Origin of the sequence: Lactococcus taiwanensis, from assembly GCF_014905395.1 — a bacterium.
Lineage (GTDB): Bacteria > Bacillota > Bacilli > Lactobacillales > Streptococcaceae > Lactococcus > Lactococcus taiwanensis.
Genome location: NZ_BNDT01000008.1, coordinates 1 through 57,671 on the forward strand (window position 1 = coordinate 1; position 57,671 = coordinate 57,671).

The window sequence follows — 57,671 nt, forward strand, 5'->3', positions numbered from 1 at the left end:
GATTTTTGATGTATTGCTACATCACATGAGTCATTCTTCTTTATTCAGTTTTCAATGGTCTAGCTCGCTTCAAGACCCTCGTCTCTCGCGACAACTATTATATTCTATCAAACCTAACTCCCCTTGTCAAGAATAAACTGTGGCTTTTCCCCCTTTTTTCCTCCCTCGTTCGCTTTTTACGAACATTCTGGTAGCGCTTTATCCCATGGTGTCACTCGTTGTATCCTCAAAAAAATAAGTCAAAATTGACTTATTTTTTAATGAATCCATACACTCATCAACATCACCATCCCTAACCCTACTACAGCAATAATTGTTTCTAAGACCGTCCACGTTTTGAGCGTTTGTTTTACATCAAGATCGAAATATTCTTTAAACATCCAAAAACCCGCATCATTGACATGCGATGCTGCAATGGATCCCGCCCCAATAGCAAGGACCATCAATGCCGCAGTATTTGGGGAGGCGGAAGCAAGCATCGGTTGAACTAAACCTGCGGCAGTAAGAGCTGCAACCGTTGCAGAACCTAAAGCCACACGTAAAATAACAGTGATTATCCACGCAAGAAGCAATGGCGATAAGGGTGAATCTTTGAAAATTTCTGCAATCTGACCAGAAATACCCCCGTCTATTAGAATTTGTTTTAATGCTGCACCTCCTCCTATTACTAGAAGAAGCATAGCGATAGATTTTACAGACTCGACAAGAGTATTCATGATTTCAGTATTTTTTTTGCGTTGCATCCACCCCATTGTCACGAGAGCAAAAAGTAATGAGAGAATCATTGCAGAGACCGGATTTCCCAGAAACATCATGATATTTTCGAGTAAGCTGGATGGATAAGTGGTCGTTGTGACCACTTTCCCCGCTTTTATAACATTTGTTGTAGTAGCAACAATTGGCTTTCCTTCGTTTGCGACAATTGAGTGTACCGTACTGATTGCCATTAAAATTACTGGCATCAGTGCAGTTAAAATAGAAATCCCAAAACTAGGTGTATCCTTAAGCTCCCACTCTTTAATTTCCCCGAAAGCAGAAAGTTTCTTTTTAACAACAAACGCCTCAGGGACCCATTTGCGAGCGATTTTTGTAAAGACAGGTCCTGCAATAATCACAGTGGGTATAGCTGCAATAATTCCATAGATAAGAACAGTCCCAGGATTAGCTCCTAATACACCTGCGATTGCAATAGGAGCAGGATGAGGAGGAAGAAAACCATGTGTTACCGATAGACCAGCAGCCATGGGAATTCCTAAATAAATTAGGGGAACTGAAGCCTCAAGTGCTACGGCAAAAACAATAGGAATCAGAAGTACCATGCCTACTTCAAAGAAGAGTGCAATCCCGATAATAAAACTAGCAACCATGATAGCCCACTGGATTCTCTTTTTCCCAAAACGATTAATTAACGTTTTCGCTATACGGTAGGCCCCTCCTGCATCAGCAATAAGTCGTCCAAGCATCGCACCAAAACCAAATACAATCGCAAGCTCACCGAGAGAACCTCCAATCCCGTTTTGAATGGAAACAGGAATTTGTCCTAAAGGCATTCCCAAGCCTAAACCGACAAGGACTGAAACAATAATCAGTGACACAAAAGTGTTGAGTTTGAATTTTATTATAAGTAATAAGAGGATGAGGACTCCGATAAAAAGAACAAGTAAATCAAGCATTATTTTTTCCTTTCAGGGACGACTGGAAGCACAAATTCATCTATGTTTACGCTTTCAGCACGTGCTATTTTTTTACTCAATGCTAAAGAACTGAATGTTATAGTGGTTCTCGCATTGAGTAATAAAAAATAAGTTTAGTAAAGTCTATATTCTTTGGCTCTCAGGAACGTTTTAATCTTCAAAACGCCTTTGAAAGTTAGAAATGTTTTGATATTCGGCGGTAAGAGCACGAGATAATCGAATAAATATAGGTGCAAGTTCACGATAAATCTCAAAGTGTTCCACTTGTGGCTCGTAGGAACGATTTGTTCCCACCATCTCTTCAATCACCTCTAGATTATCTACTATTCCTAAGGCTTTTTCAGCCATAATCACAGCTCCTAGGCACCCTGCTTCACGGCTTTCAGGAACATTTATTGGTTGTTCAAAAATATCTGCCAGGATTTGTGTCCATAGTTCAGAGCTCGTGAAACCTCCCGTTGCTTGAATCATATTCAAGTTTCCCACTACTTCAATCAGACTCAGGGCAACCATATAAAGGTTAAAGACCACGCCTTCTAAAACACTACGTGTCATCTGACTTCGGTTATGGCCATAATTGAGGCCAAAGAAGGAACCTCTTGCATTAGCATCCCATAAAGGAGCACGCTCTCCACCGAGATAAGGATGAAAAAGAAGCCCATCAGCTCCTGGAGCTACTTTTGAAGCTAGAGCTGTAATTTCATCATAGCTTAACTTACCATCGAAGATTTGGTCACGCGCCCAACGAAATACATCTCCCCCCGAGTTGACTGGCCCCCCCACGACCCAATGATCCCGGTCTAAAGCATATGTAAAAGTTCTTCCTTTTTCATCAGTTTTTGGTTGATCTGTTACTACACGAATCGCTCCTGAGGTCCCAATGGTGATGGCAGCGACACCAGGTTTGATAGCATTGACTCCCAAATTTGAGAGTGGCCCATCTGCAGCACCCCACACAAATTTTGTATCTTCTTGAATACCCATTTTTTTTGCAAACTCATGGGGCATCCCTTGTTCAATCGTATAAGGTTCTACTACTTCTGGAAGTTGGGCTTTTGTAAGTTGAGTTAGTGCTAATGCTTTTTCTTCCCAGTCAAGTTTAAAAATATTGAATAAACCTGTTCCTGTGACAGTTGAAAGATCAATTTTATTGGTGGCAAAGAGGCGATAAAAGATATAGCCCTTCAAGTCTAAATAGTGTGCCGCACGCTGATAAATGTTATTTTTCTCTTCCCTTAGCCAAATCAGTTTAGACAGTGGGGCCATGGGGTGAAGCGGAGTCCCTGTGCGTTTATAAATTTCAAATCCTTCGGCACTATTTTTTATTTGCTCTGTATACTTCACTGCTCGAGTATCAGCCCATGTGATGACACGAGTTAGAGGCTGCCAATTTTCATCAAAAGCAATCAAGGAATGCATTTGAGTGCTAAATGAGACCGCCAAAAGCTCATCTTCCTCTGCTAGATTAAAGGAAACTTCTCGAATTGTGACGAGGACAGCTTCAAAAATATCTTCAAGTGCCTCCTCAGCCATGCCACTGGCATCACGATAGAGCGGATACGCTTGACTACTACTTGCTACAATTTTTCCATTTTTTTCAAATAATACGGCTTTTGTGGCGGTAGTACCAAGGTCTACGCCAATGAGATATTCCATAATTGCTCCCTTTCTTCTATAATATTATAGCAGTTTCATCTCTAGTAAGCACTGACCAGCCCGTCAGTAACTATTTATGAGCCAAATCATGTCCACCAAAGCCATTACGCAAAGCTGCTACGACTTTTCCCGTCATCGTATCACTTTGTAATGAACGGTTCCGCATCATCAATGATAGGGCGATGATTGGTGCTGGTACTTCTAAATCAAGACTTTCTTCCACGGTCCATTTTCCTTCTCCTGAAGCCTGTACCTGCCCTAAAATTTCGTCTAATTTAGGATCTTTGGCAAATTGTTCTTCTGCCAGTTCCATCAGCCAACTGCGTATCACTGATCCATTATTCCAAAGTTTGGCTACGGCCTCATAATCATAATCATAAGGAGAAGCTTCTAAAATTTCAAATCCTTCGGCAATAGCTTGCATCATCCCATATTCTATTCCATTATGGATCATTTTAAGATAGTGTCCACTACCAAGTGGCCCCGTATAAAGATAACCATTTTTTTGAGCCAATGCTTCAAAAAGTGGCTCGATTTTTGGCCAAGTTTCCTTGTCTCCTCCAATCATAAAATTTCCACCATGCCGTGCACCAGACATCCCACCAGAAGTTCCAACATCAAAAAATTTTATCCCTTTTTCTGCTAAGTGTTTATTTTGCTCCAAATTATCTTTATAGTTTGAATTTCCCCCGTCGATCAAAATATCACCAGCAGAGAGCATATTTGAGAGCGTCGCTATTGTTGAATTAGTCGGCGTACCCGCTGGCACCATCACCCAAACTATTCTCTGGCTTCTTTCAAGCTCTGAATTTACTGACAGCTCTGTCAGTAGCTGTTCCAGTGTGTCAACCAGTGTAATTTTAGAAGAATAGGCTGCCATTTCTTGACGCGCTGTACGATTCAGATCATAGGCGACCACTTCTATGTCATGGTCCACAGCATTCTTTACTAAATTTTTCCCCATTTTTCCAAGCCCAATCATCGCAAATTTCATCATTATTCCTCCAATGTTATCGTTTTCATAACTCTTGTTTTAATTATAGGAAATTTATTTTCATTTGTCAATAATATTTTTTGTAAAACTTTTTCTGATTTGTCTAAAAATTCATAATACACTTCGTTTTTGTTAAGAAGACGTCTCTAAATTTTGGCCCCCTTTTATGGTATAATGTAATCAAATTAGAAGGAGGCGTGTTATGGCGCGTACGCTCATTGGCCGTATCAAAAGTTATTATGATAACCTCAGCAAATCTGATCAAGCAATCTCAGATTACCTGATTGCTAATATCGACAGCGCTGCAATGCTCTCGATACAAGATTTTGCTAAAGCGACTCATGTCTCAACAGCAACTATCTCAAGATTCTCAAAAAAAATTGGTTTCAATTCATTCCAAGAACTGAAACTCGCCATCCACGCAACCGATGCTGGTGGAACTGATGAATTTTTTAGTGAACTTTCTCCAACAGATAACTACAAAGAAATCTTAACCAAAAATTTTAACGGTAATATCTCTTCACTTAGCTCAACATTAAATCTTGTGACAGAACATCAGCTCAATCAAACCATGCAGCTCTTACTTAATGCTGAAACGTGTGGTTTTTTCGGCCTAGGAGGATCAAACGCTGTTGCGCTGATTGCTTATCATAAGTTTTTAAGAATGCCTTTGAATACAGTCTACCATCAAGATTTTCACTTTCAACAGATGCAAGCTGCTAAACTCACTTCAAAGGACTGCGCTTTTGTTATTTCGCATACAGGAAAAAATAAAGACACCATGCATCTTTTAGAGATCTTAAAAGAACGTGGAGTGCCGGTGATTGCAATCACCTCTTTTGCAAGTTCTCCACTTGCCAAAGCCGCTGATGTCGCACTGATTTCTATTTCAGAGGAAATTTCATTTCGACCTGAAGCGGTAGCCTCCACAGTTTCACAGATTAGTTTGTTGGACGCTCTTTTTATGATGTATGGCATGCGGATGAAGGATGATTCTAAAAATACCATTTCCAATATTCGTCAGGTTATCCGAGACTCCCGGCTCTCCTAAGCTATTTTTATATCAACTCAGAAAGGATGTGATATTTTGGCATTTTCTAACACTAGACGTCGTTATGCAAGTTTTGATACTGTTTCTTCTATTCCAGGTGAAGTCATTGATGCATTTTGGTACATCATCGACCATCACCTTAAAGGTGTTTTCCCTATGGAAAACGTGATTCATTTTGATTTACTCAATTCCCAAGGGCTTTTATCCATCCGCTTTTCACAGGAAAATAGCCCAACGACACTCTTGATTGATTTCGATTATCCTTTTAATCCCTCTTGGCCAAGGGAGTTCCGTGCAGTAGACAACATGGGACGAGAAACCATTATGACGGCCCGAGAAATGTAAGAAGGATTTAAATTTACTAAGAAACACTCAAAAAAAGCCAGTGGGTAGCAACTGGCTTTTTTAAAGTTCATAATATACAATCTCAGGCTTTACTCCAAAACGAATCGGTAAAAAGGTCAATCCAATCCCACAATTTACATAGAGTTTTGTTCGAGCGTTTAAGGGATAAAGACCACTATCAGCACTGCTAGAACCTTTATTGCGCAACCGCCAGTTTCCCAGCCGAATCTGTCCGCCATGGCTATGCCCTGATAAAATCAAATCAAATTGCTCAACCGTCTGCATTTCTAAAACAGTATCAGGTTCATGTAAAGCTAAAATTGAAAAGTCAGCATCAAGAGGTGCCAGTTGAAAATCAGGTTGTCCCTCGCGCCAATCATCAACCCCTGCAATTGCAATTTTCTTTTGATCAACCTCACGTGCAATACTCTCATTTTTAAGCACTATAAAACCCGCTTTAGTTAAGAGTTCTTCTACAAATAGAGAAGACTTTTCTTCATCAAAATCATGATTTCCAAGCACCGCAAACTTACCTAAAGGAGCTGTGAGTGCTGATAACATGGTCAGTAAGTTCTCCCAGTTTTTGTGACGAGCCCAAGTGACCTTATCAAACAAATCACCCGAGAAAATAATCATATCTGGTTGTCGCTTAGCGATATCTTCTGCAAATTTTTTAAAACGCCGAGCACTGGTATGCCAGGTAAAATGTGTATCCGTAAAATGAGCAATGGTCAACTTTTGTTGCTCAGCTATCTTGATGTGACGCACCTGCATTAAATGCGGCTCCACAAAAACACCATAACCCAGTAACATCAGACCTAACGCTCCGATTATCAATCCAATCATTTGTCCATTCTACCATATTTTATGCCACAAAAAAATAGTAACTCTCAAAAAGTACTCTGACCGCCCTGTCAGCTGCACCTTTTTTACTGATTTTTACTGACGATAACGTCAGTAAAAGCTAACAAAAAAGACTGCTTTTGCAGTCTTTTTTAAATGTATTAGTTTTCGTCAGAAGCTACGAATGGAAGCAAAGCCATTACGCGCGCGCGTTTGATAGCTGTAACCACTTTACGTTGGTTTTTAGCTGAAGTACCAGTCACGCGACGTGGCAAGATTTTTCCACGTTCTGAGATAAAACGTTTCAAAAGTTCAGTATCTTTGTAGTCAACGACTTCGATTTTGTTAGCAGCGATGAAGTCAACTTTTTTACGGCGTTTGAAGCCGCCACGACGTTGTTGTGCCATTTTATTTCTCCTTATATTATTTTTTAAGATGTCCTGTTAAAGACTAGAATGGAAGATCATCATCCGAAATTTCCATTGGTGAGCCACCAAATGGATCAGCATCACGTCCGAAATTCGGAGTAGCGGTATTATTATTCGTTTGTGGTCGAGAATTAGTTGTAGATTGGCTTGGTGCAGAATATGAACCAGTAGAAGTTCCACCGCCCATACCTTCACGAGCCGAACGACTTTCCAACATTTGGAAACTATCAGCCACAACTTCCGTCACATAAACCCGTTGGCCTTGTTGATTTTCATAATTGCGCGTTTGGATACGACCAGTTACTCCGATCAATGCTCCTTTTTTAGCCCAATTTGCTAAATTTTCAGCTTGTTGGCGCCAGATCACACAGTTAATAAAATCAGCCTCACGTTCGCCATTTGCGTTCTTAAATTGACGATTAACCGCCAATGAGAAAGTAGCAACAGCTTGATTTTGTGGGGTATAACGAAGTTCAGGATCGCGTGTAATGCGTCCCACTAATACTACATTGTTAATCATGATGAACTTCTCCTATAAAGCTAATTAAGCTTCAACTTTAACGATCATATGACGAAGAATGTCAAGATTGATCTTAGCAAGACGGTCAAATTCGCTCAACGCTTCTGAAGTTGTTTCAGCTTCAAAAGTTGCGATGTGGTAGAGACCTTCGCGGAAATCATTGATTTCGTAAGCAAGTTTGCGTTTTTCCCAGTCTTTAGACTCAAGATTTACAGCACCGTTGTCAGTCAAGATAGTATCGAAACGTTCAACGAGGGTAGCTTTTGCTTCTTCATCAATGTTTGGACGAATAATATAAAGAATTTCGTATTTAGTCATTGATTTTTCCTCCTTTTGGACTAATGACGCAGGTTGAGGCCCGCGTAAGTTGTGAGTTTTTCCCACAGAAAGCTATTATAGCAAAACTTCGATCATTTTGCAAGCAAATTTTTACTGACAGAGTGGTCAGTAACGTTTAACGCGTCATGCTGATTGTTGGACTTTCATTCAGCTTTTTTAATCTAACTTTTCATTCGAAAAATACCGCTCCATAGGATCGGTAAACTTCTTTATCTTAACCCAACATAGCTTTGAGGCCTGCATAAATTAGCAATATCACACCCAATACAATCCGGTATTTACCAAAGAAAGTAAAATCATGTTTTTTCACATAATCCATCAAGAACTTAATAGCAACCATCGAAACACCAAAGGCTACCACACAGGCAACCAATAAAACGCCAAATTGCTCGAAGGTAAGAACATTTCCTCCCTTGATGAAGCCCACAATTTTTACAAAGCTGGCACCAAACATGACAGGAATACCTAAAAAGAAAGTAAATTCCGCAGCCACTGCTCGACTGACCCCAATTAACAAAGCCCCTACAATCGTAGCACCAGAACGCGAAGTTCCTGGTAAAAGAGAAAGCACTTGAAAAAGACCAATGTACAAGGCAAATTTATAAGGTAACCGATCAATATTAACGACTGAGAACTGATGGTTCGGCACCCAGCGTCGCTCAATCACGATAAACGCCACCCCATAAATAATCAGCATGAACGCCACGGGTACAAAGTGGTAAAAATGTGCATCAAGCCAGTCATTCAAAGGCAAGCCAATGATGGCCGCTGGTAACGCAGCAATTAAAACTTTCAACCACAAACGCCAAGTCAACTGTATCTCACGTGGTGTTTTTTGTTTATCTTTCGGATTTAGTTGATTAAAAGGATTAAGTTTATGAAAGTATAAAACTACAACAGACAAAATTGCTCCGAGTTGAATCACCACATCAAACATTTCCTTGAAAGCTGCAGATTGATTCAAGCGAATGAACTCGTCTGCAATTATTAAATGTCCCGTCGATGAAATAGGTAACCATTCTGTAATCCCTTCAATAATCCCTAAAATTATTGCACGAATAAAATCCATATTTTGCTCCTAGAATTGCTCAGTCAAACACTGAATATTTTGCTGTTCAAATTTTTTATTGAACAGACTTACTTCATAAGTATACCATAAAAAAAGGCGAACAAAACCTAAGAAGGGCAAGTGCTTACAAAGCTTTCATCTTCTTATTCTTGACAACCTCTATAAAATACGCTAAAATTACACGTAACACATCGATAGAGGTCGCAACCGATAAGAATCTATGCCGAGTTGGAGCACAACAAAGACACATAGAAAGAGGAGAGGTTGCCGAAGAGGTTTTGTTGCTCAGCAAAATCTTTGGGCTAGTGAGGAATACTCACTAGACTGTCGCACATGGTCACTGACCATAGCGGGGGGCTATTCGTTCAGAAAATTTCAAAATTTTTTCGTACGTTTAGCAATCTACTAGAAGATTGCTTTTTTTGTTTTTATCTAAAAAGTGAGCTGAACTTAACAGGAGCAACTCAGAAGATAATAAACACCTCGATGTAGAATAAATTTTATTAGGGAGAGAATTTTGGAAAATTCTTCAAACAATGAGTCGCACGTACAACGCGGCTTAAAATCACGACACGTTTCAATGATTGCCCTAGGCGGGACAATCGGTACAGGTTTATTTTTGACTTCTGGAGATGTCATTCATACCGCTGGACCTTTCGGCGCCCTTACAGCTTACATCCTTATCGGAGCCATGGTTTACTTTTTGATGACTTCCCTAGGAGAAATGGCAACTTACCTTCCTACATCAGGTTCTTTTTCTGATTATGGAACGCGCTATGTGGATCCCGCTTTTGGTTTTGCTCTAGGGTGGAACTATTGGCTTAATTGGGCGATTACTGTTGCAGTAGACCTCACCGCCGTAGCTCTTTGTATGAAATTCTGGTTACCTGACGTTCCAAGTTGGATTTTCTCTCTTATCGCTTTAGTAGTTGTCTTTTCTATTAACGCTTTGTCGGTAAAAACTTTCGGTGAGACGGAGTACTGGCTGTCAGCAATCAAAATCACGGTAGTTGTACTCTTCTTGATTATTGGTTTCTTATCAATTTTTAATATTATGGGCGGCCATATTGACGTTGCCAAAAATCTTTCCGTAGGAAATCATGGTTTTGTCGGAGGTTTAGGAAGCTTTACGACTGGTGGAGGGATTCTTGGCGTCTTGCTAGTAGCTGGGTTCTCTTTCCAAGGTACTGAGTTGCTCGGAATCACAGCTGGTGAAGCCGAAAATCCCGAAAAATCAATTCCTAAAGCCATGAATTCTATCTTCTGGCGTATCCTTGTTTTTTATATCTTGTCTATTTTTGTTATGGCAGCTATTATACCTTTTACTGACCCACATTTAGTCGGAGGAGACTCTGCTGCCCAAAGCCCCTTCACCATTGTTTTTGAACGGGTGGGACTTTCTATCGCTGCCAGTGTAATGAATGCGGTTGTTTTAACCTCTGTAGTATCGGCAGCCAACTCTGGGATGTATGCTTCTACACGGATGCTTTACTCCCTTGCAAAAGATGGAGGGGCTCCAAAAATCTTTTCCAAAACTTCTAAAAACGGAATTCCCTTTATCGCTTTGTTGGCTACGACGGCCGTGGCTCTATTGACTTTCTTAACTTCTATTTATGGTGTGAGCTTCTTTACTTTCCTCGTATCTGCCTCAGGGTTAACAGGTTTCATCGCTTGGATCGGTATTGCAATCAGTCATTTCCGTTTCCGGCGCGCTTATGTTGCTCAAGGAAAAGATACGAAAGCCCTCCCTTACCACGCTAAATTGTTCCCATTTGGCCCTCTCTTAGCTTTATTGATGACTATTTTAGTCACGCTTGGGCAAGACCCGATGTTACTCTTTGGTTCAACATGGGTTCAAGGAGTTGTCATGTATGCAGCAATTCCTCTATTCTTTATCTTATACTTTGGCTATAAAATTAAAAATAAAACAAAACTCATTCCACTAAAAGAAGTTGATTTGAGTCGCCACAAAGACTAAAAAAATAAAAAGACCACTCAAACGAGTGGTCTTTTTATTTCGATATTTTCGTTAAATCGCGCTTAAATTTCTTCTCAGAATAAACTTCAAGTGCACCTGTCGACGTCCGCACCAGATATTCTCCAAGATGCCCAAAAGCGGGAATTCGGAATTGATTAACTATTAGCAGAATACTTTCAGGATAGGCATTGCCCATTTTATTGGGGGAAATATAAAGTCCCGTCCACTCAAGGCTTTCAACTTCTTGAGCAAATTCTCCCTGCTGCGCAGGACCTGTCTTTCCCATCCCTTGCTTTTGTAGCTGTTGCTTTTCTTTAAGAGTGAGTGCAAATTGTCCACTCCAAGAAAGTTGCTTTTTTTGAAAAGCTTCCAAGACCCAGGCTTCCTTTGACGGTTGAGTTAAACTGATTTGCCAATAATCAATCTCCGTATTACCAAGTTTTGCTTTCATCGCCTTCTCCTCTCTGATGTCACAAAATCCTATCACGCAATAGCCACCAACAGGGCTAAATTATAAAAGTAGAGAAGCCGCTAAGAAAATACAAAACCCTAAAAAATCTTTTCACTTTTTGAAAAATTATTAGCCAATTGGCTTACTGCTTTAGCAGCCCTCTTTTACTAGAAAACACCGAAGAAAAAGCGCTTTCTTTAACGTTATTATAGCACTAAAAAATAAAAATACAATCCTAAAATTGCATTTTTATTGCTGCTATAACAAATATTAATCATTAATTTCAATGACTTTCTCACCAAAAAGTGATTTTGCAAGATCTAGCCCTTCGTCTTTTGAAGGTTGTTCCTCCTCTAAGGGTTCTGTCTTTTCGGATTTGAGGTTTGCGACATATTCTGCCCGGACTTCTTGCCATTCTTGCTCAGCAAGGGCAATGATTTCAGGAGAAAAACCAACGATAGAACTTAAGAGATTTCCACAAAAGAGTTGCAAATCAGTATTTTCACTTACCCGTTTAGCTAAGTTTTCATGCGGGAAGGTCACAACTACAAAATGATCAGATGCTGCCACAGGAGCGGTGTTATTAAGTAAGGCTCGCTCAGCCGGTTTACTGATAGAAGCAACAAGCTCTGGCCAGGCTGCAAGTACAGCTTTACGCGCCTCATTTGTTGCTTCTGCTAAGGCTTTATAGATCAAATCTTTATTAGGTCCTGATTTTTTAGGAACAGTTGAAGGCGTCGGACGATCAGATGATGAAGGCGTTGAAGAAGGTAGCTTACCTTCTGCTAAGCGCGCTTTAAGCTGGTTAATTTCCACTTTCAACTCAGCCACTTCTAGACTCAATTGAGAAGATTCGACAGCATTTTCCGTCACAGCTGTTTTTTCTGCCAAACGCACGGTCATCACATCTGCAGCAATTTTTGCTTGAGTTGTTTCTTTGATTGTTTTTAAACTTTCAATCGCAATGTCAATCCAGCTAAAAATCTGCTGACGTGACACAGAAAGTGTGGATTGATCCGCCAAAAGCAAATCCCTAAAATAAGCGAGCAAGTCCTCGGTAAACCGAAGCATATTTTTTCCTTCAGAAAAGCTCTTAGATAGTTCCTCCAATGCAGCTGTTTCATCATTTTCTGAAAGAGCTTGAACATAGTTGACTAAAGCTTCTTCTGCAATAGATCCTGTCACTAGTAAAGCGTCTTGCTCCTCAAGTTTACCTGCTGAAAAAGAGAGGGCTTGGTCCAAAAGAGAGAGGGCATCGCGCATTCCACCTTCGGCAGACTTTGCTAATACTTCAAGTGCTTTGGGTTCAAATTCAACTTGTTCGTCTGCCAAAATTTTTGCTAAATAATCACGAATCGCCGCAGTGGTAATCGACTTAAAGGCAAAGCGTTGCACCCGCGAAATGATGGTGGCAGGTATTTTTTGTAACTCTGTGGTTGCAAGAACGAAGACAACATTTTCTGTCGGTTCTTCCAAGGTCTTTAACAAAGCGTTAAAGGCTCCAGTAGACAACATATGTACCTCGTCGATAATGTAAACCTTATAAGTTGCCTGACTGGCGGCATAAGTAGACTTATCCCGTATTTCCCGTATTTCATCTACTCCATTATTTGAAGCAGCATCTAATTCAATTACATCATCAAGGGTCCCTTTTGTGATCGCCTCACAAATAAAACAATTATTACAAGGTTCTCCATCCACTTGATTTGGACAATTGATTGCTTTGGCAAAGATTTTTGCCGCAGAAGTCTTACCCGTTCCACGGGGTCCACTAAAGAGATAGGCGTGCGAAATCTGATGATTAATGATTGCATTCTTCAGTGTAGTCGCTACAACTTCCTGTCCGACCATCTCATCAAACCTTTGACTTCTATATTTTCGATAAAGTGCTTGGTATGCCATATTTTCCTTCTATTTTGGGTGGTATGCTTAAATCTTTTTTAACTCAAAAGAGCTGACAGCTCGGTCAGCAAAATTTCTTATTAATACATATCTTGAGCGATGGTATAATTTAAATCTTTCAATATTTCAGTTGAAGCATCGCGAGACTGGATCAAAAGATCAATATCTTGTGATTGATAATTTTTCAAGGCTGTTCGTAAAGCAAACATTCTTGCACGATCAATGGTTTGCGTATCCGTGTCAGCAGCACTGAAAAAGATTTTACGCGCTTTTTCGTCAAAAAGTGTCCAAGCGATGGCCAAATCACAAGCAGGATCACCACTGACCGCTTGATCAGTAGCTTTTACACCAGTAAGCTTCCCATCTGTCACGCTAAGATTTTCTGGCCAAAAGCGCCCCAAGACCCAGACTGGTTTTTTCTGCCATTTTGTTTTGGCCGCTCGTGTGAATTGTTCTTGAAGAAGTTCTGCTGGAACAATTTTTTGATACTGGGTGAGGAGTTCTGTAAATTCCGCTTCAAAGAAAATCAAATCTTGTCCTGCAGAAGCATTCTCAAAGCTTGGGGCTGGGGCTGTCTCAAGTGGTAAGCGGTGAAGCTGATATAAAAAATTGCCAAGTTCACGTGCAAACTCACGCGGTTCTCCAAGATTAGCAGGTGTGACCTTTGCTCCACCCTGACTTCCAAACTTATCAGCAATAAATTTTTCAACTACTTTACTCATTTTTCTCTCCTTAGCCTCTTCAAATTTACATCCTTTTCACAGTCTTTTGAACTATTTTATCAACCAACAGGGAAAAATTCAAAATCTGTACATTCACATAAAATACGACTGAATTCTTCAAGATATTTTTGATCTATCGCATCATAAGCACCAATTTCTGAGCTATCTAAGTCCAAAACACCCATTAAATGTCCATTTTTAACAAGAGGAACCACGATTTCAGACATGGCTCGTCCATCACATGAAATATAATTTTTATGGGTTTTGACATTATCAACGATTACCGTCTCGCGATTTTCTGCTGCTTCACCACACACTCCTTTTCCTAATTCAATCTCAACGCAGGAGACTGAGCCTTGAAAGGGGCCTAAAATCAACTTCTCACCATTGTAGATGTAAAAGCCCGTGTAAACCTGTTTTGGCAAAAAGTTCCAGAGCAAACTGCTCGCATTGGCCAAGTTAGAAATTGTATAATTTTGCTCGCTCAATAGTCCCTTGAGTTGCAAATTAAGCATTTCGTAACCTTCTATTTTTTCTTCTTTATTCATTATATTCACTTCTTTTCTTCATTAGCTTCGTGCCTTTTCTAGATAAAAACTCTGGCAACAGTAAACCAATTATAACATTTTTCTTTTATTTTTTTGATACATTTTTTAAAAGTGGTCATTAAAAAAACTGGTGAATGCCTCGGCAGTCGTCTGACAAATTTTTTGAGTCTAAACCTGGAGTTAGAGCTATCTACAACTCAAGTATTTTGTTATAATAAAACACATGAATTTAGAAGAACTTCGAAACCAAATCGACCAAGTTGATCAAGATATTATCCAACTCCTAGAAAAAAGAATGACGATTGTCCAAAAAATCAGTGAAGTAAAAGAGGCTCAGGGACATAATATTCTTGACTCCACTCGTGAACAGGAAGTTTTAAATCGGGCTCAACAGGCCATTAAAACTCCCGCTTATCAGGAAACGATTTTACAAACCTACCAAGATATTATGAAAAACTCTCGCGAATACCAGAGTAAAGCTCGCCTTAAATAAAAAAGTTACTGACCGATTGGTCAGTAACTTTTTATAAGTTGAATTCATCAGTCAAACTATCTTTCAACATCATATATTCTAACTGAGGCAGATCAAGTAAAACCACCTTACTAGAAGCCAGTAGATTGTTTTCCTTTAACGTATAGAGGAAACTTTTAATCTCTGTTGTGCCCAGATACAGACACTCTAGGAAGATAATATGATAAGGAGCCGACATCTGTTCAAGAGAAGCATCAATATCCTCTTGCGTGAGTGCCACATCAATATCTACACGACCTACTACTGTTAAGTCTTCATCCTCTGCCTTTAGTTCTGCCGCTAAGTCTTTAAAAATGCCGGTCGCCATTTTTGAACCCCCAGAGACAGCATCTTGCATTTCAGCATAAGCCCCACGGTCAATCATGGCTACAGTTGCAATTTCACCTGGTTCTAACGTTTTTAATGATTCTTTTAGCTCATTTAAATCCATTCTTATTTTTGCAAATCAAACCCTTCGGTCATAAAAGCGTCGATTCGGCTTCCTTTCTTCTTTTTCTCTTCTCCCTTAAGTTTACACTGCCAGAGCCTTTTTTTCAAAGAATCTGGCTTTTTTTGACGACATTTCTCTCAAGAGCGTATAATTTCACAATATATTTCTGCTTTGTTATAATGAAATTAGAAGAAAATGAAAGGATAAGTCCTATGAAATTTAAATTTAAAGGAATTGCTTCTTATGAAGAACCTGTTAACAATTATGTGGGAGCCGTTAAGAACCTTTCGGCAGTAAAAGAATTTGGTAGTTTCCAAGAAGCTATTGATTATGTCGCTGATCATAAAGGCTTTTTAATGTCTGAAGATGGTAAGTCAGCTTTTAACGTCTTGACGATTAGTGAGATCGAGTAAAAAAGAAAGCTAAAAAAGCACAAACAGGATTACCTGTTTGTGCTTTTAATTTTATATTAGTAGAGTTCTAAGTAATTATCAATTTCCCATTGCGATACGAATTGTGCATAGCTTGCCCATTCGATACGTTTTGCTTCAACAAAATTAACCAAAACGTGTTCGCCTAGCGCTTCTGTGACAATCTCATCTTCGCGCAAGGCCTTCACCGCATTGTGCAATGTTGAAGGTAAATCAGTAATGCCGTGTGCTTTACGTTCTTCTTCTGTCATCACATAAATATTTGACTCAATAGCTTCTGGCGCTTCCATTTTATTCTCAACACCGTCAAGACCAGCTGCTAATAGAACAGCCAAGGCAAGGTATGGATTTGCTGTTGGGTCAACCGCACGAAGTTCAACACGAGTTGACAAACCACGTGAAGCAGGTACGCGAATCAAAGGTGATCGGTTACGACCAGCCCAAGCGACATAAACGGGTGCTTCATAACCAGGAACCAAACGTTTATATGAGTTAACAGTTGGGTTTGTAATGGCTGTAAAGTTATAAGCATGTTTCAAGAGACCGGCAATAAAGCTATGGGCAACATCTGAAAGTCCCATATCACCTGTTGGATCCGCAAAGGCATTGGCACCATCTTCTGTAAATAAAGACATGTTACAGTGCATCCCAGAACCGTTGATTCCGTGAACGGGTTTTGCCATAAACGTTGCATGTAAACCATGTTTACGCGCAATTGTTTTAACAACAAGTTTAAAAATTTGAATATTATCACATGCCTTCAAAGCATTAGTATATTTAAAATCAATTTCATGTTGACCGATTGCTACTTCGTGGTGAGAAGCTTCAACTTCAAAACCAAGGTCTGTCAACACGTTGACGATTTCACGTCTTGTGTTTCCAGCAAGGTCGGTTGGTGCAAGGTCAAAATAACCACCTTTATCATTCACTTCAAGTGTAGGTTCATCATTTTCGTTAAGTTTGAAAAGGAAGAACTCGGGCTCAGGTCCAAGATTAAAGTTTTTAAAGCCTAATTTTTCCATTGCTTTCAAATTACGTTTCAAAACACCACGTGGGTCACCTGCAAATGGTTCTCCTTCAGCAGTGTAAACATCACAAATTACACCGGCAACCTTGCCATATTCATCCCCCCAAGGAAATACTATCCAAGTGTCAAGATCTGGATAAAGGTACATATCTGATTCATTGATGCGCACAAAGCCTTCGATCGATGAACCATCAAACATCATTTTATTTTCAAACAATTTGTCCAATTGTTCATCTGTCGCTGGAACTTCTACATTTTTGAGTGTTCCCAAGATATCAGTAAACATCAAGCGTAAAAATTTGATGTCTTTTTCTTTAACGTCACGACGAATGTCTGCTGCTGTGATTACCATTAGTGTGTTCTCCTATGGGGTGAAGTCGGATCTCCCAAGCTTCCTGTAAAGCTTGAAGACCTTCTCGTTTTGCAATGCCCTGTAAAGAAAGTTGACGCAGTTGTCACCCTCCTTTACATGCGGGGCTGGGTAAAATGAGTCGGATCAGGCGTACCAAATCGCCCTTGTTGGGCAAATTCGCGTTCAAGTGCATGGTGAACTTCGCTAATTGAGAGCGTTTGACCTTTTTTCGCATCTCTCTTGGCATAGATTTCTTTAATATCTGCAATATTATTGCCTTCATGCAATAAATCTGCGATATCAAAGAGAGCATCAATGTCATTAAGTGAGTACATCCGACGATTACCGTCGTTGCGCTCTGGAAAAATCAATTCTTGCTCTTCATAATATCGAATCTGCCGTGCACTTAAATCAGTGAGTTTCATGACAGTCCCAATCGGAAGAACTGCCATAGAGCGTCTTAATTCACGTTCTTTCACTAAGTATCGCCTCCATGTTTTTCATTATAGACCTTGTTTTGGACAATGTCAAGGGTTAATGTGAGATTATCTCACATCAGCATCATTTGTGCAGAATTTTCATTCTTTTTTAGCCAAAATTTTCTGGCAGCCTTTACTGACCAAGCGGTAAGTTTCTTCAAAATCTCCCGTATACCAAGGATCGGGTACATCTTCTTCGAGCAACATTTTAATTTTATATTGCAAGTCAGCCGGAGCCATTTTTTTCAAATCTCGAACGTTAGAGTGATCCATCGCAATAATCTGGTCAAATGCTGAAAAATCTTCCAAACTTATCTTTTGACTTGTTTTTTCCTTATCAAATGGAATCTTTTCTTGCTTTAAGAGAAGTTGCGTGCCGGAATGGATCGGATTACCATGTTCCCAAGAGGAAGTGGCACGACTTTCGATATGATACTTTGTTTGAAGGCCTGCTTTTGTTAGTTCATTTTTCATAACAAACTCTGCCATTGGACTCCGACAAATATTTCCCAGACAGACAAAAACAATTTTTTCCATACACTCTCCTTTGTTCTTCTTAGTCACCCACGCAAGTGTGTCTTACCTTCTATTATACCTTATTTCTTTTAAGAATACAGAACCCTTCTGAAAGGCAAAGTAAAAATCACTGACAGCTTGGTCAGTGATTTAATTTCATTTTTCATCTTGATAGGGATAACCCAAATGCTCATAAGCTCTTCTTGTTGCCTGACGTCCTTGTTTCGTACGCATCAAAAATCCCTTTTGTATCAAGTAGGGCTCATACATATCTTCTACAGTTTCACGATCCTCAGCAATATTAACCGCTAGAGTGCCTAAACCGACTGGCCCCCCATGATACATCTCAATCATGGTTTTCAAAATTTTCTGGTCGATATAATCAAGCCCAGCACTGTCTACATCAAGTATTGTCAAAGCCTTATCGGTGATGGCTTTATCAACACGACCATCCCCCATGATTTGAGCAAAGTCACGCACCCTCTTCAACAGGCGATTGGCAATACGCGGGGTGCCACGACTCCTTAACGCAATCTCCAAGGCCGCCCCTTCAACCACTTCGACTTCAAAAATATCTGCTGTACGCTTAACGATTTCTTCCAAATCTTCTTCTTGATAGTATTCCATATGGGCTGATATTCCAAAGCGTGCACGCAAAGGATTAGAAAGCATCCCTGCCCTTGTAGTTGCCCCGACTAAAGTGAAGGGCGGAAGCTCCAAGTGGACCGAGCGCGACCCATCTCCTGCGCCTAGCATAATATCAATGTAAAAGTCTTCCATGGCACTATATAAGATTTCCTCAACTTGCATAGGCATGCGGTGGATTTCATCAATAAAAAGAACATCTCCTGGTTCCAATTCATTCAAAATTGCTACCAAATCACCTGGCTTTTCAATCGCTGGTCCAGCCGTTTGCTTGATGTTAACCCCCAGCTCATTGGCAATAACAAAAGCCATCGTCGTCTTCCCTAAACCAGGAGGACCAAAGAGCAAGACATGATCCAGCACCTCTTCTCTCATTTTAGCTGCTTTGATAAAAATTTCTAGCTGTTCTTTAACTTTATTTTGACCAATATATTGATTGAAGTACTGAGGGCGAAGAGATTTCTCCAACCCAACCTCATCCTCCATTGGTTCCTTATTTAAAATATCATTCATCTTATGTTTATTATAGCAAGTTATTCTGACAAAGGCGATAAAAAGCTTATGAAAAACAACAATAAGAACTTATTACTTCATCATTAATTTCAAAGCCGCTTTGATATAAGCTTCGCTGGTCATGACGCCTTCTTGAGCAAGTTTCTTCTCAATCTTCTTCAATTCGGTTACCTTGTAACCAAGCGCTTGTAAGGCTTCCATTGCCTCTTCAAGTGCCAGATTACCTGTAGAATCGTTATCAAGCAAAGAGAGTCCCACGGCCTCATTGGCTTCAAATTTACCAGCTAAATCGAGGACCATTTGCATTGCCGTCTTTTTACCGACTCCCGGGAATTTTGTCAGATACTTGATGTCGCTATTATCTATTGCGTTTATCAACCCTTCATTATCACTTGCCGCAATAATGGCGAGGGCAGACTTTGGTCCAATACCCGATACGCTAATCAGGCGCAAAAAAAGCAATTTTTCAGCTTCGTTGACAAAACCATACAGCGTATGTGCATCTTCCCTAATCACCTGATGAACAAAAATCTTGACTTCGGTCTGCAATAAACTTGACCAAGCATAGGGATTAGCAACGCTAACAAGGTAGCCAACTCCTCCCAAATCCACTACAATATTGGTGGGGGAGATTTTAACGAGTTTTCCATTTAGATATTCAAACATATTTTATTTTTCTCATTTATTTTAATATTAAAAGTTACTGACAGCTCTGTCATTAACTTTTTAAGGGACACTTACTCAAAATCTTTCCAGCTTGCAGCTTTGGAGCGATGCGTTTCCTGAATACGCCGAAACATTTTTTGAACATCGTCTGTTGAAAAGTGGACGATAGTAGGGCGGCCGTGGGCGCAACTGTACGGATTTTGACACTTTGCCAAGTCACTTAATAAAGCACGGGCCGACACGGCATCTAACGGATGATTGGCCTTAATTGAACTTTTACAAGCCACCATCGCTGCAAGATCGTGCCGGTACTTCTTCAACGAAAAATCCTGGTGAGAGATGAGAATTGCCATCATCTCATTAATCGTTTCTTCCAGCTCGTTTTCTTTTAGCCAGACCGGATGTTCCCGGAGAATAAATTGTTGTTCCCCATAAGTTTCTAAATAAATCCCTGCTTCGTGCAAAATAGCCTTGTGTTCATCAACGAGTAAAAATTCATTTTTAGGTAAAGTAAAGAGGTAGGGGGCGAGCAAGACTTGTTGCTCCATGCTAACCTCTCCAATCTTATCGCGCCAATACTCATACTTTATGCGTTCTTGAGCTGCATGCTGATCGACAAGATAGAGCCCTTCAGGGGCTTGACAAAGCAGATAGGTCGCATGAAGTTGCGCTAAATAATCGAGTTGAGGAAATTGGGCGCTGCTTTGTGAAGTGGCAACCGACGCCACTTGTTCATTGCTTTCCTCCTCCCTTGCTAACGTATCGGACCCTTGATCGACTGATAAAGAAGGACTGACCACTTGGTCAGTGAGATTGGTGTCAACTTTTGGCTTAGCAACAAAGGTAGCTTCCTCATTCACATAGAAATCCTGCCGAATCTTATCATAATGAAGTGGCACATTCTGTAAAGGAAGTTCCGTTTGAATCGCCGATGAGCTTGGAGTTTGTTTTTTCTGCCCTTGCAAATTATCTAGAGCTTCAGGGATAAGCACACCTTGCGAAAGTGCGGCATCAATTGCCCCTGTGATCAATCGCATCAATTCACGCTCTTTAGACAAACGAACTTCCTGCTTCGTCGGATGAACATTCACGTCAGCCAGATGAGGATCAATTTGAATGGACAAAACAGCAATCGGAAAGCGTCCCACCATTAAGCGATTGCCATAGCCTTCTAAAATTGCTCGATTCAATAAGAAGTTTTTTATAAAACGACCATTAATCAGGAGAGTAATATAATTGCGATTGGCTCGACTTAACTCTGGTAGGCTCACATATCCCGTTAGCTCAAAATCCAAGTCTGCTCCCTGAATCTGCCTCATTTTTTTGGCTGTGGCTATACCATAGATGGAGGCAATTACTTGGCGTAAATCTCCATTGCCGGCAGTTTTTAAATATTCACGTCCTTCATTAATTAAAGTAAAGGAAATCTCAGGATGTGCCAAACTCAAACGGTTGAGGATATCAGTGATATGAGACAATTCTGCTTGAAGTGATTTAATGTATTTAAGGCGTGCAGGTGTATTATAAAAAAGATCTGCCACTACAATTTTTGTACCAACTCTTTGAGCAAGAGGTTCAATACTTTCAATTACACCTCCCTTAGCAAACAACTTCGTTCCCGCATTTTCCTTAGCATGACTGGTTTCTAGGGTTAGCAGACTGACCGAAGCGATGGACGGAAGTGCCTCTCCTCGGAAACCAAGCGTCCGTATCCGAAATAAGTCCGACGCTGTTTTAATTTTACTAGTGGCGTGACGACGTAAAGCCAATGCTACGTCCTCTTTTTCCAAACCCGATCCGTTATCTGTTACCTCAATCTTTTTGAGCCCTGCTTCTTCAATGCTCACAATGATTTTGGTGCTACCAGCATCAATTGAATTTTCTACTAATTCTTTGACCACACTGGCTGGACGTTCTACAACCTCACCAGCCGCGATTTGGTTGGCGAGTGCTTCATTTAGTTCTACAATTTTTCCCACAAAATCCTCGCTCTCTTCCTACATGAAAATTAATACTAATTATAACACAAAAAGCGGTCGTCCCGCTTTTGATTTTTTACTCAATAGTTGCTAAAGCTATTGTAATTTTGATTAAATTGATCTTCAATAAAATGCATGTTATTGAAAATGACCATCGCTATAACAGAAAAGAGAAGAATTACTAAAAGCAAGGCAGCAATCCCAACGATGAAAGCAATTAAACCTGCACGGTTCCAACCATCCATAATTTTCCGAAATTCCTCTTCATCACGGTAGTGATTGCTTCTGTTCTCAAGTGCCCATTTTTCTCCATTAAAGCCATACACAATCATCCAAACAATAGCAAAAATCCAACCAATCCAAGGAATCAGACCGATAAGAATTAGCAAACCAAGATAGGCCCGATTCGCAATCCCAAACCACATGGTAAAAGAGAAAGCACCCCAGTTCCACTTAGGTTTAATGCCTGTATTTGCGAATGCTGAAGAATTGGGCAGATCCGCATAAGGAACTGCTTGAGTAGTGGCAGTATCTTGTGCGGTTCCTCGCTCTTCACTTTGCTTCTGCGAAATGAATGGTTCCACAGTTTCAGGCTGGGTCGTTACAGGTCGGTCAGGCATGATTTCTGGTTGGGGGTTCGGTACCTCGGGGATTGTCTGGGGTTGGGGCACTTCCGGACCTGGAGCCGGTTCAGGTTTTGGATGAGGAATCTCTGGCTCAGGGCTAACTTCTGGGGCTTCTGGGGACGGAACGAGCGTTGGCTCTGGAACTGGCATTTCAGGACCTACTTCTGGCTCTTTAGGTGTGTTATCAGGGTGCTGTGGGTTTTCTTTTTCCATACTGTACCTCCTTAGGTGCTCTGCAGTGAAACGTGGGCTTTATGCTTATTATAACCTTTTTCTCTCCTTATTTTAACAATTCAAGCTGGGATTTCAAAATTATACGTGCAATCTCCCCTCACAAAGCATCCTTTAACTCCCATAAGAAGTTTAGAGCCTCCCGTGCGGTCATATTATCTACATTCAGGTCTTTAAGTTTATCGATGATTTCCGAATAATTTTCATCGATGTCAAAAAGGCTAAGTTGTTCCTCTTGCGCTTCTACTTTTTTTGCAGGTAAAGGTTTATTTTCCAATTTTTGGAGAATTAAATCAGCACGCTCAAGCAAATCACTAGGAAGCCCTGCAATTTTAGCAACATGAATCCCATAAGATTTATCAGCTGGCCCTTCTGTAATTTTATGCAAGAAGGTGACATTACCATTTTGTTCCAAGGTGGCGACGTGGACATTATCCAGATGTTCCAAGGTCTGATCCAGTTCTGTGAGTTCATGGTAATGTGTTGCAAAAAGCGTTTTTGCCCCAATATGCTCATGCACATACTCGATAATTGCTTGGGCGAGGGCCATCCCATCATAGGTTGCCGTTCCGCGCCCCAATTCATCAAAAATAATCAAGCTTCGACTTGTCGCCTTCTGAATCGCATGATTGGCCTCTGACATTTCGACCATAAATGTTGACTCACCGGAAATCAAATTATCACTTGCGCCGATACGAGTGAAGATGGCATCAAAAATAGGAAGAGCCGCACTTTCGGCAGGCACAAAAGAACCAATTTGAGCCATGATGACCGTTAAAGCAAATTGACGCATATAAGTTGACTTCCCAGACATATTAGGCCCTGTGATCAATTGAATATCCGTTTGTTCTGGTAGTGCGATGTCATTCGGCACATATTCTTGAGCACCCATGACCGCTTCAACGACAGCGTGACGGCCAGCTTTTATCTCAACGTGTCTAGAATTTTCAGTGAGAACAGGCCGGACATAGCCTTGCTTTTCAGCAACGACGGCGAGACTTTGTAGGCAATCTATTTCAGCAATGGTCTTAGCTAAAGCTTGGAGCCTCGAGATATACTGCTCTGTTTGATCCCTCACACTCATAAAGAGTTCGTATTCAAGTATGCTAGATTTCTCCCGAGCTTCTAACATAATTTCTTCGATTTCCGTTAACTCTTGTGAGCCGAAGCGCTCAGAATTTTTAAGCGTTGCTTTACGGAAAAAATGCTCAGGTACGCTATCCAGTTGGCTCTGAGTGATGTGAAAATAGTAGCCATCTTTGCGATTATAATCAATCCGTAAAGTGGAAATCCCCGTACGTGCTTTTTCAGTAGCCTCTAACTGAGCAATCCAAGAGGTGCCATTTTCTAAGGCTTCCCGGTATTTATCTAATTGAGGATGATAACCCGTTTTAATGATACCACCCTCGGTAATGGTTCGAGAAGCTTCTTCACTGATTGACTGATGGATTAAATCCGCAAGCTCTGGAAGGGCATCTAAACGTTCTATAAGTTGCTTCATCTGTTCTTGTGGTAGCAACTCCAAGATATTTTTTATTGCAGGAACATTCGATAACGAATGTGCAAGCTGTAAAAAATCAACGGGGAGAGCTTTCCCAAATGATACACGCGAAGCTAAACGTTCTAAATCATAGACCCCTTTTAGTGCTTCAATCAAATCGGAACGTTCAAAGAAATGATCCAAAAAGAGCTGTACGATTGCCATCCGTTTAGTTATGGCTACTTCAGAAATCAAAGGGCGCTCAATCCATGTGCGTAACATTCTGGTTCCCATGGCCGTCTTCGTCTCATCTAATAACCAATAGAGCGTGCCATGCTTTTTATTTTCTCGTTTATTCACTGTCAACTCCAGAGAAGTTTTAGTGGCAAAATCCATCTGCAAAAAGTCTTTAATCTCGTAATGCTCAACCTCTTGTAAATGGCTCAAGTCTCTCATTTGTGTACGCTTGACGTAAGCTAACAGCTTCAAAGCTACCCGTTCTTCAATGGCAGAGAGGTCCCCCTGCTCCATCTGGAGTGTTTCAGGTAGGTCAAGTTGCTCCGAAAGCAGCAAATTCATTTGCTTATCCAAAATCTTTTTCTGGGACTCATCTAATAAAAATCCGATGACCACTTCACGCGCTTTGAGTGAGGCAATTTCTCCCACTACTGCAGAAAAATCTTGCAAGACCGTTACCTTAAATTCGCCTGTGGACAAATCCATATATGACAGTGCAAAATGCTGTGCTTGTTGCTCAATAGCAACTAGGAAATTATTGTCCACAGCATTCGCATGATCAATCGTTGTACCAGGTGTGATGACCTGTGTCACAGCACGTTTCACGATTCCTACCGCTTTTTTAGGGTCCTCCATTTGCTCCGCCACTGCTACTTTGTAACCCAAATTAACGAGTTTATCGATGTATTCAGTTGCGGCGTGATGAGGGACGCCTGCCATTGGTATGGGCTGTGCAGAATTCTTATTGCGAGAGGTCAGCGTCAGCTCTAAGATTTGCGCGGCATTAACTGCATCCTCATAGAAAAGTTCATAAAAATCGCCCATCCGAAAGAGCAAAAAAGCATCTGGATAATCTTTTTTGATATCCAAGTACTGTTGCATTCCTGGTGATATTTTCTCAGCCATTTCTCTCTCTTTTCTCGTTATTTTTCACTGACCAAGTGGTCAGTAATTGCTTTATAAGTTTTTATTACTGACAGGCTGGTCAGTAAGCACTTTACTCATCCGTTTTTAAAAGACTATTCACTTTTTCCTCAATTTGACCGGTTACATACTGAACTAAATCATTAACATTTTCCAATTTCATCGCATAATCTTCCACGATAGGATGATGTTTAATTTTTTTTTCCAGCTTTTGTGCCGCCTGAGCAGTCTCTTTATAAGCCTGATTTTTTCCTATTTTTTGGTAGAGGGTGGCCTCTTTTTGTAATTGTTTCATTTCTTCTTGGGTTTCAAAAAGTTCCTTCTCAGCCATCAAATGGGTTTCTGCTTTTTGAAAGTCCTGAACATAGTCTAACGTTTTTATTTTATGGACCAGACGCTCTACCTGACGGTCATATACCTGCTTAATATCCGTCAGCTCTGACGATGGCTTTATCTCTTTTTTCCTATTCATCATTAAATCCTCATGACTTCTCCGCTTAATTATAACATTTTTTGACCAATCCATCAGTAGCCTTATGATAAAGGAATTAGCACTCTCTGTATCGAAGTGCTAATTTTTGAGCTTTTTTCTTGAAAGTTTGACCAATACTGACTATAATAGAAGTGTAGGGTTAAGAGATAACCCAAAGGATAACTGGAGTTTCACCCCAACAAAACACTAATCGTACTGCTTTTTTGGCGGTAGAACTCCCATCTTTATTATTAGAGGAGGTATTACAATGTCAAACGATTTGATGAACAATCAAAACAATTGGATGGATTTTGGAGATGATTTCTTTAATCATTTCGGTCGAAATTTCTTCAAAAATGGCTTTAGTTTTCCTGCTTCTAACCGTCAAATGACGATGAAAACAGATGTTTCCGAATCAGATACGGCTTACAGCGTCAAAATTGATTTGCCTGGCTTAAAGAAAGAAAATATTGCGATAGAATACGAGAACGGTATACTGAGTGTATCTGGTAAACAAGAAAAAGCCAATGAAGAAAAGAATGAGGATGGTGAAATCATCCACAGCGAACGCTACTATGGCTCTTATAGTCGTTCTTACCATTTGCCAAATGTTGAGCGCGATCACATCACAGCCAAGTATGACGGTGGTGTCCTGACGCTCAACTTACCAAAATCGTCCTCCACACAAAGCGCGCATCGGATTGAGATTCAATGATGACGTCTTTTAAATGAAAAAGTTACTGACAGAGCTGTCAGTAACTTTTTTGCTTATTTTGGAAGATGTCCTTGATCCCACCACAGTTTAATCAAAGCTTGCGTTCCATCATTTTCAAAGCCTTTGTCAGCGAGCTGATCGTAAAGCTTCTTAGCTTGAGCAGTGGCTGGAAGCTCCAGCCCCATCTTTTGCGCTTCAGCAAGGGCAATTCCTAAATCTTTGATGAAATGTTTAACAAAAAATCCTGCACTGTAGTCTTCGCGTAAAATGCGCGGTGCATAATTGGCAAGTGACCATGTGGCACCAGAACCGCCACCGACTGTTGTTAATACTTTTTCCAAGTCTAGTCCTGCTTTTTGAGCATAGACAAGTAGCTCTGTCATCCCCGTCATTGTTCCTGCAATACAAATTTGATTAGCCATTTTAGTGTGCTGACCACTCCCCGCGGGACCTTGGAGCGTAATGGTTTTCCCCATTGCTTCAAACAGCGGATAAGCCTTATCATAAGTAGTCTCATCTCCACCCACCATAATGGTTAAAGTAGCTTTTTTAGCTCCTAAATCTCCACCAGAAACAGGCGCATCAAGCGCACTTGCCTCTTTTTTAGCAGCTTCTGTGTAAATTTCTTTAGCCAAAGTAGGTTCAGTCGTAGTCATATCAATCAGCACCTTACCCGAAAGCTCATTTTGAAAAATGCCCTCCGTCCCAAAGTAAACTTCTCGTACATCCTTCGGATATCCTACAATTGTAATCACGAAATCAGCTTTTTCAGCTGCCAATTTTGGACTTCGTGCATAGCTCGCTCCACGTGCTACTAAGTCATCTGTTTTCGATTTTGTCCGGTTATAGACAATTAAGTCATGACCAGCATCCATCAGATGCCCTGCCATTGCAGCTCCCATCACGCCTGTACCTATAAATGCGATTTTTGCCATATCTGTTCCTTCTTTCCTCGCTTAATTTTGAATATCACGTCGTTTTCTTGATTTAGGACCCCGCAATCGTTTAATTTTTCGATTGCGGTAATCCTCAAGCTGATACGTTTTTAATAATTTTTCAATCGCCCCACGGGACTGACCAGTCATGGCTCCTATACTCGATAAGGAACGCAGTGGCTGCTCATCAATGAGGGCTTGCAATGCTTCTTTCGTTAGTCTTTGCAAACTTTTATATCCCTTCTTATTTTATACAAAAAACAGTTGGCACCCAGCCAACCGTCCCTTTGTGTTTTTGATGGGGAAGAAGGGATTTGAACCCTCACGCTCTTTCGAGCACATGCACCTGAAGCATGCGTGTCTGCCATTCCACCACTTCCCCAATATTTTATATGATAACAGTTTCATTATAAAAATGCAAGCTTGAGATTGGCCTATGCCCTAAGGCAAAAGCCCTAAAAATAAAAAAGAAACACCCCATCTAAAGAGGTGTTTCTTTTTTATTTAGGCTCCACCGTGACCAATAATCATGGCAACTAATAAAATAACCAGAACTAAGGTCGTGATTGCTACATACAGTTTATCCCCTTCTCTTGCAAAAGAAAAGATGGAGGCCACGACACGCAAAACTGGAGTTAAAATCAATAAAAATAAACCCGTCATTAACCACGCCAAAGCTTTAAAACCGACCAAGCCAGATAAGATAGCGTCAAAGCGCACAGGCCACACGCCCGTTGCATACCCGGAATGTCCCGTCAATACAAACATGAGAATTCCGACAATAATTACCGCAGAGCTCACAAATACACCCGCTCGCAGTATTTTACCGATGTTGCGCTCAATTTTCAAGAGTTCTTCTTTAGTCATTTCTTCATTTTTCATCAGAAAGTTACCCCCAATCCTTTAAGCAACATTTGTAACGCCATAATTAAAATGACAGGAATAAAGATGATACGAATCGTTTTCGCAGGTAATTTGGGCATAATTTTAGAACCTAATGCGGCTCCTCCGACGATACCAATGGCGAGTGGACCTGCTAAAGTAGGATCCACATAACCATTAAAGAAATAAACCGTCGCAGAAGCTGCAGCTGTTACCCCTATCATCAAATTTGACGTTGCCGTGGAAGCTTTTAGAGGCATTTTCATCATGGAATCCATCGCCATGACCTTAAATACACCCGAACCGATTCCTAGTAAACCAGAAGCCACCCCAGCGCCTAGCATAACACCAGCACCTGCTGGAACTTTTTCTACTTGATAAGGCACTTCCTTACCAAGCTGTTTATCATAATAGCTGGAATTTAATTTCAATTTTTCAGCCACTTTATCTGCTTGCGCATTTTGAAGGACTTCTTCACCTTTATGCAATTTCTTCCACATATTATAACCTTGAAAGACTAAAAGGCATCCAAAGAGGATATTCAAGATGGTTGCATCAAAGAAGCCTGCTAAGATAGCTCCCACAAGCCCACCAATAGTGGTAAAAATTTCTAAGAACATGGCGGCGCGCACATTGATCATATCATCTTTCAGATAAGAAATGGCCGCCCCCGAACTTGTTGCAATGACTGCTACGATACTTGCACCAATTGCATATTTTATATCAACTCCAAAAAAAGTTGTAATAATCGGTGTGATAATGATCCCACCGCCTAACCCTAAAATAGAGCCAAAAACTCCTGCCACGAAGCCTAAAAGCAACATGCAGAGTGTAAAAGCTAATAAAGACATATTTTCTCCAATCTTTCTCTATTTTATCAAAAACTTCTCAAAGCTGCACTTCAACTGACAGCTCCATCAGTAAGTCAAAATCTTTTGCTCATTTTTCACCCTTGTTTTATGATATAATTTTAAATAAGATTAGTGTTTCACAAAGCAGTGTGAAACCCCTTTGGGAGGTTGAAATGAACAGAAAAGAATTAGAGCAGCGCCTGCGCCAAGAGCTCGCGCTTCCATATTACAATGCTAAAATTGCTGAGCGAGACTACAGTGAGTCTGAATTTCAAGAAATGAAAGCTCAACTTCAGGCAGATATTGAACAATACGCGCGGGATTACGTCAATGAAAGTAATGCCAATGGCTAAAAAGTTTACTGACCAGCTTGTCAGTGACCTTTTGCAATCCCCCCCTTTCTGTAAGTGACCGATGTTCTTACAGTTTGCTTTAATAAACCCCTAATTTCATAAGGAATATAGAAACAGGAAATCGTTATGACTGAACAAAAACAAGCTCTTTTCACTATTTTTGGTGCTACTGGTGATCTTGCAAAACGCAAGCTCTACCCTTCACTTTTTCGTCTCTTTAAAAAAGGAGAACTTGCCGATAACTTTGCCGTAATTGGTACGGCAAGACGCCCTTGGACGGACGAGTACTATCGCGGTGTAGTTTTAGATTCGATCAAAGACCTCATGCGTTCAAAAACTGAGGCTGAAGCCTTTGCCGCTCATTTCTACTACCAAAGCCATGATGTCGGTGATAGTTCTCATTATGTTAACTTAAAAGAGCTCGGTGAAAAATTACGTCACACCTACAAAACAGCGGGCAATCAAGTCTTTTTCTTGGCCATGGCTCCTCAATTTTTTGGAACCATCGCTGAACATCTTAAATCTGAACATATATTAACTGGCGAAGGTTTTGAACGGATTGTCATTGAAAAACCTTTTGGAACAAGTTATGATACTGCAAAAGCGCTCAACGACAGTCTCTCTAAAGTCTTTACAGAAGAACAAATTTTCCGTATCGATCACTATCTAGGAAAAGAAATGATTCAAGCGGTCTCTGCTGTTCGTTTTGCCAATCCAATTTTTGAATCTGTCTGGAACAATGAACATATTGATAATGTTCAAATCACTTTCGCTGAATTTATCGGTGTCGAAGACCGCGGAGGCTATTATGAAACCTCAGGGGCTTTGAAAGATATGATCCAAAACCACGTCTTACAAGTCCTCAGCCTCATCGCCATGGAACGTCCTGCAAAATTTGATGAATCACATATTGTTGAAGAAAAGGTCAAAGCCCTCAAGGCCATGCGCCAGTATACAGCAGAGGAAGCCTTAGAAAACTTCGTTCGCGGACAATATAGCGCTGGTTATTTCGATGGAGAAACCTATCGTGGCTACCGCCAAGAAGATTCCGTCGCACCCGATAGTCAGACCGAAACCTTTGCTGCTGGGAAGTTTGTGATTGACAATGAACGATGGGCTGGCGTACCTTTCTATGTCCGCTCAGGTAAGCGGATGACTGAAAAAGGAACGCGGATTAACATTGTCTTTAAGAAAGATCCCGACAATCTTTTTGCAGGTAACTGCGATGATGAGCAAAGCCCAAATATCTTGACTATTTACATCCAGCCCACAGAAGGCTTCTCCCTTTCAGTGAATGGTAAAGCTGCAGGACAAGGGTTCCATCTTGAACCTTTCCGCTTGAATTTCAGACATGACAGCGAATTTCTCGGCAATTCTCCCGAAGCCTACGAAAAACTCTTCTTAGATGTTCTCAACGGGGATGGCACGAACTTCTCACATTGGGAAGAAGCGGCTCGTGCGTGGGAATTGATTGACGTCATTCGACAAGCATGGGATAATCAAACGAGTGAGATTCCAACTTACCCAGCTCGCACAATGGGACCAGCCAATGCTTTTGAGCTTCTTGCTAAAGATGGAAGAGAATGGGCTTGGCAGCCTGATCTCTGGTATCGAGAACGCGGTTATTACGAAAAATAAAAAATAATTTTAAAACCCGCCAAAAGGCAGGGTTTTTTATTTCTCCACAAAGTTTTACACAGTTTTCCACAACTTTGTGGAAAGACTTCACAATTCTGTGGAAAACTTTCCACTTTATCCTTACTAATTACCTCTATTATGAGAATATACCTGTGGATTTTATTTTCCACAATAAAAAACTTTCGATTTTTCTAAAGGCTAGTTTTCCACTCAGGTTGTCCATAACGCTCGATCAATTTCTTCCACATCCGACGTTCCCGCCAACGATTTACTTTAGTGCTCCAAGCATCCGATTCGACTAAGGGGCGTACCAAAATACTCCTTATCCCCGCGCGGTGAGCGGCTCGAATATCGGTCATCAATTGGTCTCCAACCATGACGACATGCTCTGGCTTTTCGCCTGAACGCTTCAAAGCTTTTTTTATTCCCCAAGAAAAAGGCTTGAGCGCTCTCCAAATATAATCCACACCAAATTTTTCAACAGCTCGCGCCACACGAGTTCGCTTATTATTAGAAACTACAATAACACGAATACCGTTTACACGCATTTCTGAAAGCCAGACCAAAAGTTCTGGCGTTCCGTCGGGATTATCCCAAGCAATCAATGTGTTATCTAAATCAACGAGGACCACTCGGATTCCTAGCTCTTTTAAGCGCTCCGGTTCCAATTGGTAAACAGCTTCCACTAAAAAGTCAGGCTTATAATTATCAATTTTCATGCCCTTATTATACCAAAAACTCACCAAAAAACCTTTATTATTCCCCAGAAGTTACTGACAGGCCTGTCAGTAACTTCTCACTTGACTACATTCAAAAACCTACTAACCACTTTTTCAATATACAAAAAAAGACCTTTTTGAGGCCTTTTTTTATTTAAATTTATCAAAGAAACCTTTTTTCCCTGAGCCTGAAACTTCAATCCCACTCGCTTTAGCAAAAGCTTGTAAGGCTTCTTTTTGAGCATTGTTGAGATTTTTGGGTGTGACGATATCAATAATAACATACTGATCACCATTTCCAGAACCGCGCAATTTAGGAGCACCTTTCCCTTTCAAGCGGAAATTAGCACCCGTTTGAGTCCCTGCAGGAATCTTCAACTTCACATTTCCGTGCACAGTAGGAACTTCAACTTCATCACCTAAAGCTGCCTGAACAAAGTTCATTGGCATCTTGTAGTAGATTTCTGAGCCATCACGTTCAAATTTATCTGAGGCTTCTACTTGGAAAACCACATACAAATCACCATAAGGACCCCCGTTTACACCGGCATCACCTTGTCCTTGTAAACGCATCTTTTGACCCGTTTCGACACCAGCAGGCACAGTTACTTTAACAGTGTGTGCTACTTTTTCGTGTCCAGAACCATGACAAGTGGTACATTTTTCTTTAATCTCTTTACCTGTACCATGACAGACATCACAAGTCGTTTGAGTTTGCATCCGACCCAAGGGTGTATCACGTACCACATTGATTTGTCCACGCCCGCCACACTTATGACAAGTTTCGGGATGAGTACCTGCTTTAGCTCCTGAACCACCACAGGTGTGGCAAAGCTCTTCACGGTTATACTTAACTTGCTTTTCCACACCAAAGATCGCCTCTTCGAATTTTAAGTTAATCCGATATTGCAAATCATCACCTTGACGTGGGGCGTTAGGATTAACTTGTCCACCCCCGCCGCCAAAGAAGCTAGAGAAAATATCTTCAAATCCACCAAATCCGCCTGAACTTCCGAAGCCAGAAAATCCACCTGAGCCGCCAAAGCCGCCACCGCCGAAGCCGCCGTTGGCTCCAGCTTCACCATATTGGTCATAAGCGGCACGTTTTTGCTCATCTGATAATGTTTCGTAAGCCTCTTGAACTTCTTTGTATTTTTCCTCAGCACCCGGTTCTTTATTTAAATCAGGGTGATATTTTTTTGACATTTTGCGATATGCTTTTTTTATTTCGTCTTGACTAGCATTTTTATCTACTCCTAGACGTTCATAATATTCAGTATTATTCATCTCTAAACGACACACTTCCTTTCCTTGATCCATTTTTCAATAGCACTATTTTACCATGTTTTTTGACTTTTGGCAAAAAAATTAGCACTCTTTTTACTAGAGTGCTAATTTCACTTCAAAAATTCTATAGCAAATTGATTTGTCCCTGTATAGATAGAAGCTACTGTAGCTTCAGACAGCCAATATTTTCCTTTAATCGGATCATTCACATGGAATTCACCTTTACTAGCATCATAGCCATCTAAGAGTACAGCATGTGTATTTGTCACTACCCGATGGCCATAGTAGTTAGTATAAGTAATATTTGGTGTGGCAAAATCAATCGTAACCCACATTTCGACGAGATGTTCTTTCAGCACTGCTGCCTTAATCTCATCCATACTTTTTCCCGATAAATCGATAACCGATACACCATTTTGCTGTGCAAAAGCCATTAAAGCTGTAGGCCAAATCGTAGGAAAACCACCATCTGGAATCTCGTTATCGGGAGTCCACGGATTACCAGCATAACCACTGTTAGGATCTCCCCCCCAACCTACTAGAGTTAACTCATCAATCAAGTCCTCAGCTGATTTCCCATGTGTTTGACCCAAATAAACTAAAGCATTATAAAGCGAAACAGTCTCACAACCTTGATAGGCTCCGATTTTTATTTGATTGACATCCCCAGTATCCATCAATACATAATCTTCTCGACCTTTGCTATCTGACTTTGAAGTTATTTTAGAAGCGGGTGTAACGGAAGTCTCATCTTTTTGAAAATGGTGAACAACCGCCCAGACTAAGAAGCACAGAACAGAGATAACAAAAAGGGCAAAAAGGAGATTTTTCTTTTTCAGACGTCTTTTCTTTTTATTTATCATCTTCTAAATCTTTTTTTCCCATCATCACTAAAGTTCGATGTATTGTTTCGGCCTGTGCATCAATGATATTGAACTCTTTAGTCAAATCATAAGCGTCATAAAGTACAGAGAGTTCCGTACAACCTAAAATCGTTACTTCACAATCCATCTCAGAAGCAACATCAGATAAAATTTCATGATAGAGCTCAAAATTGAGATTTTTATTCTCTTTAACTTCTTGGTAAATCAATCGATTAACTTTTTCTTGGAGTACATCACTTGGACTAACTGCCTCATAACCATGTGCTTTTAACTCTTCACGGTAAACCCCTGTCAGAATTGTCCCTTCAGTAGCCAGCACAGCTACTCTTTTCGCCTCAGGATAATGAGTTGCTATAGCTTCGACAGCTATCCTTGGCATATGGAGAATAGGAATTTCGGTTGCCTTTTCAAGCTCCGAAAAATAATAGTGAGCCGTATTACAAGGAATGACAAAAAACTTTGGAGCTAAACGACTTTGCAATTTGATATCATCAATCAGTTTCAATTCTGGATTTTCTAAAGAGGAATCTTTAATATAAGCTGTCCGGTCAGGAATCGTAGCATGATTGACAACAATATAATTCAAATAATCCTGATCGCGATGGGCTTCGGTCCGTTGGTTCAGTGTATGAATAAAACTCTCTGTCGCTAGAGTTCCCATTCCACCCAAGATTGTAAAGAAGTTTTCCATTGTCTCCCCCTGTCCTTCTTAGTGTTATTCTTTTATGTTAAACATTATTTTCGGAAGTAAGTTTTAAAGGCCCCAATATACCGATGAAAAGCATATTTCATCAAAAGATACCGTTTTGGTGATTTATCTTTTGAATAGAACAAGGTCGTCCCATAATTTCCTGATTGGATATAATTTTGGATTTCATCTTTAAAAGTTGGATTAACATATTGGAGCAAGACTTTTTTCGGTACCCCCAACCACAACTTAGAACCCTTTCCGTAAACAGTCTTGGTAAAAGGTTGATCAAAAACTCGATCTTCCACTAGATATTGTGCTAAATTATAGCCATTTAAGGTCACGTAAAACGAACTCCGTCCTTGACGCAAATTAATTTCAAAGAGACGGTAAGACCCGTCTCGAGGGTCATATTTCATATCAAAATTGGCAAAACCAGTATAACCTATCTTTTCCAAAAAATCTTGAATTTGTTGATAAACTGCTTCATTATAATCTGGTAATATCCCAACATAGTTACCAATTGCCTTAGGACTTGGATCCTCCAATAAAGGGTGTCCTAAACACATCATTCGAACTTTATGATTCTTATCGACATATGCATTGAGAACACGCATATTTTCGTCACCACCAGGAATGAAATCCTGAATGATCATTTCATCAGGATAACCCGCTTCGTAACAACGATGAAGCATAAGTTTCATCTCTTCACTATCCTTGATGGTGAAAGCTTTCTTTTGCCCTTCAAAATGAACTTCTAAATAGGAGATAGAATTTCCTGGTTTTAGAATCATTGGATAAGGGAAAGTCAAAGCATCTACCAGTCCATCAATATCGGACTCTGGCGTAACGAGGACCGTTTTGGGATAAGGTAAACCATACTGCTCACAAATGTTATAAAAATCAGGTTTATTTTCTAATTGTTGATAGAGCGAATAGTCAATATAAGGAACTTCGAAAAACTTAGACAGTTCTTGCCGATGTTTAGAAGCTAATAAAGCATAACCATCCCCACAAGCCACCAATAGATATTTTTTGTGATCTGAGTGATGTTGCTCAGCAAAATTCCTGAGGACTTCAAGGAACGTTTCCTCATGATCAAAGTTGGGATGACTTCTGACCTCTACAATTTTTGAATATTTAGTGGGTGCTAATTCAGACGCACTTAGCGCAATGGAGGTTATTCCAAAAGCCTCATGGAACGAGCGCGCCATCCCATAAACATTAATATCCGATCCTAAAAGAATCGGTTGAAACTCAATAGCATTCGACACAATAAACTCCTCTAAAAATTAACCACTGCAGGTTTTTCACCATTATGAATAAAGTAAACATCATACCAAGTTAAGAATGAATAAACCGTCCAAAGTTTACGACGCGCATCATTTTTACCAGCAAAATTATCATCCAGCATCTTTAAGAGTTGTTCTTGATCAAAAAACTCTGCTACAAATTCTTGTTCAAAAAGTTGACGGACCACTTTATAGTATTTTTCTTCTCTTAACCAATCTTTAATTGGTACAGGGAATCCGAGTTTTTTACGATTTGACCACTCTTCTGGTAGATGACGACGCGCAGCTTGACGAAAGGCATATTTAGTATTGTTTTCATTCAAAAGATATTTTGAAGGAATTTGCTCTGCCGTATGCATCAACTCAATATCTAATAACGGAACACGCAACTCAAGGGAGTGAGCCATAGCCATTTTGTCTGCTTTAAGCAGGATATCACCAGGCATCCATTGATGCATATCCAAATACTGCATCTTGCGTAATTCAGAACCTTCAGGTGCCTTTTTGTAGGTTTTACCAACAATTTCTTTCACTGAAGGCGCAGCTTTAAAATCATCTTTTAGAAGTTCAACGGATTCTGATTCATCAAATACTTTGGCTTGACCGATAAAAAAGTCTTCTGCTGGCGCAAGTGAACGATAAAGATGTGTTTGTCCTTTAAAGTGTTTGTTCTTGATGCCACGAGCGATCGAAAAGCGCATTGATTTTGGTAGTTTTTTCAAGCCTTGTGCCACAACGCGTACAGCTTTCGAGTTTGTATTGAAGCCATAAGCCTCATAACCAGCAAAAAGTTCATCAGCCCCCTCACCGGACATGACAACACGTACGTCACGGGCTGCAAGCTCTGCCAAGAAGAACAACGGTACGCAAGAAGGATTTGAATCCGGTTCATCCAAATAATATTGGATTTGAGGGAAATGTTTAAAAGCTTCATCTCCATGAATTTCACGAGAAGTATTGTTCAAGCCAATCATGTCGGTCAACTGTTTAGCTTGTTTAGATTCATTAAAAGTCCCTTGCCCAAAACCAATCGAGTAAGTATGTTCAGGACGTAATGTAGAAGCTACATAACTTGAATCTACCCCGCTGGACACAAATGCCCCGACTTCGACATCAGCAAATTTATGCGCTTCAACAGAATCTAGAACAGTCTTATCAATCAAATCAATAGATTCATCTAAACTAATATTTTTTTCATCTACTTTCATGTCCCAATACGGTTGAATATCCAAAACTCCCTCTTTATAGGTGAAGTAATGCCCCTCTTTAATCCGGTAAACACCTTTAAAAAAGGTTTCATCAAGCGCTGAATATTGGAAGGTCATATAAGGCTTGAGCGCTTCCTTGTTCAATTCTTTTTTGAAATTAGGATGTTTCAAGAAGCTCTTTATTTCAGAACCGTACATAAAAGTACCATTCATTTGGGCATAATAAAGTGGTTTGATACCAAAATGATCACGGGCACCAAATAATTCTTGTTTTTCTCTATCCCAAATGACAAAAGCAAACATCCCACGCAATTTTTGAAGTAACTCTACGCCATATTCTTCATAACCGTGCAAAAGCACTTCCGTATCTGCATGCGTTGAAAAATCGTGTCCCTTAGCTAAGAGATCTTCACGCAACTCGCGGTAATTATAAATTTCACCATTAAAGGTTATTAATTTAGTTTTATCTTCATTAAAGATGGGTTGGTCCCCACCCTCTAGGTCAATAATACTTAGGCGTCGGAAACCTATCGCCGCGCCTTCATCAATAAATTCACCAGAACTACTAGGTCCTCGGTGGACAATCGTATTCATCATTTCTTCCAAAGTTTTTGCTTTATTTCCTTGATCCATATGATCAATAAAGCCAACAATTCCACACATTGATCTCTATCCCCTTATAAAATTTTCCCTTTTATTATACCATAATAATAAAAAATGATTTGACAGAAGGAAAATCATCCCCCCTATCAAATCACTTTTCTTATCTTTAAAAATTTTAGACTAATTTGGCATCAAGAAGGTAACACCTGCGGGACTCAAGTTTGTACGGGTATTTCCCCACCATCCGCTTGTACCACCTTCGATAACATCAAATGTACCATCGGCATGTACCGCGGTCACGATTGCTACATGGCCATAAGTCAAATCTGAATAACCATTAAAATTAGCTGTATTCCCTGAAGCTATAACTCCTTTTGCAGGGCTTACAACATGAAGGACACCCTGAGCAGGACCATTGGTAGCCCAATCTTTACCATTACCCGGCATAATGTTACGAATGTAGATACCTTGGGCAGCAAAATATTGCCATACGTAGTCTGTACATCCACCACCTGCATATGGATTAGCTATAGGGGTACTATTGATACCTGAGCTTCCACTGTTTGAGGAATTATTGCTAGAATCTGTATTTGATGAGCCTGAGTTCGATGTGCTCGAGTTCGAAGAACTTGAACTTGATGAACTGTTTGAGCTTGATGAACTAGATGGTGTGCTTGAGTTAGCAGTACTTGAACTTGATGAAGTACTTGAGCTTGATGAAGCAGTTGAAGTTGATGAACTATTTGAGCTTGAAGCTGCACTTACACTGCTTGAAGCAGGAATATTAGCTGATGTTGAAGTTTCTTTTGCTTCAGCGACTGCCTTATTGGTAGCTGCGGTAGCTGCGGCTTGAGCTTCTGCTGCTTTCTTTTGTTGCGCTTCATAAGCAGCTTGTTTTTCAGCAGCTTTCTTAGCGGCAGCTTCTGCTGCAGCTTTTTGAGCCAACAAATCAGATTTTTTATCTTGAGCAGTTGTGATGGTTGCTTGGTAATTCAAAGTAGCAACTTTAAGCTCAGCTTGTTGTGAAGTGATTTCTTTAGCTTGAGAATCTAAATCTTGAGAAAGTTTTACAAACTGATTGTAGTTTTTCTTAACATCATCAGATTTTTGCTTCACTTCTTGTTGCTCTTTCTTTTGTTGTTCCAACATTTGTTTATTGGCACTAGATACAGTAGAAATAGCTGTTACTTTTTGGATAGCGTCCGTCAATGATTTTGAGTTTACAACGGCATCCAAATAATTCGTTGCTGAATTATTCACTTGGGCACTACGTGCTTGTGCTTCCAATGCGCTTGTCCGTTCACTGATGCTTTTATTTAAAGCTTCAATTTGTTTGTTCAATGATTCAGCTTGAGCTTTAATCTGAGCAAGTTTTTCTTTTGTAGCAGATTGCTCACTCTTTAATTTATCAACTTTAGACTGCAAAGCATCAACTTGTGATTGAGCTTGAGCTTTTGCTGATTGAGCGCTTGCGATAGTAGCATCTTGTTTTGCGATATCTGAATTTGTATCAGCATAGACCCCTGATAAAGGCGCTGCAGCAGAAAGAACCACTGTAGACATTAAAATAGCCGAGATTAACTTTTTTTTCATAACTTTTCTTTTTAATTTTCCTCCCAATAGAAGTTCGGTTGAATAAACATATTATACTATTCTTAGCTTATAGGATTATTTCTTTTTTATTACAAGATAGTTTCTATCTGTATCTTTTGTGACCTTTTCTTAATCTATAAAAGAGTTCCAAAGGAAATTGCAAGGCCGCAGCAAAGATAATATTGAGGAAAAGCGTTGGTGCAAGCTGGTATACAACAAAGTTGCTAAAGTTCAACTCTGATAAACCGAAGCCAGCAGTTATTAAAGCACTGCACACCTCAAATGCGGTGATAATGATAATCAAGGTAAAAAGACGTGTCCACCGATTGGTAAAAATAGTCGTTTGTATGTTATAGACAAAAAGAGCTATGAGCGGAAACAAAAGGGTGGCGATACCATAAATTCCTAAATAGTAACTATCATAAATAGCACCTAACAAAGCGGCTAGAATGATGATATAGCTTGGTCGGTGTTGTGGTACGCTATAGAGTAGAAAAAGTAAGAATAAATGACTTACGGGAGTCCAAACTCCACCACTTAACATTGTTAGGACATGTGTGATTTGTCCATCTAGTATCAGAATGAAGAAAAGCAGGAGAGGTGAAAAAAATTGGAAAGTGAAGCGACTCATTAGTTGCCCCCAATCATGCGTTCAACCACGAAGACGAAACGAATATCATAAAGGTTACTTGCCGGTTTAACATAAATTTGACGATTTAACCCTTGCTTATCATCTTTTTCACCAATTACCGTACCAACTAAGAGGTCCCGAGGACTATCTCCTCCACCCAAACCACTGGTATAAACCTGAGTGTCTTTATCAAACTTATCTTGAGTCGTTAACTGTGTAATGATATAAGCATTTTGCTGGCTATCATAGCCGGTTAAGAGCCCATAAGAGCTCTCTTCCCCGTTGCCTAGACGGATTGGGATTTTATTTTCAATCCCTTTGGATGAGCTAAGCAATGCTACTTTAGAGCTTTCTTTGTTGACTTGTGTAACCCGTCCAATAACACCTCCATTGGCCATAACGATCATCCCCGTTTTTAGGCCGTCTTTACTACCGCTGTCAATGACTAGTGTATCATTCCAAGAGGTGGGGTTGCGGGTGATAACATTTGCTGCAACTGTCTGATAGTCGGTCAAGGTTTCTTGTAGTTTAAGGGCTTTTTTTAATTCCGTATTTTCTGACTCTAAGCCATTAAGCTTGCTTGCATCATCTTTTGATTTTGCTACTTGCGTCTTCAAACTTTCATTTTGTTTGTAAGTTTGCATCAAATCTGTAAGTTGATTGGTTTTATCTTGGACAAAACGAATTGGGGCAGCAAGCACTCGGTCAACAAAGCTTGTGCCGTCATTAATGACTTGTGTCATCGCAGAAGGTTCGCGATTTGACTTAAAATTCTTAGCTGAAATGACGATAGCTGACATAGCTGCAATAATAATAATTAAAGTAATAATGATCAGCTTACTTAAGTTAAATTTTTTCAATGTTCTGGGTTCCCTTCAGTAATCCTGCTCCAGATTTTTCACGGTTGCTCTGAAAGCTACAAAATTCTCGTAGCCTTTTGCTCAATGCAAAAGCAAACTTTCCTTATTATTCAAATTTTGAAGAATTAAGTTCAGTTGTTGTTACTCGTACCTTATTTTATCAAATTTGGCAGAAATTTGATAGAATAGTGATAAGAATTTTTTGTAAGCGGTTTTGCTATTTCTATCAATAATTTTACGTTAAGTTTTGGGGAGGTTTTAGAATTGAAAGAAATTCCAGTTTTTGGGGAAAAAGTCGAAGGAAAGAGCTATCAAGCTCGCTATGGGGTGTATGCCATTGTCACAAAAAGCGGCTCTGATATTTGCCTTGTCCAAGCTCCAAATGGTGCTTTTCTACTGCCAGGAGGAGAAATTGAACCTGGTGAAAATCATGAGCTTGCATTAAAGCGGGAGCTTTTAGAAGAGCTTGGAGCAACTGCTCGTATTGGAGCTTATCTCGGACAAGCTGATGAATATTTTTATAGCTCGCATCGCAATAAATATTTTTATAACCCAGCCTATCTGTACGAAACACAGGAGCTTCGGATAGAAGGAGCTCCACTTGAAGATTTTAATACTATTTTTTGGTGTTCACCTCAAGAGGCACTCCAAAAACTCAAACGTGGTTCGCATCGCTGGGGTGTACAAGAATGGCTAAACAAACAACAAAACACGATCTAATTGAGATCGTGTTTTATTTACTGACAGCTCTGTCAGTAAATTTTAACTTCATTTCTCGATGATGCGTACGCCATCAGTACCTGCTACAATGACTTTTTTGACCATGTTATTAAATAAGCCATGTTCTACAACACCCACTGTACAATCCAATTCATGAGCAAGTGTCGCGGGATCCTCAATCTTATCAATGTGAAGATCAATAATGTAGTGCTGCATATCTGTCACCACTTTTTCTCCGCTAGTAGACACCCGCCAAGTGGGGGCATATCCTACTTCTTTGAATTGGCGAAATAACTGCTCAGACCCATAAGGAATGACTTCAACAGGTACCTTGAAACTTCCAAGGTGGGTAGAAAGCTTCCCTTCATCTACTATCCAAATATAATCTTTTGAGTAAGTGGCTACGATTTTCTCCATTAAAAGGGCCGCCCCGCCACCTTTTATACCGTTAAGTTGATGGTCAATCTCATCTGCACCATCTACGGTCAAGTCCACATGGCTCACTTCATCGATAGACTTAAGCGGGATTCCTAAGGCTTTCGCTTGAGCACTTGTAGCATGTGATGTTGTCACACCAATTACTTTCAAGCCTTCTTCTTTAATGCGTCGCCCAAGTTCCTCTACAAAAAAAGCTGCGGTAGAACCTGTCCCTAATCCGACAATCATTCCTGATTCTACATACTCAGCCGCTTTTTTTCCCACTTCTTTCTTTAACTTTTCCATTCTTACACCTCACCAATACTTTAGTTTAATTATAACAAAAAAGCTACCTTAAGTAACCTTTTTATTATATAAACAATTAACTGATGTAATCTTCGAGGTACTGAGCATTATAAATCATGATTTTATTATCAATGACTCCAATTACTTTTTCATCTTTTAAATCATGAAGGATACGATTGACACTGTTGCGTGTTGAAATTCCACAAAAACCTGCAATATCTTCATTCGTTACTGGAAAATCGATGAGAATGCCTTCTTTTTTACGGATACCAAAATCTTCAATCAAACTGTTAAGACAGGCACATACTGCACCTTTTTTACCATTAATTGTCATTTTTTGGAGGATTTCTAAATTAAGGGCTAACCGACGTTTATAGAAATCATCTACCACCCGAAAAAGTTTTAAATCGTTTTTCACCCAACTCCAAAAATCACTGCGTGAGATTTTGTAAAAGCTAGCTTCATCAGTTTCAATTCTTACATTGAATAATGCCGAAATGCCATCGGATTGGTTTTCTTCAAGAAGAGAAACAAAATCCGGCTCAGCGACATATAAAATATTAAATTCGCGTCCGTCTCTCAAAATATTGCTAATTTTGGCGACGCCTTCTTTAAGCACATAAATATACTCAGATTCTATACCTTGGTACATAATGTAGCTGTGCTTTTTGCGTGTCACAACACTCACTCTTTTTTCTTCGAGTATGTTTATTAAATAATCAATATTTGGATTTGCCATTTCTTTCATTCTATTAAAATTCATCACTCACTAAATTACTTTTGATATTTGCTCTTCTCCCAAAGGATGATTAGCTTTATTATTATATCATCCTATGTCAAGATATACCAACCTCAAGAGCGAGTACTAACTTTTTGATTTTTTCCGTGAATAAGATAATAGATAATCCAGACAACCACAACAGCAGGAGCACTATAAAGATAAAGATTACGAAAACCAAGCATCCCTTTACCGAGCATTGGAATAATTGCCCCTAAAATAATTGGCCCGCCACCAACACCAAGGTCTAAGAAACCAAAGAAAGTTGAAGTAGCCACGCCAATCCGCTCTTTGCTAGAATCGCGAATCGCGACGGCTTGACCAAACGGAGCAACTCCTCCGTAACCAAGTCCGAAAGCTCCACCAGCAATAAGTAAGATCACAAAACCGATAGCTGGGCTAAAGAAACCAGCAATTCCGACAAGGAGCATGGCTACTGCAAAGAAAGCAAAAGTAGGGTTGAAAATCCAATTGTCACCTTTCGCATCAAAGAGTCGGCCTGTAAAGGGACGTGAGATAAAGATAAAGATTGCGTACATTGTGAAGAAAAGTGAACCCGCAAGTGGAATTTTAAGATCTGTTGAGAATGAGCCCATTCCTGTTAAAATGGCTGAGTCAATAAATCCGGCGAGAAAAGCAATGATAGAGATAGGAAGTGCTGATTTTTCGATGTAGCGTTCCACCCCTTTAGGCTCATTTGCAAGTGCAATTTCTCGTTCTTCGGGTGTAAATTCTTGCACATGAACAAAAAAGACTAAGATAAAGGTAATAACAAGTAAAGCTAAAGCAAGACCTAAAAGTGTATTAAAACCAAGAGCAGAATAAATCATGATAGATAATGCTGGTCCAACAGCAGCTGCGAGAGTTACTGACAGAGCGTAATAACCAATTCCTTCCCCGCGCCGTGCAGCAGGGACAACGTGTCCAGCAATTGTTCCTGAAGCCGTTGCTCCAATCCCAAAACCTGCACCTTGAATGATTCGAATAATAAAGAGTAGCGGAATATTTGTTGTTAAATAATAGCCAAAAGTTAAAATAAGAAAAATGAGTCCGCCAATGTAAAGCAACCGTTTCATTCCGATGCGGGTAATACTTATCCCTGTCCATACACGCCCAATCAAGGCACCAATAACAAAGACGCTAGAAAGCGAAAGGCTAATCACGGTTGATTGGTGGAGTTGTTCTAGCGCATACGTCCCGATTGAAGAGGTTAAAACGTAAAATACGATATAAAATAAAAAACTAATAAGTGTATTGATGATGAAAGTAGGGGTAAAGATACTTTCTTTTTTCATGATTCTTTCCATTTCTATGATAACGACTTGAGATCGTTTGTTTAAGTAGTAGTTGCTTATTTTCTTACAATAAGCGTGTTACATGGCGCATGGTTGACAATATAAGAGGCAACTGAACCAACGACAACCCGTTCAATATAACTAATCCCTGTTGCTCCAACAACGATCAAATCAACGTTTTCCTCTTTTGGAATTTTCGTTGACATTAATACCTTTGGAGAACCATATTGTAAGACTGTTTCAACCTTACTGACACCCGCGTCAGTAGCTTCTTGAGCAAATTGTTCGAGCAAAATTTTTGTACCTGCTTCGTGGCGTTCTTCTGCAATCGTGTCATAAGTATTGACAGCTAAAAAAGAACGTTGTTCAATTACATTTGCAAGAATCAATGCCGCATCATTGCGTTTAGCAATTCGTAAGGCTTCATCGAAGGCTTTCAATGATTCAGCTGAACCATCCATCCCGACGAGTATACGTGTGTATTTTTTTTCCATTATGTTTGTCCTTGTCTAATTCGCTAAAATAGGGCTGGCAGAGCCAGAAGCGACAAATTAACCTACAGCAGAAATGTTTCTCACTTCAAAAGCAAACTTCCCATCTTCTGTTTTAACAAAACCATGGTGATTAGAAACATATTCAATTGCTTCATCCATATTGATAAACTCTTGAATGACGCTACGGATTTCTGCATCACCCATAAAGTTTGGCATTGAGTTTTCTTCATAAGAAGAGAGTCCTTTAAATTCGAATTTCATTTTGAAATTCCTTTCTTACTATTTTTTGAGGACAACCAGTCGGTTTAATTTTTGTTAACTGATTGCTTCAACTTACCCACTTATTTTAAACAAAACCGCGCCCTTGTGCGCTAACAATTTTTGATAACATACTTTGATAACAATTTCTGATAACAATTGTTAACAAAAATGCATTAAAAAAATTACTGACAGCTTGGTCAGTAATTTTATTTTTAACGATTTACTAAATTAAGGTTTGAAGCTACTGCTGACGCTTCTGTCAGTTCCTTTTCTTGAGCTTTGACAGCCTTTTTGGCCGTTGCCATCATTAAACGAATACGATTGAGCTGATTTACAGAAGAGACCCCTGGATCATAATCAATCGGTGCTAGATTGGCTCCGGGGTACTGACGGCGGAGCTCTTTCATCATCCCTTTCCCTACGATATGGTTAGGTAAGCAACCAAAAGGTTGGAGACAGATGATATTCTTAATGTCCTTTTGGAGCAACTCAATCATTTCACCTGTAAGGAACCAGCCTTCTCCGGTATGGTTTCCAACGGAAATAACCTCTTGAGTTGAAGTGGCGATTTCATAAATAGATTCGATTGCTTCAAAACGTTTTGAAGCCTTGAGCGCCTTATTCATTGGTTTTTCCAACATATTGATGATGCCAATAAAAGTTTTAGCCATTAATTTATTTGTTTTGCTAAAACCAATTTCATCCGACTTCCAAATTTGATTGTACAAACTATAGTTCATAAAACCAATCAAATCAAGAACTACAGCTTCTCCCCCTTCTTCTTCAATGATAGAAACAATATCATTATTTGCAGTTTTACTGTATTTAACAAGGATTTCGCCCACTACCCCAACGCGCGGTTTCTTAATTTCTAGCAATTCAATCTCATCAAACTCTGCAATAATTTTTTTCATGTTGCGATTAAATTCAAAAATTGAACCAGTTTCAACATTTTTCTTCGCTTTTTCCAACCATTTAGCATGAAGAGCATTCACCGAACCGCTGACAGCTTCGTAAGGGCGCGTCCGATAAACAACACGCTCAAATAAATCTCCATAAAGGACTGCAATCATGAAACGTGTGATTAACGGTACAGTGAATTTAAAACCTTTTTCTGTTCCTTGGTTACCCATTGACAAAGAAACAACGGGTACTTGCGGGAAACCGGCATCAATTAAAGCTTTTCTAAGCAACGGAATATAATTGGTAGCACGACACCCACCACCCGTCTGCGTCATCATCACAGAAGTGTTATTGACATCATATTCTCCCGATTGCAAGGCTTCAATCAACTGACCAATAGTAATAATAGCTGGATAACAAGAATCATTGTTGACATACTTTAATCCGTTATTGACAGAGGTATTACTTTCAGGAAGTGAAACCACATTATATCCTGCTGAAGCAAAAGCCACATCGAGTAAACCTTCTTGGTGAATTGGTGACAACATCGGCAACAAAAGTGTATGCTTTTTAGCCATTTCTTTTGTGAAAGCTGGGGTTTCTTGTACTAACTCATGAACTTCTGTCGTTGCTTCAATATTATGACGCACGCGCTCTGAAACTGCTGCTTTCAGACTACGTAAACGAATACGAACAGCTCCCATGTTTGAACCTTCGTCAATTTTCAAGACGGTATAAAGCTTATTGTGTCCGCGCATGATTTCTTCTACTTGGTCTGTCGTTACAGCATCAAGGCCACAACCAAAGGAATTAAGTTGAACAAGTTCGAGATTTTTATTTTTACAAACCACATTTGCAGCTGCATAAAGGCGGCTATGGTAAACCCATTGATTGACCACACGTAGACCAGAAACTTCGGCTAAATGACTAATAGAATCCTCAGTCAAAACGTGGAAACCTTCTTGAGTGATGATGTCAGCAATTCCGTGATTGATTTCTGGATCCAAATGATAAGGGCGTCCAGCAAGAACAATGGCCTTTTCATTATTTAAATTAATTTGCATGAGCAAATCTTCAGCTTTAAGGCGCAAATCTTCTTTAAATTTATCCATTTCTTCAAAGCCATGAGTCACAGCTTCTTGCACTTCCTCAAGAGCTACTTCAATTCCTTGTTCTAGAAGCATTTTGTAAATATTTACCGCAACCCCAGCAGGATCCGCAAGATTGATAAAAGGATGGAAATAATTCACTTGTCCTTCACGAATTTCATCAATATTATTTTTAATCACTTCAGGATAAGATTGGACGATAGGACAGTTAAAATGATTTTGAGCATTTTTTTGTTCTTTTTGTTCAAATAAAACTGAGGGATAGAAAATATTTGGCACACCTTTATTAATCAATGCTTGGATATGTCCATGGGCCATTTTTGCTGGATAACATACTGTATCTGAGGGAATGGTTTCAATCCCAGTTTCAAAAAGTGCTTTATCTGACTTAGGTGAAAGGACAACCCGAAAACCAAGATCGGTTAGCAAAGTATGCCAGAGGGGATAATTTTCGTACATGTTAAGCACACGTGGAATCCCAATTTCTCCACGTGTTTGTTTTTTGCGAGAGAGGCTATGGTACTTGAAGAGTTTTTTGTACTTATAATCAACTAAGTTAACTTTTTTATCTTTCTTTGCAATTTTAACTTGAGTTGCTTTTTCTGCACCACGTTCACAACGGTTCCCTGTAACAAATTTACTGCCATCGTTAAAGACAGTCAGGGTCATCTTGCACATGTTTTCACAGAGTCCACAAACCATAAACTCTTTATGCGTTTCAAAATTCTCTAAATCTGCTAATTTGAGTAGCGTCGATTCTTCGTTCGCCACATAATGATCGAGTGAAATAAGTGCACAGCCATAAGCACCCATCAGTCCAGCTATCGAAGGTCTGACAACCTCACGCTCAGAAATTTTTTCAAAAGCACGAAGGACGGCTTCGTTATAAAAAGTTCCCCCTTGAACCACAATTTTCTTACCGAGTTCTTCTGGACGTTTTACTTTTATAACTTTATAGAGGGCATTTTTAATGACACTGTATGAAAGGCCTGCGGAAATATCTCCGACAGTTGCTCCTTCTTTTTGAACTTGTTTCACTTTTGAGTTCATAAAGACAGTACAGCGAGAACCCAGGTTTACTGGATGCTCAGCTAAAAGGGCTTTTTGGGCAAAATCTCGGACATCGTGTTTGAGAGAGTTAGCAAAAGTTTCAATGAATGAACCACAACCTGATGAACAAGCTTCATTAAGTTGAATACTTGATAAAGCACCATCACGAATTCGCATAGCTTTCATATCTTGTCCACCAATATCAAGAATGAAATCTACTCCTGGATTGAAATAATCAGCGGCCTTATAATGAGCCATTGTTTCAACTTCACCATAATCAACATGAAGTCCTGCTTTAATCAGGTGTTCTCCATAACCAGTTACTGTTGATTTTGCAATATAGACATCCGCTGGAAGTTTCGCATAGACCTCTTTTAAAACATTGATGACAGATTCAAGCGGTTCTCCATTGTTAGAACCATAATGGTCATAAAGAATATTTCCTTCCTCATCAATCAGCACAACTTTGGTTGTCGTGGACCCTGCATCAATACCAAGGAATGCAGCACCGTGGTGATTAGAGAGTTCTTTATAGTTAGCCTGTGCTTTAGCATGGCGTGTACGAAATTCTTCAAGCTCAGCTTCATTCTCAAAAAGTTTATCCATTGTATCCTGAGGAATTAAGCTTGCCGAATGATCTTCTTCTAAGCTCTTAATTAGCGTTGAAACGTCTTTTTCCGTCGTTTCTTCAGAAAGAGAGGCGCCCATTGCTACAAAAAGTTGTGGATTTTCTGGGAAAATAACTTGTTCTGGCTGCAAATTCAAAGTTTCAATAAACCGTTGGCGTAACTCGCTCATAAAATAAAGCGGTCCCCCTAAAAAAGCAACGTTTCCTTTAATTTTTCTTCCTGAGGCAAGTCCAGCAATCGTTTGATTAACAACCGCTTGAAAAATACTCGCCGCAATGTCTTCACGTCGTACTCCCTCATTAAGTAGAGGTTGAACATCTGTTTTAGCAAACACCCCACAACGTGAAGCGATCGGGTAGAGTTTTTCATAATTTTTGGCCAATTCATTGACCCCGTTGGCATCTACTTTTAATAGTGCTGCCATTTGATCAATAAAGGCACCTGTGCCGCCTGCGCAGGTCCCATTCATCCGTAACTCTTGGGTGCCATTATCAAAAAAGGTCATTTTAGCATCTTCACCACCAAGTTCAATCATCACATCAGTTTCTGGAATGAACTTTTCAATTGTCATGGCACTCGCAATGACTTCTTGAATAAAAGGAACATCGATGACTTCTGCTAAGCCCATACCGCCAGAGCCCGTAATCGCTAAGCGCAAACTAAGGTCTCCATGTTCCGCAATAAAATCTTTTAATACTTTGATGGTGGCCGTTTTGACATCAGAGAAATGACGTTCATAGCGGCTAAAAATAAGTTGATCTTGGGGATCAAATACGACTAATTTTACAGTGGTTGACCCAACATCTATGCCTGCTTTATAATTATTTTCCATTATTTTTTCCTTTATCACTTGGTTGTTCTTCACGGTTTCTTTTATCATTTTAAGAGCGAATCACTGAGTGTTTGTTTGAATTATTTTTGTAAAAAATATCTTGACACTTTGTTGGTTATCTCATCTATTCTTAATTTTATCATTTGTGAACTTTTTTTCAACCAGCAAAAACGGCGTGGTTGTCACATAAACAACAAAGTCAGAGGGCATGTCGTTTTTGTTAAATTGTTTTGACATCCAATGACAAAATGTTTTGACGTGATTGGAAAATGACTTTGACATTTTTTTCGTCTATAATAGAAAGTAAGTTTTGTGATCAAAAGAGAGTGATCATCAAAGGATTGGGAAAGAATGAGATTATGGTAAAAGTAGATGATTTACGAGTCAAACGAACGCGAAAGTTAATTACTCAGGCTTTCTTTGTTTTACTACGCAAAAAGAAATTTGAAAAAATTTCAATTCAAGAAATTGCTGATTCTGCGATGATTAATCGAGCCACTTTTTATGCGCATTACGCGGATAAACAGGACCTCTATGATAGTTTGGTAGATGAATTTTTAGCAAATTTTTCAGAAATTTTAGATGAACAAAACCTTGTCGATGGAAATAATGTGCATGTTAAAGAAATTGAAACCATGCTAGCACGCTTTTATGATTTTGTGCGAGATAATCCTGAAGTTGCCCGTATCATTACTGACCGTGCAAGTGATGAAAGTCTGATCAATCGGTTCTTAGAAATCCTATCTAAGCGGTATAAAGCATTGTTTGAACAACTTGAGGTCCGCGAGATGGATGTCGTTGTACCCAACGATTTTGTCATTTCCTATATCAGTTCAATCTTAGTCGGAACCTTGAACTGGTGGATTAACTCCTCTCAACAAATGTCTTCAAAAGACTTTGCTCATCTGATTATTAAATTAATCTCGAACGGTCATTTGACGGTACTTGGAGTAAATATTAACCGTGATAATTAAAAAAAAGTTACTGACCAGGCTGTCAGTAACTTTTTTTAATTAATTTTTCAAAAGGGCGATTTCATCAGCGGTTAGGGGACGATATGCTCCTAAAGCTAAGTCTTTATCAAGCGACAAAGCCCCCATTCGTAGCCGTTTTAAGCTCAAGACATACATGTCGACGGCTTCAAACATACGTTTGACTTGGTGAAACTTTCCTTCATGAATAATAACACGTATCTCACTTTGCCAGCCGTTTCGCGTATTGCTTTTTGTCACCTTTTCGATAAAAAGTTCCCCAGGACGAGCCTGTTCCCCATTTTTTAGAAGGAGTCCTTTAGCAAACTGCTGTACCGTTTGAGGTGTTACTTGACCATCGATTTGCGCATAATACTCTTTTTCAACATGTTTTTTAGGTTGCGTCAAATCGTGTCCTAGTGCGCCATCGTTGGTTAAAATCAGAAGACCTTCAGTATTTTTATCGAGGCGTCCAACAGGGAAAATATCCGGACGATAATCTTCCGGACGAAGTAAATCTACCACTGTTTTGAACTGCTGATCTTTTGTAGCAGAAACCACTCCTTGTGGTTTATTGAGAAGATAATAATAAAATTCTTGATAAATTAGGGGGGCTCCATCAAAAGCGACTGCGGTTGTATTTTTATCAATCTGAAATCGCCCGTCTTTTTGTACCTGTCCTGCAACAGTCACGCGCCCTTTTTTCAGTAATATCTTGACCTCGCTGCGGCTTCCTAGCCCAGCTTCTGCTAAAAATTTATCTAATCTCATATTTTCCATTATATCAAAAAATATTTGCCCTTTTAATTGGGCTGACAGGCTCATCAGTCAATTTTTTCATCTTTTTTTGGTTGCTTCTGCCCTTTTCTTTTAATTTTCATAAAAAAAGTGCTTCAATTTAGAAAAAATAAGGTAAAATAGAGTCATGAGTTTAACACAAGAATTTGATACAATCGCGGCGATTTCAACGCCGCTTGGCGAAGGAGCAATTTCCATCGTTCGCTTATCTGGAACGGATGCGCTAAAAATAGCACAATCTGTTTTCAAAGGAAGAAATTTGACAATCGTAGCCAGTCATACCATTAACTATGGGCATATTTATGAAGACAAACGCTTGGTAGACGAGGTAATGGTCTCGGTCATGCGCGCCCCCAAAACCTTTACCAGAGAGGATATTGTCGAGATCAATACTCATGGCGGAATTGCTGTGACTCAAGAAATTTTACAACTTTTACTTCGCTCTGGTGCACGACTTGCTGAACCAGGCGAATTTACCAAGCGTGCCTTCTTAAATGGCCGGATGGATCTTGCCCAAGCAGAATCTGTCATGGACTTAATACGTGCCAAAACAGACAAAGCCGCCAATATCGCCGTCAAACAGCTTGAAGGAAGCCTCTCCAAAATGATTCAAAACATCCGTCAAGAAATCTTGGAAAGTTTGGCTCAGGTAGAGGTTAATATTGATTATCCCGAGTATGATGACGTCGAAACGATGACCTCTCAAATGTTGATTGAAAAAACCACCCGGTTTGAACAGTTGTTGGAAAATCTTTTAGCCACAGCGAAACGTGGTAAAATTCTGCGTGAAGGCTTGAAAACAGCCATTATCGGTCGACCAAATGTCGGAAAATCTAGTCTTTTGAACCAAATGCTTCGTGAGGAAAAAGCTATTGTAACAGATATCGCAGGGACTACCCGCGATGTGATTACCGAGTTTGCCAATATCGGTGGTGTCCCTCTAGAACTGATCGACACAGCGGGTATTCGTGATACAGACGATATAGTAGAGTCAATCGGTGTGGAGCGTTCTAAAAAAGCATTGGCCGAAGCTGATCTTGTCTTACTTGTGCTGGATGCCTCTTCTGCGCTGTCTCCTAAAGATAAAGAGTTACTCGAACTTTCAGCCTCAGCAAACCGGATTATTTTACTTAACAAGACTGATCTACCAGAAAAGATTGAAATAGCGGAGCTTCCTGCTGATTTCATTCGTATTTCAGCTTTGAAAAATGAAAATCTCGATGCCGTAGAAGATAAGATTAATAAGATTTTCTTTGCAGGTGAAATTGAAGCTGGTGACGCGACCGTGCTCTCTAACGCACGACACATTGCTTTAGTAGAACAAGCACTTGCCGCACTTAAAGAAGCAAACAACGGCCTCATGATGGGCTTGCCGGTTGACTTAATTCAAGTCGACGTCACGCGGTGTTGGCAACTTTTAGGCGAGATAACAGGTGAAGCAGCTCCCGATGAGCTGATCACACAACTCTTCTCCCAATTTTGTTTGGGCAAATAAAAAAGCGCTTTTTAGAGCGTTTTTTTTATACTGTTTTACTGACAGGCTCATCAGTAACTTTTTAAGCCAGAGCTTTTATTTTTTGAAGGCAAGTTTTGACAAATGATTCAGTCATCCCTCCAAAATATGTCCCTTGGAAATTACGACCATTGATCACAATCACGCTTTGATCAACACGGTAAGCCCGCACATATTTTGCAGCTTTACCTGGAACTTCCTCATTGAAGATTTCTTCAACTTGGTCTCCCACTTTGCCCAACAAGATTTTCAAATTAGGGGCTGACAGACTGGTCAGTATTATATCAGGTTGCAAGTAAGTAAGGAGTTTTGGAAAGATCATCTCAAATTGTGCCTGTTGCGTTTTGCTCAGAGCCGGCCAGACCGGAGTTGTAGCAATAGGAGTGAATAGATCGACATGTAAAGCACAGGATTGTGTTGATTTTACTGGTGCATAAGCTGCATCAAAAACAGGCAAAAATTTAGCCAATTGCTTAAACCATGGGTTGGGAGCTTCTTGAAAATAAGCATTTAAGGCCTTTTGATAGCATGCAGAATTTACTGACGGCGCTGTCAGTAAATCCTTCAGTTCCTTAAAGCGTTTATTTGCTCCGAATTCTGCGTCGGAGGGATTTTTACTAACCGTCAAAACACGTAAACTTGACGTTTGATACGCAGGAAGATTACCAAACCATAAGAGCGGCATACTTTCTGGTACTAGAATGTCTGCCGTTTCGGGCACTGATTTTAGTTTCGCAAAATCCTGCCACGTTTGGGTAATTAAAGTGGCGAGTTCCATCAATCAAAACCACCTTCCACTGACACTTGAGCGATTAATTCAGGGTAATGCTCAGCTTCTTTGAAGAGCGCGACTGCTTCTTTCCGAGCAACTTCTAAGATATTGTAATCATTGACCAGATCAGCTGCGACAAATTCGGGAAGTCCCGATTGCCGGACCCCAAAAATTTCTCCAGAACCTCGCATCTTTAAATCTTCTTCAGCTAAAATAAAGCCATTTTGAGTTTCAGTCATAATTTTCATACGTTGTTTACCTGAGTCTGACTTAGGATTTGCCACCAAAATAGTGTAAGATTTTTTGGTACCGCGTCCCACACGTCCGCGCAATTGATGGAGCTGCGAAAGGCCAAAGCGATCGGCATCCATAATCACCATGATTGTGGCATTGGGCACGTCCACCCCTACTTCAATAACAGTGGTAGAGACTAAAATATCAAGTTTTTTAGCCTTGAAGTCTTGCATGATGTGATCTTTTTCATCATTTTTCATCTTCCCGTGCAAAAGCCCTACTTGAGCAAACATTCCAAAATATTCCTGAAGTTCAGTAAATAAAGCTTCCGCATTTTTTAAATCTAAAGCTTCTGATTCTTCAATCAAAGGAGAAACAAAATAAACTTGAGCGCCTTGATCAACCTCACTTTTAATCCACTTTAAAACTTCAGCAAATTGCTCATGCTTCACCCAACGTGTAGTAATGGGCTGACGTCCCTTGGGAAGCTCATCAATGATGGAGACGTCCATATCCCCAAAGGCCGTGATCGCCAGTGTACGAGGTATAGGTGTTGCAGTCATCATCAGCACATCTGGGTTCTGACCTTTCTCACGTAATACTTTTCGTTGGTTGACACCAAAGCGATGCTGTTCATCAGTAATAACAAGCCCCAAGTTGTAAAAATCCACCCCCTCTTGGATTAGCGCATGTGTGCCGACCACCATATGAGTCCGTCCGCTCGCTAAATCTGCCAAAATTTCACGGCGCTCTGAAGTTTTTAAACCTGATACCAATAGCGAGACCGAGAGCTCTGGAAAGAGGGCCTTCAAATTAGCATAATGCTGCCGCGCTAAGATTTCTGTTGGCACCATAATTGCTGCTTGAAAATTGGCTAAACATGCGGCATACATGGCGAGTGAAGCCACGACTGTTTTTCCCGAACCCACATCGCCTTGCAGTAAGCGATTCATATGATAAGAGGATTTCATATCTTCCAAGATTTCATTTAAAGCTCGCCGTTGCGCGCCCGTCAATTCAAAAGGAAGCTCAAAAATTTTATCCTCAATCTCTTGAGTTTCAAACGCAATAGCTAAACCTGCTCGTCCTGATTTTTCTTTATTTTTTAGAGCTTGAAGTTTAAGCTGGAACATAAAAAGTTCTTCGAATTTTACACGCCGCAAGGCTTGCTTATGTGCCTGCATATCTGCAGGAAAATGCATTGCCCGAACCGCTTCTTGTCGCCCCATCAACCGGTATTTTTGTAATAAAAATTGAGGCAGGTTTTCCGTCAATTCTGTCAAGACTCCTGCATCAAAAACCTGTTGAATTGCCTTTACTAGACTACTTTGCTTCATTCCAGCCGTCAGGTGATAGACTGGTTCTAGCCCATCATCTACTTGGGCCACGACCTTCATCCCCAAGAGTTGCTGTTTGGCCTGCTCCCACTTACCATACACAGCGATTTCCTTACCAACTTCGACCTTGTCTGCCAAATAAGGCTGGTTAAAAAAGCTGACAGCAATTACTGCTTCATCTTGTTTAATTTTAAAAGAAAGCCGATTACGCTTAAAACCATAGTACTGCACATTAGCAGGCGTTACGACCTTCCCAATCAATGTGGCTTTTTCGCCATCAAGGAGTTCAAAGACAGAACGGCTCGCAAAATCTTCATAGCGAAAAGGGAAGTACAAAAGTAAATCCTGAACGGTAAAAATACCTAATTTCTGAAAATTTTCGACGGATTTTGGTCCGACTCCTTTTAAAAATTGGACGGAATCTGTTAGTTTCATAGTTTCATTATACCAAGTTGTCAGAAGAAATGGGGATAAAATCACATCAAAGGGCTCTGAGAGCTCCAAAAAAGTTACTGACAGCTTCATCAGTAACCTTACATTACATAAAAATTCGATTTTAAAAGTTTGTATTTATTTTGACCGGTTCTCTTTATTAAAAATAAAAAAACCAGCTCGAAAGCTGGTTTTTACACTGTTAAAATGCGAAAATTATTTAGCGATTTTAGCGAAGTGTGCAAGTGTACGAACAAGGTTTGAAGTGTATGACATTTCGTTATCGTACCAAGATACTGTCTTAACAAGTTGAACACCGTTAGCTGAAGTAACTTCAGTTTGAGTAGCGTCAAAGAGTGAAGAGTTAGAGATACCAACGATATCAGATGAAACGATTTGGTCTTCGTTGTAACCAAATGATTCATTTGAAGCTGCTTTCATAGCTGCGTTGATTTCTTCAACAGTAACTTCTTTGTCAAGGATAGTAACAAGTTCAGTCAATGAACCAGTTGGAACTGGTACACGTTGAGCATGTCCTTGAAGTTTACCATTAAGTTCTGGCAATACAAGACCGATAGCTTTAGCAGCACCTGTTGAGTTAGGTACGATGTTTTCAGCTGCAGCACGTGCGCGACGGAAGTCACCACCACGGTGTGGGCCATCAAGAGTCATTTGGTCACCAGTGTAACCGTGAACTGTAGTCATTGTACCAACTTTGATACCGAAGTTTTTGTTCAAAGTATCAGCCATTGGAGCAAGACAGTTAGTTGTACATGAACCAGCTGAAATTACTGTTTCTGTACCATCAAGTACATCGTGGTTAGTGTTGTAAACGATAGTTTTAACATCTGATCCACCAGGTGCTGTGATAACAACTTTCTTAGCACCATTAGCGTGCAAGTGTTGTTCTGCTTTTTCTTTAGTTGCGAAGAAACCAGTTGCTTCAAGAACGATTTCTGCACCAACTTCAGCCCAGTTGATGTTAGCTGGGTTAGCTTCTGCAGTTACTTTAACGAATTTACCGTTAACTTCGAAACCACCATCTTTAACTTCAACTTTACCATCGAAACGACCTTGAGTTGTATCGTATTTAAGCAAGTGAGCAAGCATTGCTGGATCTGTCAAGTCGTTGATTGCAACAACTTCAACACCTTCAACATTTTGAATACGACGGAAAGCAAGACGACCGATACGACCGAAACCGTTAATACCAACTTTAACTACCATTAGTAGTTTCCTCCTTATAGGGATTAGATTTTATAAAAGGCATACCTTTTAAATTGACTAAGTTAACAATTTAACTTACTCTTTTATTTTATCACTTTTTTCGAAATTTGCAAACATAAACTCCCTTAGAAAGCGCACCACATAAGGAACCACGCTCCAATCGAACTGTAAGCGGTTAACACCTTTCTGTGCCTCCTTCATAAATGAACTAGTTCGCAACAAGCTTTCTCAAAAAGTTACTGACCGCCTCGTCAGTAACTTTTTTACATTATTTCTTCTTAAATAAGCGCCCAAAAAAACCTTTACTTTCAACGTTGCCTGCATTCTGTATTTGTTCTTGCAAGTCAGTGAAGAACTGGTTTTGATCTGTTAGA

The 57,671-nt window shown here is 40.0% G+C and carries 57 protein-coding genes, 1 tRNA gene and 1 riboswitch (1 of these 59 running past the window's edge); of the genes, 11 read left to right on the forward strand and 47 right to left on the reverse strand.

Annotated features, from left to right (window positions below; translation table 11 throughout):
• Positions 1–257 precede the first annotated feature (257 nt).
• The 3 genes from JKP71_RS08890 to gnd all read right to left on the reverse strand — a co-directional run bounded on the left by JKP71_RS08890 (position 258) and on the right by gnd (position 4,344).
• Complete coding sequence (locus JKP71_RS08890; RefSeq protein WP_200407739.1) at positions 258–1,673, reverse strand: gluconate:H+ symporter; 1,416 nt, start codon at positions 1,671–1,673, stop codon at positions 258–260.
• A gap of 171 nt (positions 1,674–1,844) precedes the next feature.
• Positions 1,845–3,350: a gluconokinase gene (gene gntK / locus JKP71_RS08895; RefSeq protein ID WP_200407740.1), complete on the reverse strand. Its 1,506-nt coding sequence runs from the start codon at positions 3,348–3,350 to the stop codon at positions 1,845–1,847.
• Positions 3,351–3,420: 70 nt separating this feature from the next.
• Positions 3,421–4,344, reverse strand: coding sequence for a phosphogluconate dehydrogenase (NAD(+)-dependent, decarboxylating) (gene gnd / locus JKP71_RS08900; protein WP_200407776.1), 924 nt, complete (start codon positions 4,342–4,344; stop codon positions 3,421–3,423).
• A gap of 202 nt (positions 4,345–4,546) precedes the next feature.
• Between gnd and JKP71_RS08905 the strand changes: the two genes are divergently transcribed.
• A complete protein-coding gene (locus tag JKP71_RS08905) occupies positions 4,547–5,395 on the forward strand; it encodes a MurR/RpiR family transcriptional regulator (protein WP_200407741.1) in 849 nt (282 codons plus the stop codon).
• A gap of 36 nt (positions 5,396–5,431) precedes the next feature.
• Positions 5,432–5,740 carry a DUF960 domain-containing protein gene (locus tag JKP71_RS08910; protein ID WP_075525975.1) on the forward strand — a complete coding sequence of 103 codons (309 nt, stop codon included), beginning with the start codon at positions 5,432–5,434 and terminating at the stop codon, positions 5,738–5,740.
• 60 nt (positions 5,741–5,800) lie between these two features.
• Here JKP71_RS08910 and JKP71_RS08915 read toward each other — a convergent pair whose 3' ends face one another.
• The 5 genes from JKP71_RS08915 to JKP71_RS08935 form a co-directional block, all read right to left on the reverse strand.
• Positions 5,801–6,586, reverse strand: coding sequence for a metallophosphoesterase (locus JKP71_RS08915; RefSeq protein WP_200407742.1), 786 nt, complete (start codon positions 6,584–6,586; stop codon positions 5,801–5,803).
• 158 nt (positions 6,587–6,744) lie between these two features.
• Positions 6,745–6,990, reverse strand: coding sequence for a 30S ribosomal protein S18 (rpsR, locus tag JKP71_RS08920; protein WP_075525977.1), 246 nt, complete (start codon positions 6,988–6,990; stop codon positions 6,745–6,747).
• Positions 6,991–7,033: 43 nt separating this feature from the next.
• Complete coding sequence (locus JKP71_RS08925; RefSeq protein ID WP_075525978.1) at positions 7,034–7,531, reverse strand: single-stranded DNA-binding protein; 498 nt, start codon at positions 7,529–7,531, stop codon at positions 7,034–7,036.
• 24 nt (positions 7,532–7,555) lie between these two features.
• Positions 7,556–7,849, reverse strand: a complete 294-nt coding sequence (gene rpsF / locus JKP71_RS08930) for a 30S ribosomal protein S6 (protein ID WP_200407743.1) — start codon at positions 7,847–7,849, stop codon at positions 7,556–7,558.
• A gap of 235 nt (positions 7,850–8,084) precedes the next feature.
• Positions 8,085–8,939 (reverse strand): undecaprenyl-diphosphate phosphatase, encoded by an 855-nt coding sequence (locus JKP71_RS08935; protein WP_200407744.1) that lies wholly within the window; start codon positions 8,937–8,939, stop codon positions 8,085–8,087.
• A gap of 187 nt (positions 8,940–9,126) precedes the next feature.
• Positions 9,127–9,307: riboswitch (Lysine riboswitch) on the forward strand.
• A 149-nt stretch (positions 9,308–9,456) separates the two neighbouring features.
• Between JKP71_RS08935 and JKP71_RS08940 the strand changes: the two genes are divergently transcribed.
• Complete coding sequence (locus tag JKP71_RS08940) at positions 9,457–10,917, forward strand: amino acid permease (protein WP_200407745.1); 1,461 nt, start codon at positions 9,457–9,459, stop codon at positions 10,915–10,917.
• Between the two features lie 34 nt (positions 10,918–10,951).
• Here the strand turns inward: JKP71_RS08940 and JKP71_RS08945 are convergent, their stop codons facing one another.
• From JKP71_RS08945 to msrC, 4 genes are all read right to left on the reverse strand, one after another.
• Complete coding sequence (locus JKP71_RS08945) at positions 10,952–11,368, reverse strand: hypothetical protein (RefSeq protein WP_200407746.1); 417 nt, start codon at positions 11,366–11,368, stop codon at positions 10,952–10,954.
• A 270-nt stretch (positions 11,369–11,638) separates the two neighbouring features.
• Positions 11,639–13,270 (reverse strand): DNA polymerase III subunit gamma/tau, encoded by a 1,632-nt coding sequence (gene dnaX, locus JKP71_RS08950; RefSeq protein ID WP_200407747.1) that lies wholly within the window; start codon positions 13,268–13,270, stop codon positions 11,639–11,641.
• Between the two features lie 80 nt (positions 13,271–13,350).
• Entirely contained in the window at positions 13,351–13,992 is a 642-nt protein-coding gene (locus tag JKP71_RS08955; RefSeq protein ID WP_200407748.1) for a phosphotransferase, read from the reverse strand.
• A 59-nt stretch (positions 13,993–14,051) separates the two neighbouring features.
• Positions 14,052–14,540 carry a free L-methionine (R)-S-oxide reductase MsrC gene (msrC, locus tag JKP71_RS08960; protein WP_200407749.1) on the reverse strand — a complete coding sequence of 163 codons (489 nt, stop codon included), beginning with the start codon at positions 14,538–14,540 and terminating at the stop codon, positions 14,052–14,054.
• A 223-nt stretch (positions 14,541–14,763) separates the two neighbouring features.
• Between msrC and JKP71_RS08965 the strand changes: the two genes are divergently transcribed.
• Positions 14,764–15,033, forward strand: coding sequence for a chorismate mutase (locus JKP71_RS08965; RefSeq protein WP_200407750.1), 270 nt, complete (start codon positions 14,764–14,766; stop codon positions 15,031–15,033).
• A 31-nt stretch (positions 15,034–15,064) separates the two neighbouring features.
• On the opposite strand, the gene JKP71_RS08970 is transcribed toward JKP71_RS08965, so the two are convergent.
• Positions 15,065–15,502: a hypothetical protein gene (locus JKP71_RS08970; RefSeq protein ID WP_075525987.1), complete on the reverse strand. Its 438-nt coding sequence runs from the start codon at positions 15,500–15,502 to the stop codon at positions 15,065–15,067.
• Positions 15,503–15,714: 212 nt separating this feature from the next.
• On the opposite strand from JKP71_RS08970, the gene JKP71_RS08975 reads away from it, so the two are divergent.
• On the forward strand, positions 15,715–15,915 hold the full coding sequence (locus JKP71_RS08975; protein ID WP_075526025.1) for a hypothetical protein: 201 nt from the start codon (positions 15,715–15,717) through the stop codon (positions 15,913–15,915).
• 56 nt (positions 15,916–15,971) lie between these two features.
• Here JKP71_RS08975 and glnA read toward each other — a convergent pair whose 3' ends face one another.
• The 9 genes from glnA to JKP71_RS09020 form a co-directional block, all read right to left on the reverse strand.
• Complete coding sequence (glnA, locus tag JKP71_RS08980) at positions 15,972–17,312, reverse strand: type I glutamate--ammonia ligase (RefSeq protein ID WP_200407751.1); 1,341 nt, start codon at positions 17,310–17,312, stop codon at positions 15,972–15,974.
• A gap of 113 nt (positions 17,313–17,425) precedes the next feature.
• Positions 17,426–17,791: a MerR family transcriptional regulator gene (locus tag JKP71_RS08985; RefSeq protein WP_200407752.1), complete on the reverse strand. Its 366-nt coding sequence runs from the start codon at positions 17,789–17,791 to the stop codon at positions 17,426–17,428.
• A 99-nt stretch (positions 17,792–17,890) separates the two neighbouring features.
• The gene (locus tag JKP71_RS08990) at positions 17,891–18,328 is read right to left on the reverse strand and encodes a low molecular weight protein-tyrosine-phosphatase (protein WP_200407753.1); all 438 of its coding nucleotides are present in this window, start codon (positions 18,326–18,328) and stop codon (positions 17,891–17,893) included.
• Positions 18,329–18,463: 135 nt separating this feature from the next.
• On the reverse strand, positions 18,464–19,465 hold the full coding sequence (gene ruvB / locus JKP71_RS08995) for a Holliday junction branch migration DNA helicase RuvB (RefSeq protein WP_200407754.1): 1,002 nt from the start codon (positions 19,463–19,465) through the stop codon (positions 18,464–18,466).
• Positions 19,466–19,537: 72 nt separating this feature from the next.
• Positions 19,538–20,131, reverse strand: a complete 594-nt coding sequence (ruvA, locus tag JKP71_RS09000; protein ID WP_200407755.1) for a Holliday junction branch migration protein RuvA — start codon at positions 20,129–20,131, stop codon at positions 19,538–19,540.
• 71 nt (positions 20,132–20,202) lie between these two features.
• On the reverse strand, positions 20,203–22,110 hold the full coding sequence (gene mutL / locus JKP71_RS09005; protein ID WP_200407756.1) for a DNA mismatch repair endonuclease MutL: 1,908 nt from the start codon (positions 22,108–22,110) through the stop codon (positions 20,203–20,205).
• Positions 22,111–22,190: 80 nt separating this feature from the next.
• The gene (locus tag JKP71_RS09605; protein ID WP_234446128.1) at positions 22,191–22,949 is read right to left on the reverse strand and encodes a hypothetical protein; all 759 of its coding nucleotides are present in this window, start codon (positions 22,947–22,949) and stop codon (positions 22,191–22,193) included.
• 118 nt (positions 22,950–23,067) lie between these two features.
• The gene (gene mutS, locus JKP71_RS09015; protein WP_200407757.1) at positions 23,068–25,590 is read right to left on the reverse strand and encodes a DNA mismatch repair protein MutS; all 2,523 of its coding nucleotides are present in this window, start codon (positions 25,588–25,590) and stop codon (positions 23,068–23,070) included.
• A gap of 91 nt (positions 25,591–25,681) precedes the next feature.
• Positions 25,682–26,083 (reverse strand): YlbF family regulator, encoded by a 402-nt coding sequence (locus JKP71_RS09020; RefSeq protein WP_234446129.1) that lies wholly within the window; start codon positions 26,081–26,083, stop codon positions 25,682–25,684.
• Positions 26,084–26,348: 265 nt separating this feature from the next.
• Between JKP71_RS09020 and JKP71_RS09025 the strand changes: the two genes are divergently transcribed.
• A complete protein-coding gene (locus JKP71_RS09025; RefSeq protein WP_075525996.1) occupies positions 26,349–26,795 on the forward strand; it encodes an Hsp20/alpha crystallin family protein in 447 nt (148 codons plus the stop codon).
• Between the two features lie 53 nt (positions 26,796–26,848).
• On the opposite strand, the gene JKP71_RS09030 is transcribed toward JKP71_RS09025, so the two are convergent.
• The 5 genes from JKP71_RS09030 to JKP71_RS09050 all read right to left on the reverse strand — a co-directional run bounded on the left by JKP71_RS09030 (position 26,849) and on the right by JKP71_RS09050 (position 29,463).
• Positions 26,849–27,730 (reverse strand): NAD(P)-dependent oxidoreductase, encoded by an 882-nt coding sequence (locus JKP71_RS09030; protein ID WP_200407758.1) that lies wholly within the window; start codon positions 27,728–27,730, stop codon positions 26,849–26,851.
• A gap of 21 nt (positions 27,731–27,751) precedes the next feature.
• On the reverse strand, positions 27,752–27,958 hold the full coding sequence (locus tag JKP71_RS09035; protein ID WP_200407759.1) for a hypothetical protein: 207 nt from the start codon (positions 27,956–27,958) through the stop codon (positions 27,752–27,754).
• Between the two features lie 71 nt (positions 27,959–28,029).
• Positions 28,030–28,112: transfer RNA gene (locus tag JKP71_RS09040), tRNA-Leu, on the reverse strand.
• Positions 28,113–28,234: 122 nt separating this feature from the next.
• Positions 28,235–28,612, reverse strand: coding sequence for a DUF1634 domain-containing protein (locus JKP71_RS09045; RefSeq protein ID WP_200407760.1), 378 nt, complete (start codon positions 28,610–28,612; stop codon positions 28,235–28,237).
• Entirely contained in the window at positions 28,612–29,463 is an 852-nt protein-coding gene (locus tag JKP71_RS09050; RefSeq protein WP_075525998.1) for a sulfite exporter TauE/SafE family protein, read from the reverse strand. Before JKP71_RS09050 ends, JKP71_RS09045 begins: the two co-directional genes overlap by 1 nt.
• Before the next feature lie 173 nt (positions 29,464–29,636).
• On the opposite strand from JKP71_RS09050, the gene JKP71_RS09055 reads away from it, so the two are divergent.
• Together JKP71_RS09055 and zwf are read left to right on the forward strand one after the other, a co-directional pair.
• On the forward strand, positions 29,637–29,816 hold the full coding sequence (locus JKP71_RS09055; protein WP_075525999.1) for a hypothetical protein: 180 nt from the start codon (positions 29,637–29,639) through the stop codon (positions 29,814–29,816).
• Between the two features lie 126 nt (positions 29,817–29,942).
• On the forward strand, positions 29,943–31,454 hold the full coding sequence (gene zwf / locus JKP71_RS09060; RefSeq protein ID WP_200407761.1) for a glucose-6-phosphate dehydrogenase: 1,512 nt from the start codon (positions 29,943–29,945) through the stop codon (positions 31,452–31,454).
• A 191-nt stretch (positions 31,455–31,645) separates the two neighbouring features.
• Here the strand turns inward: zwf and JKP71_RS09065 are convergent, their stop codons facing one another.
• From JKP71_RS09065 to mreC, 9 genes are all read right to left on the reverse strand, one after another.
• Positions 31,646–32,173 carry a YqeG family HAD IIIA-type phosphatase gene (locus JKP71_RS09065; protein ID WP_075526001.1) on the reverse strand — a complete coding sequence of 176 codons (528 nt, stop codon included), beginning with the start codon at positions 32,171–32,173 and terminating at the stop codon, positions 31,646–31,648.
• A gap of 150 nt (positions 32,174–32,323) precedes the next feature.
• Entirely contained in the window at positions 32,324–33,460 is a 1,137-nt protein-coding gene (gene dnaJ / locus JKP71_RS09070; protein WP_075526002.1) for a molecular chaperone DnaJ, read from the reverse strand.
• Positions 33,461–33,570: 110 nt separating this feature from the next.
• A complete protein-coding gene (locus JKP71_RS09075) occupies positions 33,571–34,323 on the reverse strand; it encodes a C39 family peptidase (RefSeq protein WP_075526003.1) in 753 nt (250 codons plus the stop codon).
• Positions 34,313–35,035, reverse strand: coding sequence for an amino acid racemase (locus JKP71_RS09080; protein WP_075526004.1), 723 nt, complete (start codon positions 35,033–35,035; stop codon positions 34,313–34,315). Before JKP71_RS09080 ends, JKP71_RS09075 begins: the two co-directional genes overlap by 11 nt.
• 44 nt (positions 35,036–35,079) lie before the next feature.
• Entirely contained in the window at positions 35,080–36,306 is a 1,227-nt protein-coding gene (locus JKP71_RS09085) for a carboxylate--amine ligase (protein WP_200407762.1), read from the reverse strand.
• Between the two features lie 11 nt (positions 36,307–36,317).
• Positions 36,318–38,195, reverse strand: a complete 1,878-nt coding sequence (gene asnB / locus JKP71_RS09090; RefSeq protein WP_200407763.1) for an asparagine synthase (glutamine-hydrolyzing) — start codon at positions 38,193–38,195, stop codon at positions 36,318–36,320.
• 120 nt (positions 38,196–38,315) lie between these two features.
• Complete coding sequence (locus JKP71_RS09095; protein WP_200407764.1) at positions 38,316–39,728, reverse strand: CHAP domain-containing protein; 1,413 nt, start codon at positions 39,726–39,728, stop codon at positions 38,316–38,318.
• A 103-nt stretch (positions 39,729–39,831) separates the two neighbouring features.
• Entirely contained in the window at positions 39,832–40,359 is a 528-nt protein-coding gene (gene mreD, locus JKP71_RS09100) for a rod shape-determining protein MreD (protein WP_200407765.1), read from the reverse strand.
• A complete protein-coding gene (mreC, locus tag JKP71_RS09105) occupies positions 40,359–41,219 on the reverse strand; it encodes a rod shape-determining protein MreC (protein ID WP_075526009.1) in 861 nt (286 codons plus the stop codon). Before mreC ends, mreD begins: the two co-directional genes overlap by 1 nt.
• Positions 41,220–41,483: 264 nt before the next feature.
• Here mreC and JKP71_RS09110 point away from each other — a divergent pair, with 264 nt between their 5' ends.
• On the forward strand, positions 41,484–41,939 hold the full coding sequence (locus tag JKP71_RS09110) for an NUDIX hydrolase (RefSeq protein WP_075526010.1): 456 nt from the start codon (positions 41,484–41,486) through the stop codon (positions 41,937–41,939).
• 48 nt (positions 41,940–41,987) lie between these two features.
• On the opposite strand, the gene rpiA is transcribed toward JKP71_RS09110, so the two are convergent.
• The 6 genes from rpiA to JKP71_RS09140 form a co-directional block, all read right to left on the reverse strand.
• Positions 41,988–42,662 carry a ribose-5-phosphate isomerase RpiA gene (gene rpiA / locus JKP71_RS09115; RefSeq protein WP_200407766.1) on the reverse strand — a complete coding sequence of 225 codons (675 nt, stop codon included), beginning with the start codon at positions 42,660–42,662 and terminating at the stop codon, positions 41,988–41,990.
• Between the two features lie 76 nt (positions 42,663–42,738).
• The gene (locus JKP71_RS09120; RefSeq protein WP_082272344.1) at positions 42,739–43,425 is read right to left on the reverse strand and encodes a Crp/Fnr family transcriptional regulator; all 687 of its coding nucleotides are present in this window, start codon (positions 43,423–43,425) and stop codon (positions 42,739–42,741) included.
• Positions 43,426–43,514: 89 nt separating this feature from the next.
• Positions 43,515–44,735, reverse strand: a complete 1,221-nt coding sequence (locus tag JKP71_RS09125) for an MFS transporter (protein WP_075526012.1) — start codon at positions 44,733–44,735, stop codon at positions 43,515–43,517.
• A 56-nt stretch (positions 44,736–44,791) separates the two neighbouring features.
• Positions 44,792–45,229, reverse strand: coding sequence for a universal stress protein (locus tag JKP71_RS09130; RefSeq protein WP_075526013.1), 438 nt, complete (start codon positions 45,227–45,229; stop codon positions 44,792–44,794).
• Between the two features lie 57 nt (positions 45,230–45,286).
• Positions 45,287–45,490, reverse strand: coding sequence for a hypothetical protein (locus JKP71_RS09135; protein ID WP_075526014.1), 204 nt, complete (start codon positions 45,488–45,490; stop codon positions 45,287–45,289).
• Between the two features lie 212 nt (positions 45,491–45,702).
• Positions 45,703–50,013, reverse strand: coding sequence for a 2-hydroxyacyl-CoA dehydratase (locus JKP71_RS09140; RefSeq protein WP_200407767.1), 4,311 nt, complete (start codon positions 50,011–50,013; stop codon positions 45,703–45,705).
• 359 nt (positions 50,014–50,372) lie between these two features.
• Here JKP71_RS09140 and JKP71_RS09145 point away from each other — a divergent pair, with 359 nt between their 5' ends.
• A complete protein-coding gene (locus JKP71_RS09145; RefSeq protein WP_200407768.1) occupies positions 50,373–50,987 on the forward strand; it encodes a TetR/AcrR family transcriptional regulator in 615 nt (204 codons plus the stop codon).
• A 39-nt stretch (positions 50,988–51,026) separates the two neighbouring features.
• Here JKP71_RS09145 and JKP71_RS09150 read toward each other — a convergent pair whose 3' ends face one another.
• Positions 51,027–51,755: a pseudouridine synthase gene (locus JKP71_RS09150; RefSeq protein WP_200407769.1), complete on the reverse strand. Its 729-nt coding sequence runs from the start codon at positions 51,753–51,755 to the stop codon at positions 51,027–51,029.
• A gap of 154 nt (positions 51,756–51,909) precedes the next feature.
• Here JKP71_RS09150 and mnmE point away from each other — a divergent pair, with 154 nt between their 5' ends.
• Positions 51,910–53,277 carry a tRNA uridine-5-carboxymethylaminomethyl(34) synthesis GTPase MnmE gene (gene mnmE / locus JKP71_RS09155; RefSeq protein WP_200407770.1) on the forward strand — a complete coding sequence of 456 codons (1,368 nt, stop codon included), beginning with the start codon at positions 51,910–51,912 and terminating at the stop codon, positions 53,275–53,277.
• A 61-nt stretch (positions 53,278–53,338) separates the two neighbouring features.
• Here mnmE and JKP71_RS09160 read toward each other — a convergent pair whose 3' ends face one another.
• From JKP71_RS09160 to JKP71_RS09175, 4 genes are all read right to left on the reverse strand, one after another.
• The gene (locus JKP71_RS09160; RefSeq protein ID WP_200407771.1) at positions 53,339–54,073 is read right to left on the reverse strand and encodes a hypothetical protein; all 735 of its coding nucleotides are present in this window, start codon (positions 54,071–54,073) and stop codon (positions 53,339–53,341) included.
• Positions 54,073–56,073 carry an ATP-dependent DNA helicase RecG gene (gene recG, locus JKP71_RS09165; protein WP_200407772.1) on the reverse strand — a complete coding sequence of 667 codons (2,001 nt, stop codon included), beginning with the start codon at positions 56,071–56,073 and terminating at the stop codon, positions 54,073–54,075. Before recG ends, JKP71_RS09160 begins: the two co-directional genes overlap by 1 nt.
• 213 nt (positions 56,074–56,286) lie before the next feature.
• Entirely contained in the window at positions 56,287–57,297 is a 1,011-nt protein-coding gene (gene gap, locus JKP71_RS09170) for a type I glyceraldehyde-3-phosphate dehydrogenase (protein ID WP_200407773.1), read from the reverse strand.
• A gap of 268 nt (positions 57,298–57,565) precedes the next feature.
• Positions 57,566–57,671, reverse strand: partial view of a DUF536 domain-containing protein gene (locus JKP71_RS09175; RefSeq protein WP_200407774.1) — the final stretch only. It continues 425 nt past the right edge of the window; 106 of the gene's 531 nt are visible here — the last part of the coding sequence; its start codon lies off the right edge, out of view; it ends in the stop codon at positions 57,566–57,568.

Bases quoted from the DNA above. Each gene is read 5' to 3' on its own strand.
- glnA (WP_200407751.1), bottom strand. From the start codon at position 17,312: ATGGTAATCACAGCAGCAGACATTCGTCGTGACGTTAAAGAAAAAGAC.
- JKP71_RS09135 (WP_075526014.1), bottom strand. From the start codon at position 45,490: ATGAAATTCGAATTTAAAGGACTCTCTTCTTATGAAGAAAACTCAATG.
- JKP71_RS09030 (WP_200407758.1), bottom strand. From the start codon at position 27,730: ATGGCAAAAATCGCATTTATAGGTACAGGCGTGATGGGAGCTGCAATG.
- rpiA (WP_200407766.1), bottom strand. From the start codon at position 42,662: ATGGAAAAGTTAAAGAAAGAAGTGGGAAAAAAAGCGGCTGAGTATGTA.
- JKP71_RS08905 (WP_200407741.1), top strand. From the start codon at position 4,547: ATGGCGCGTACGCTCATTGGCCGTATCAAAAGTTATTATGATAACCTC.
- mnmE (WP_200407770.1), top strand. From the start codon at position 51,910: ATGAGTTTAACACAAGAATTTGATACAATCGCGGCGATTTCAACGCCG.
- zwf (WP_200407761.1), top strand. From the start codon at position 29,943: ATGACTGAACAAAAACAAGCTCTTTTCACTATTTTTGGTGCTACTGGT.
- JKP71_RS08970 (WP_075525987.1), bottom strand. From the start codon at position 15,502: ATGGATTTAAATGAGCTAAAAGAATCATTAAAAACGTTAGAACCAGGT.
- asnB (WP_200407763.1), bottom strand. From the start codon at position 38,195: ATGTGTGGAATTGTTGGCTTTATTGATCATATGGATCAAGGAAATAAA.
- JKP71_RS09055 (WP_075525999.1), top strand. From the start codon at position 29,637: ATGAACAGAAAAGAATTAGAGCAGCGCCTGCGCCAAGAGCTCGCGCTT.
- rpsR (WP_075525977.1), bottom strand. From the start codon at position 6,990: ATGGCACAACAACGTCGTGGCGGCTTCAAACGCCGTAAAAAAGTTGAC.
- rpsF (WP_200407743.1), bottom strand. From the start codon at position 7,849: ATGACTAAATACGAAATTCTTTATATTATTCGTCCAAACATTGATGAA.
- JKP71_RS08935 (WP_200407744.1), bottom strand. From the start codon at position 8,939: ATGGATTTTATTCGTGCAATAATTTTAGGGATTATTGAAGGGATTACA.
- JKP71_RS08945 (WP_200407746.1), bottom strand. From the start codon at position 11,368: ATGAAAGCAAAACTTGGTAATACGGAGATTGATTATTGGCAAATCAGT.
- JKP71_RS09120 (WP_082272344.1), bottom strand. From the start codon at position 43,425: ATGAATTTTAATAGAATGAAAGAAATGGCAAATCCAAATATTGATTAT.
- JKP71_RS08890 (WP_200407739.1), bottom strand. From the start codon at position 1,673: ATGCTTGATTTACTTGTTCTTTTTATCGGAGTCCTCATCCTCTTATTA.
- JKP71_RS09145 (WP_200407768.1), top strand. From the start codon at position 50,373: ATGGTAAAAGTAGATGATTTACGAGTCAAACGAACGCGAAAGTTAATT.
- mreD (WP_200407765.1), bottom strand. From the start codon at position 40,359: ATGAGTCGCTTCACTTTCCAATTTTTTTCACCTCTCCTGCTTTTCTTC.
- gap (WP_200407773.1), bottom strand. From the start codon at position 57,297: ATGGTAGTTAAAGTTGGTATTAACGGTTTCGGTCGTATCGGTCGTCTT.
- JKP71_RS08925 (WP_075525978.1), bottom strand. From the start codon at position 7,531: ATGATTAACAATGTAGTATTAGTGGGACGCATTACACGCGATCCTGAA.
- gnd (WP_200407776.1), bottom strand. From the start codon at position 4,344: ATGAAATTTGCGATGATTGGGCTTGGAAAAATGGGGAAAAATTTAGTA.
- JKP71_RS08915 (WP_200407742.1), bottom strand. From the start codon at position 6,586: ATGATTGGATTGATAATCGGAGCGTTAGGTCTGATGTTACTGGGTTAT.
- JKP71_RS09605 (WP_234446128.1), bottom strand. From the start codon at position 22,949: ATGGAAAAAGAAAACCCACAGCACCCTGATAACACACCTAAAGAGCCA.
- recG (WP_200407772.1), bottom strand. From the start codon at position 56,073: ATGAAACTAACAGATTCCGTCCAATTTTTAAAAGGAGTCGGACCAAAA.
- ruvA (WP_200407755.1), bottom strand. From the start codon at position 20,131: ATGTTTGAATATCTAAATGGAAAACTCGTTAAAATCTCCCCCACCAAT.
- dnaX (WP_200407747.1), bottom strand. From the start codon at position 13,270: ATGGCATACCAAGCACTTTATCGAAAATATAGAAGTCAAAGGTTTGAT.
- JKP71_RS09160 (WP_200407771.1), bottom strand. From the start codon at position 54,073: ATGGAACTCGCCACTTTAATTACCCAAACGTGGCAGGATTTTGCGAAA.
- JKP71_RS09080 (WP_075526004.1), bottom strand. From the start codon at position 35,035: ATGGAAAACTTCTTTACAATCTTGGGTGGAATGGGAACTCTAGCGACA.
- JKP71_RS09125 (WP_075526012.1), bottom strand. From the start codon at position 44,735: ATGAAAAAAGAAAGTATCTTTACCCCTACTTTCATCATCAATACACTT.
- JKP71_RS09150 (WP_200407769.1), bottom strand. From the start codon at position 51,755: ATGAGATTAGATAAATTTTTAGCAGAAGCTGGGCTAGGAAGCCGCAGC.
- JKP71_RS09045 (WP_200407760.1), bottom strand. From the start codon at position 28,612: ATGAAAAATGAAGAAATGACTAAAGAAGAACTCTTGAAAATTGAGCGC.
- JKP71_RS09130 (WP_075526013.1), bottom strand. From the start codon at position 45,229: ATGGAAAAAAAATACACACGTATACTCGTCGGGATGGATGGTTCAGCT.
- msrC (WP_200407749.1), bottom strand. From the start codon at position 14,540: ATGAATAAAGAAGAAAAAATAGAAGGTTACGAAATGCTTAATTTGCAA.
- JKP71_RS09140 (WP_200407767.1), bottom strand. From the start codon at position 50,013: ATGGAAAATAATTATAAAGCAGGCATAGATGTTGGGTCAACCACTGTA.
- JKP71_RS09025 (WP_075525996.1), top strand. From the start codon at position 26,349: ATGTCAAACGATTTGATGAACAATCAAAACAATTGGATGGATTTTGGA.
- JKP71_RS09050 (WP_075525998.1), bottom strand. From the start codon at position 29,463: ATGTCTTTATTAGCTTTTACACTCTGCATGTTGCTTTTAGGCTTCGTG.
- JKP71_RS08955 (WP_200407748.1), bottom strand. From the start codon at position 13,992: ATGAGTAAAGTAGTTGAAAAATTTATTGCTGATAAGTTTGGAAGTCAG.
- JKP71_RS09075 (WP_075526003.1), bottom strand. From the start codon at position 34,323: ATGATAAATAAAAAGAAAAGACGTCTGAAAAAGAAAAATCTCCTTTTT.
- ruvB (WP_200407754.1), bottom strand. From the start codon at position 19,465: ATGAATGATATTTTAAATAAGGAACCAATGGAGGATGAGGTTGGGTTG.
- JKP71_RS09095 (WP_200407764.1), bottom strand. From the start codon at position 39,728: ATGAAAAAAAAGTTAATCTCGGCTATTTTAATGTCTACAGTGGTTCTT.
- dnaJ (WP_075526002.1), bottom strand. From the start codon at position 33,460: ATGAATAATACTGAATATTATGAACGTCTAGGAGTAGATAAAAATGCT.
- JKP71_RS09020 (WP_234446129.1), bottom strand. From the start codon at position 26,083: ATGATGAATAGGAAAAAAGAGATAAAGCCATCGTCAGAGCTGACGGAT.
- gntK (WP_200407740.1), bottom strand. From the start codon at position 3,350: ATGGAATATCTCATTGGCGTAGACCTTGGTACTACCGCCACAAAAGCC.
- JKP71_RS09065 (WP_075526001.1), bottom strand. From the start codon at position 32,173: ATGAAAATTGATAATTATAAGCCTGACTTTTTAGTGGAAGCTGTTTAC.
- JKP71_RS08990 (WP_200407753.1), bottom strand. From the start codon at position 18,328: ATGGAAAAAATTGTTTTTGTCTGTCTGGGAAATATTTGTCGGAGTCCA.
- mutS (WP_200407757.1), bottom strand. From the start codon at position 25,590: ATGGCTGAGAAAATATCACCAGGAATGCAACAGTACTTGGATATCAAA.
- JKP71_RS08965 (WP_200407750.1), top strand. From the start codon at position 14,764: ATGAATTTAGAAGAACTTCGAAACCAAATCGACCAAGTTGATCAAGAT.
- JKP71_RS08975 (WP_075526025.1), top strand. From the start codon at position 15,715: ATGAAATTTAAATTTAAAGGAATTGCTTCTTATGAAGAACCTGTTAAC.